The sequence below is a fragment of the Pseudoalteromonas citrea genome, from assembly GCF_000238375.3.
Taxonomy (GTDB): domain Bacteria; phylum Pseudomonadota; class Gammaproteobacteria; order Enterobacterales; family Alteromonadaceae; genus Pseudoalteromonas; species Pseudoalteromonas citrea.
The window spans coordinates 57,672-115,342 of record NZ_AHBZ03000022.1 but is presented as its reverse complement, the minus strand read 5'-3'; the positions used below and the strand labels follow the sequence as shown (position 1 = coordinate 115,342).

Sequence of the window (57,671 nt, the reverse complement as noted above, 5' to 3'; positions counted from 1 at the left end):
CAATAATGCGCACCCATGATCCAATACGGCAATCATTCTGAATGAACATAATTAGGAATGAGGTTAAATTACTTAGCAATGACCAACTAGCAAATAACGCGACACCTAACATCGCAAATAATGAAGAGCCAAGTAAGAGTAGCCCTTTAAGTTCGATGCCCCAAAATACCAATAGCAAGCAGGTTAGTAATAGCGCAACAATAATGCGTATGAGCAGTTCAGCTCGTTGTTGACGGTGACTATCAATTTTTCCTTTTGTTAAATGTGCGAGTAACTGTTTGCATAAGCGTATTGAAATAGGAAAAAGCAATATCACAACTAGGGTGATCACAAGGCGGTATTGGGCTAAGAGGAAATCGACTATCGACACGATATAATTCAAGTAATGTACTCTATGTTAGTAAAGGGGATGAAGCTCAAAAACGATTTTTGACGGTAAACAACCATTGTACGTTATCTATATTATCAGGGCCATTAAGGGGGGCTGCCACATCTAAGTGTAAGACTAACCCTGCATTTGCCCTGCTGGGAGCAAGCCTCAGCCCTGCACCAATGTTTTTTAAATAATTAGGGTCACTGTGTACTAATGTATTGCCTCTAATGCGGCCAATATCAAAATACACCGCGCCGCCTACTTTGAATAATTGCAAGAGGTCATACTCCCAATAGTATCTGCGTTCGATATTAACTAAAACGCTTTTACTGCCGTGCTGGTAGTTAACAGGAAAGCCTCTTAGGCCGGTTTCGCCACCTAAGGTTAGTTGCTGATCAGCCGTAAGGTTTTTAGCAAATCTGAGTTGTATATTGGCATACCATGAGTCTTGAATACTGGTATTTAAATAATATTGTGCGCCAAGTTGCGTAATGAGGTTTCTAGCTGTGTTGTCTTGGCTATTCCATTGGCCTGAAAAAGAGAGGTTAATACGCCACAAGCTATGATCTGAGGTATAGTGTGCTTTATTAGCCGAGAACTGATAAATGAGGTGGTTATCATCATCGCTTAGGCTTTTATCTGAGTAGCCCAATAGGGCATTAATATCCCAACCTAAATTTAAATCCTCAGTACGATATATGGAGTCAAAGTTACGTACTTTTATGAATTTATCTTCTAACCACTGAGTTTGGATATAGGGGTAACTCAAGGTGCGATTATGTGCCAATGGCAAAGTTGTTTTTAAAAGTGGACTAAATGTTTGTTGCTCATAGTGATAACCCACCGTGAGTCGCTGTGTCCAGTTATTAGTGAGCTGTTGAGCATGGCCAAAATAGACTTTACTGACTTCAGTTTGTTGGGAAAACTCAGAAACGGTTTCTCCATCTTCATAAAGTGACTCGGTGCGTTTGTCGTTAAAGTTTAAAAAACCATAACTATAGGGTGTGTCAGTAGAGAAAAAAGGATAACTCACGCCCACATAGTGACGCTCACCATCATCATTATCAGCGTATTCGAGACGCCCTCGATAACGTGTGGACATAATATTAGGATCATCATACACAAAGAGATAACCAGATCGGTCTTGATCTTTTGTATGAGTGAGTGAAAGCCGCTTACCCCAACCGAATAAGTTACTTTCACGAAAGCCAATTCGTGATGAATTTTCTCCACCGCTGCGGCTAAAGCTTAAATCTGGTAGCAGCGTCCATAAATCTCGGGTCACCACAGTTACTGTGATATTGCCTTCGCAGTTTTCATCTGCATAGACTCGTGCATCATACAAATAGCTTTGGTTTCGCAGTAGGCGCTCGGACTCTACAATTTTTTTGATTGAGTATTCATCCCCTTCAGCGAATAACAACAATGTCATTATGACCGTCGGTTCAGTGGTAATATGCGCTCGATTGGCAAAGCGAAATACCGGGTTATCTTCAGCAGGAATATTGGTATCAAACACATTTAATTGTGCTAGTTTAATGTGTGATATTGTTTTGTCTTGTCCCTCTTTAGGTAAGTCTGTATTGGCGTCAAGCTGCCGAGTGAGGGTGATATCATTATCGGTAGCGTATGTTTGATTTGCACACGCTTCTATATGGGGGTGGTCAAGCACTGAGGGGGCGCTATAACTTAAGAAAGAGCAAAAACAGCATAATATGAGCGTTATTTGTGTTTTTATACTCACTTTCATCGCACTCCAAAATGATCAGCAATAAATAGTACTATCGAGACATGTACGACAGTTGATTATTTAAGTCTATCTGATTATTGGAAACTTGTTAGTAAATATTTAGATAAATTAATGAGTTGCTCTTGTGATTCAGCCCCTTCAGGGGCTATCCATATACTATCTGTATAGTGTTCAAAGTTAATGTTAAATGTACTATTTTCATAACTGAAGCGGGTTTGGTGGCGATCTGCACCTTCAAGCTCTTCTACGATAGCAATTTCGGGTTGGTGTAAAAATAGCTTAGCCCAGAATAAAAATTCGTCTGCTTCAGGGATTTCGGTAGGCGTAATTAATAAGACATGATGGATTGGATCTAGTGTTATGTTGGTCATAAGCAGCTCTGGATATAGTTAACTTGTGGCTAGGTAGTTGCGGATCAGTTGCATAAAAGGCGCACCGTATTTACTGAGTTTGGTAAAGCCAACACCAGATACAGAAAGAAATTCGCCATCGGTTGTTGGTGTTAATTGGGCCATTTCTGCAAGGGTTTTATCGTTAAATACTACATAAGGAGGTACGTCATCTTCATCAGCGAGCTGTTTACGCAGGCTACGTAATTTGGCGAAGAGTTTTTTATCATAATTAAACTGGGCTAATTTATCCTGATATACGTGTTTAGCTTGTAAACGCGGCTCTGCTAATTGCAGTGCATAGTCACCTTTTAAAACTGAACGCGCTGCTTCGGTGAGCTTTAAACTTGCACCTTGCGTGATGTCTTGCGTTAAGAGACCATGATGGATCAATTGCCGTAATACACTCAACCAAAACTCATTACTTTTGTCTTTGCCGAGTCCATAGGTACTTAACTCGTGGTGTTGGTTGTCACGAATACGACTGGTGTTAGCGCCTCTGAGTACATCAACAATATAGCCTAAACCAAATCGCTGCTCGGCACGATAGACGCAAGAAAGTGCCTGCTGCGCGACTAAAGTGCCATCAAACCGTTTTGGCGGGTTGAGACAAATATCACAGTTGCCGCAAGGCTCTCGTTGATACTCACTAAAATAGTTGAGTAATATTTGACGTCGACAAGTCTGGGCTTCAGCAAAACTGGCCATAGCATTAAATCGTTGTTCTTCTACTCGTCGGCGTTGTTCGTCTTCGATGTCTTCGAAAAAACGTTTCACTCTACCTATGTCCGCAGGATCGAAATACATAATGGCTTCAGCGGCTAAACCATCACGGCCTGCTCTGCCAGTTTCTTGATAGTAAGCTTCAATACTTTTTGGAATATCGTAATGCAATACAAAGCGCACATTGGGTTTGTTGATGCCCATACCAAACGCTACAGTGGCGACGACAATATGGATGTCGTCGCGGGCAAAGGCGCTTTGCACAAATTGCCTTTGTTCATTACTCATGCCTGCATGGTAAGCCGCCGCATTAAAACCAGCATCGGCGAGTTTTTCCGATATCTCATCCACCCGCTTTCTACTGGTGCAATAAATAATACCACTTTGATTTTGTTGTTCTTTTAAATAGCGCATTAACTGCGACAGCGGCTTGAATTTTTCTTCTATGGTATAGCGAATATTCGGTCTATCAAAACTGCCCGTATGGATATACGGGTTCTGTAAACTCAGCTGATTTACTATATCATAGCGAGTTGCAGTATCTGCGGTGGCTGTTAATGCCATCATGGGGATCGCTGGGAAGTGCTGCTTTAATTCACTCAAGCGGCAATAATGTGGCCTAAAGTCATGTCCCCAATGCGACACACAATGCGCCTCGTCTATCGCGAACAAACTAACCGGCAAATGATGTAGGCGTTCAATAAATTCGTACTGCAGTATTTTTTCTGGGGCAACATAGAGTAACTTTACATCGCCATCATGGACTCGTTGATATATCGCATGCTGTTGCTCACGAGGTACGCTGTTATTTATAAACTCCGCACTGACCCCTAATGCTTGTAATTGCGCTACTTGGTCTTGCATGAGTGAAATGAGCGGAGATACCACCACAGTGATCCCATCAAGTACCAATGCAGGGACTTGATAACACAGTGATTTACCGCCTCCTGTAGGCAGTAGTACTAAGCTGTCTTGACGCGCTAAAGCAGCATCGATCACCGCTTTTTGACCATCTCGAAATTCACTGTAACCAAAAATATTTTTTAGTACAGAGTTCGCGTTGTGTTGAGTATGTGCAAGAGTATCCATCGCTGGGCATTTTAGAGGTTTTTTAGCGCCTTGTCTGTAACTTTCCTGACTTGAAAAAAGTCGCAAACCAGCGTAGCTTTATCTGGTCTGATGAGTTTGAGGTGAGTATGGATAAATCACAAGTAATTAGCACCGTAGCCAACATATTTGTTAAGCAAATGCCATTTAATCAATTTCTCGGTATCACAGTTCGTCATTTAGATGCTGAGCGCGCCGAAATTGAAATGCCATGGCAAGATAATTTTATTGGTAACCCATCACAGAAAATTTTACATGGTGGTGTAATTTCGGCTGTACTCGATAATGTTGGGGGCATGTTAGCAGCTGCATCTATCGTTGATAAATTGACTGAAAGTGAACTACAAGGTGTCCCAAAAAAACTAGCAACCTTGGGAACCATAGATATCAGAACAGACTTTTTAAGGCCTGGTCGAGGTGAGCACTTTGTTGCGAGCGCGAGCTTGATCCGTTCTGGTAATAAGGTGTGTGTTTGCAGAATGGAATTACATAATGACCAAGGCACTCAAATCGCTTTTGGTACAGGTACTTACTTAGTCGGGTAGGTAATTTATTGTTTGGCAGTGCATTATTTTACAATTTGCACGTATAATGCCGACCTCTTTGCATCAAGCGGTATGAATATGCCAAACAGTGATAACAACCAAGGCTATCTCTACGCAGTACTTGCCTTCTTAATGTGGGGACTTGCCCCTATTTATTTCAAACAGCTCGACCAGATAAATGCGCTAGAAATTTTAACGCATCGCATCGTGTGGTCAGTATTATTTCTAGCTTTGATTATAGCGCTGACGAAGCAGTGGCATAAAATCGCGCCTGTCATTAAACAGCCGAAATTAATTTTATTGCTATGCTTGAGCTCCAGCTTGTTAGGGTTTAATTGGGGCCTGTTTATTTGGGCAGTTAATAATGGTCATATGCTTGATGCAAGTTTAGGATATTATATTAACCCTTTATTAAATGTGCTGTTGGGCGTGCTGTTCTTATCTGAGCGTTTACGGCTGTGGCAAAAAGTGGCAGTCGGTATGGCATTTATTGGGGTGTCGTTACAAGTACTCAGCTTTGGGTCGTTCCCTGTGATTGCGCTTTCACTCGCAAGCTCGTTTGCGATATACGGATTGCTACGAAAGAAAATGCCTGTGGAGTCGCTCCCAGGATTATTACTTGAAGCGGCTATCTTGTTACCTGCAGCACTGATTTATTGGTGGGTGAGTGAACCCTCAGCCACAACTAACATGGCGAATAATACGGACTTAATTAATATATTATTGATCAGTGCCGGTATTGTAACGACGCTACCTTTATTGTGTTTTATTGCGGCAGCGAAACGGCTACCTTATTCAACATTAGGCTTATTTCAATATATTGGCCCAAGTATTATGTTTGTATTAGCGGTTGTGCTTTATGGAGAAACGTTTACAACTGAGCGAATTCTAACTTTTGCCTGTATTTGGGCTGCGCTTGCTCTGTTTAGCTGGGACACTTATCGTGCTTCAAAGTAGTTGACCTTTAATCGCAGTTAATAAATTAAGGGCCAGAATTTTGGCCCTTAATTTATAATACAATTTCTGCCTTGTTCTTTGGCATCATACAGTTTGATATCTGCAGCTTTAAGGAGCGCATCAATTTTTTGTTCTGCTATACAAACAAAGCCGATTGAAATGGTGAAGTGAATTTTATGTGGAGTTAAAGAAGCACTGTTTGAGTCTAAATATTGCCTAAATAATTCCAATTGTGCCAAATTTTCGTCTGAGGTTCCTTGTTGAAAAAAGATGGCAAACTCCTCTCCACCCAAGCGAGCCTCTAAATCATGCTCAAAGAATTTATTAAAGGTTAATGCCAGGGCGCTTAAAACGTCATCTCCTGCATCATGGCCATATTGGTCATTAATATTCTTAAAGTGATCAATATCGATCATGGCAAGCGCACTGCTCTGCTGTTTTGTCGCGCGTGATTTAAGCATTTTTGCGGTTTGTTCGAAGAAATACCGACGATTGGGCAACTTAGTGAGGTAATCCGTATTCGCTTGGAGCCTTATGGTGGCTATATTATCGAGCATATCCACGTTTTGGCTGAGTCGACAGTAAAACTCTTCTGCGTTAAAGGGCTTCCTTAAGTAATCATTTGCGCCATTTTTCAAAAAACGTGCAGATAAATGTGATGTATTTGACCCAGATATACCAATAATTGCTTTATCATCATTACTATAAAGCCGACGAATTTCTCCACATAATTCTACACCGCTCATTCTTGGCATTTCGTTGTCTGTAATGATCACTGAAATTTCAGGGTGCTTTTGCAGTACATCGAGTCCTTCTTGGCCATCACCCGCTTCGAGTACTTGGTATTTATGTCTCTCTAATAACGCACTGACATAGCGCCTAGTTTGGCGAGAATCATCGACCACTAATACTTGCACATTTTCATTACGAGGCAAACGCTGTAACTGACGTTTTAAATACTGATAAGCTTGTTTATTTTCTTTGGTGATGTAATCAATAATAGGATATTTTTCGACGGTTTCTCGGGTTGTACTATCCAAGTTGCCTGTCATAACGATGGTTGGTATTTCAGCTTTTATGGTACAGGGAATTGCCTCTCCATTCGGGGCGTCTGGCAAAATGAAATCAACCACAGCGCAAAAGTACTGATTTTGACTAACGAGCGCTTTTGCTTCTGCGAGTGAGCCCGCAATATCAGCAGCATACCCAGAAGACACTGCAATGTGCTTCTGAACTTTGGCAATTGTGGGTGTATCTTCAATGATAAGTATTCGTCGAGTCACTTAAATAAGCCTAGTATATTCGCTAATACGCACATCCTAGTTTTAAACCTATCTGCTTAAAAAAGCAATGCTTAATATCAGCTATAAGTTCATAACTAATTGTTTTTCGTTATATTGTAATAATACTAGTCTAAATCCATGCGATGACAAGGGCGGAATACCATGTATTAGTGTGTATGCGCCTGAAAAGTTTACAAGTCAATGTCCATATCTGTATGTACATCATTATCAGGGTAAGCTTTAGAGTTACCTGTAATAGTGTAAATTTTGCTTTTACATGTACTGAACTTGAGGTATTTAGCCCAAGTTTTTTCAATCACATTTTCTGATGAGCATGTACCTTCCATTGCTTTTACAAAATGACTTTGATGACTATTTTTAGGGGGTGTTTTTTTTGTTTGTAAACTTTTTAATATCGCACCGTGATGCTCGAGTATATCGGCTTCTAGCAAGGTAAAGTGACCACAGCGACTAAACCCTTGAGAGAAGTTAACATCATCATAAAAAGGGTGTGGGCTAGCGAATGCATTTCGTAAACTCGTTAAATTTTGATTCATGAATTACTCCTACATCAGTGGTGTGTTTGGAGTATGGAGCATAATTTCGTTTTTATTAAACAAACTATTTTTATCGTGAGGATCAGTAATGGATATCGAACTGTTGAAAACGTTTGTAGAGGTGGTAAAAACGCGTCACTTTGGCCGGGCTGCAGAAAATTTATATGTTACGCAATCTGCAGTCAGCTTTCGGATCCGACAATTAGAGCAAAGTTTGGGTGTGGATCTATTTATTAGACAAAGGAATAATATTCAGTTAACCGCGCCTGGTGAGAGGTTATTACCTCATGCAAAAATGATACTCACCGGTATGCAAAGAGCAAAGGTAGATGTCGCTTTAGCAAATAGCACGCATAAGCAACTTACATTGGCTGGGACAGCAAACATTTGGGATGCCTTTTTACAGTTTGGTATTCATAAAGTGGTAGCTGCAATGCCGGGTATCTCTTTAGTTGCAGAAATAAAAACACAGCAAGAAAGTACCCGCTTACTGTTAGAGCGCACGTTAGACTTGGCGGTCTTATTTGACCCTCCTAAGGTGGATGACTTAATCGCTAAGTCAATTCACGATTTAGCGATAATCCCCGTGAGCACCAATCAATGTAGTGATACCAGCGCGTTTTTTGGCAACCAATATGTGTATGTTGATTGGGGAACCGCTTTTTCGTTATGGCATGCAAAACACTTTAAAGAGAATTCACCACCTTATTTTAGGACCAGTACAGGCAGAATCGCACTCGATCTAATCGTGCAATGCGGCGGGAGTACCTTTATTCCTGAAGCGTTAGCTGCGCAGATGATTGACAGTGGTATTTTGCATCATATCACCATAGTACCTAGTTCATCGCGAGAGATCTTTATGGTGTATCACAAGGATAATGAACAAGTCGAACAAATAAAAATGCTTGTTAATTTATTACATCAAATAAGGTAGATGTTTTTTTTATGAATTTTAAATGTTGTTCCTGTTACAGATTTTTGTTTTTAAGGTGTTGATTTAATTGGATTAAAATTCAATGTTTCATTTGGATTTCATTTTTTAGTCAAAATACTTACCAAAATATTTTGCATGTAATATTTCTGTCATTATGGGCTGGCACACTGCGCCTGTCTAAAAAATTACGTGTTACGATATTGAGGAATATAAACATGAAACCAGTTAAATCAACGCTATTATTGTCAGTATTAAGTGCTCTATCTTTCAACGCTCAAGCTGATGTAACAGTGTATGGTAAAGCAAACGTTTCTGTGCAATCGAGTGATGAAGGTGAAGGTTCGGTTACTGAGTTAAAGAGTAATACTTCACGTTTTGGGTTTAAAGGTGGCGAAAAGCTCGATAATAATTTAGAAGTTTTCTACCGTTTTGAGTTTCAAGTTGATATTACAGACGCTGACTCAAAAGGTGACAAAGACAATATCACAGCCCGTAATCAATATGTTGGTGTGAAAGGTAATTTTGGTGAAGTACTAATTGGTCGAAAGGATACTGCATTTAAACTCTCTCAAGGCCGCGTGGATTTATTTAACGATATTGAAGGTGATATTAAAAACCATCTTAAAGGTGAGAATCGCTTAGGGAACTCAATTACTTATAATTCTAATAGTTTCAACGGCTTTAAGGTTCATGGAACTTTCATAGCTGAGGATGACGCGGATGGCGAAAATGGTTACTCAGCAGCACTATCTTATGGCGACAGCAAACTGAAGAAAAGTAACATTTATGGCGCAATATCAGCTGATAGCGATGTAAAAGGTTATGATGCGGTGCGCTTAACAGTGCAAGGTAAAGTGGCTGATGTAAAGCTAGGTGCAATTTATCAAACACAAGAACGCGTTGATGGTTCAGATAAAGCTGATGGTTACGTATTAAGTGCTTCTTATAAAATGGGTGCCAATACATTAAAAGCACAATATCAAGTTATGGATTTTGATCATGGTGATAAAATGGATGGTGTTTCAGTAGGGATTGACCATAAAATAAATAAAGTGACTAAAATTTATGGCTTTTACACCTCATTCGACGGTGATAATCAAGTCGAGCGCGATTACTTAGGCGCTGGCTTCGAATATAAGTTCTAACATGCTGGCTGCTTCGTATAATCAATATCATATATGGGTTATACGAAGCCTCATAACCTAGCTAGGGCTGCTGAGTGAGTGCGAGATACTTTTCAGCCAAGGTATCTAAACTTTCTCGTTTATTAGGGTCTGGTTTAATACAATCAATAGGACACACACTTACGCAAGTGGGGGCGTCATAATGGCCAACACACTCGGTGCACTTGTCTGAGTCTATCTCATATATTTTTTGACCAAAATAAATAGCTTGATTTGGGCATTCTGGATCGCACATGTCACAGTTAATGCATTTATTGTTGATTAACAAAGCCATAATTAACCTTGCTTAAACGGGTTTCGGGTATCTTGGTTTTCACCTAAATTACGCATCAAAATGGCATGCTCTAAGTTAATATCCTCAGGCAGTGGGATCTGTACAATATGACCAGACCCTTTTGCATCTTCAATACGTTGGCCTGCTTTGTTTTCCATATGTTCTAAATTAAAGGCGATATTGCCTTTTGGTGTCATAAGTTCAAGGCTGTGGCCGGTACAAAATTTATTTTTAACATCAACCTCAACTAAACCATTTGCTTTTCTGCCAAGTACTTCGCCAACAAACTGTTGTTTATCACTGATAGAATGCCCGTATTCATAATTTTGGTAGTCTTGATGTGCATGACGCTTTAAAAAGCCTTCGGTGTAACCCCTGTGGGCCAGGTTTTCGAGTGTGCGCATTAATGTGGGATCAAAAGGTTTGCCAGCTACCGCATCGTCTATCGCTTTTCTATACACCTGTGCCGTGCGCGCAACATAGTAAAAAGATTTGGTTCTGCCTTCAATTTTAAGACTATGCACCCCCATTTGGGTCAGTTTTTCAACATATTGTACAGCACGTAAATCTTTTGAGTTCATGATGTAAGTGCCATGTTCGTCTTCAAAAGCGGGCATATACTCTCCTGGACGGCCAGGTTCTTCTAGCATAAAGGTCGAATTGGTGGGCGCACCTAAGCCGAGTGTTGGGATCACCTCTTTGGGGTCAATTTGATGTACAAGATCGCCGCTTTCATTCTCTTTAGCAGGCTTTGCATCATATTCCCAGCGGCATGCATTAGTGCAAGTTCCTTGGTTCGGATCGCGCTTATTAATGTACCCAGATAATAAGCAGCGACCAGAGTACGCCATACATAATGCGCCATGAACAAATACTTCTAGCTCTGTATTTGGGCAAAGAGTGCGAATTTCAGCAATTTCTTCAAGAGATAGTTCACGGGATAAAATAACGCGCTCTATGCCTTGTTGTGCCCAAAACTGTACACTCGCAAAATTGACGGCATTGGCTTGAACAGACAAATGGATTGGCATATCGGGCCACTTTTCTCGAACTAACATGATCAAGCCTGGATCTGACATGATCAATGCATCTGGTTGCATGGCTATAACCGGTTCGATGTCTCTTAGGTAGGTTTTTACTTTGCTATTGTGTGGTGCAATGTTGGAGACCACATATAGTTTTTTATGTTGTTGATGTGCTTCTTTGATACCGGTTGCTAAGTTCTCTAAATCAAACTCGTTGTTACGCACTCGCAAACTGTAACGAGGTTGCCCTGCGTAAACCGCATCAGCCCCATACGCAAAAGCGTAACGCATATTCTTTAAACTACCTGCAGGTGAAAGGAGTTCTGGTACAAACATAGTAAATAAACCTCATCATTAAACTGGGTACAAACCAGTTGTTGGGGCCAAAATTGACGGGAAAGTGAAAAGCGGCGCAGTATATAAGGTGATTTATTGCAGCCATTTGACGTAGATCATGATTTCGTTGAGTGATAATTTACTTCACTGCTCTTTTTACTTGTCAACATAGCGGGCGAATCTAGTAGGCTTTTTCTACTAAAAAGCGTATAATTCGCGGCCGTTAATATTCATAAACTATTTTGGAGCAAAAAAGATGGCTTTAGAGCGTACTTTTTCAATCATCAAGCCTGATGCGGTAGCTAAAAACCACATCGGTGCAATCTATAACCGTTTCGAATCAGCTGGTCTTAAGATCGTTGCTTCTAAAATGGTTCACCTTTCTCAAGAGAAAGCTGAAGGTTTCTACGCAGAGCACAAAGAGCGTCCTTTCTTTGGTGCCCTAGTTTCTTTCATGACATCTGGTCCAGTAATGGTTCAGGTTCTTGAAGGTGAGAACGCAGTACTTAAAAACCGTGAAATCATGGGTGCTACTAACCCTGCTGAAGCACTAGCTGGTACTTTACGTGCTGACTATGCAGATAGCATTGATGAGAATGCGGTACACGGTTCAGACGCTCCTGAGTCTGCTGCTCGTGAAATCGCTTACTTCTTCGCAGAAGAAGAGCTTTGCCCACGTACTCGTTAATATCGAGCGTAAGCAAATGAAAGAAGGGCTTTCGAGCCCTTTTTTCGTCTCTAATTGTCGTATGTTTTGCAAAATGTTTAGCCTGTCTTAGACATAAGCTCTTTGCAAAGCAATCAACAATGATTGTTAATTTTGCCTGTTTTTTGTACAATGCACGGCTACCTTATCGTTGTTATACCGTCACCTGAATTGAGGTTGTTTCATGGCCACTACTGAGAAAAAAATTAACTTACTTGATCTAAATCGCGAGGGGATGCGCGAACTGTTTGCATCGTACGGAGAAAAACCGTTTCGCGCAGATCAGGTGATGAAATGGATTTATCACTTTGGTATTGATGATTTTGAGCAAATGAGCAATATCAATAAAAAGCTCAAGGCAAAATTATCAGCTGATTGTGAAATTGTTGCGCCAGAGATCTCAGTTCGACAAGAAGCCAGTGATGGCACTATTAAGTACGCGTTGGTACTTGAAGGTGGTCAAGAAGTTGAAACCGTTTGGATCCCAGATAAAGACCGAGCTACGCTATGTGTGTCTTCACAGGTTGGCTGTGCGCTTGAATGTACATTTTGCTCGACGGCTCAGCAGGGCTTCAACCGTAATTTAAAAGTGTCTGAAATTATTGGTCAAGTGTGGCGTGTTGCAAAAGATATCGGCCTACATGATGGCGACAGCACTAAACGCCCCGTGACAAACGTGGTAATGATGGGGATGGGCGAGCCGCTACTGAACGTAAATAATGTTGTTCCTGCAATGGAGCTGATGATGGATGATTGGGCGTTTGGTCTATCTAAGCGTCGTGTAACTTTGAGTACCTCAGGGGTTGTTCCTGCACTTGATATTTTGAAAGAGCGTATTGATGTGGCGCTTGCTATTTCATTACACGCGCCAACGAACGATTTACGTGACGTGTTGGTGCCAATTAACAAAAAGTACCCAATTGAAGAGTTTTTGGCTGCGTGTCGTCGTTACATTGATGGTTCTAAAGCGAACAAAGATGTCACCATTGAATATGTTATGCTGCAAGGAATTAACGACAGTACAGATCAAGCTCACGAGCTTGTGAAAGTATTAAAAGGGACCCCGTCAAAAATTAACTTGATCCCATTTAACCCGTTCCCAGGAAATGAGTATGGTCGTTCAAGCAATAGCCGAATTGATCGGTTCTCAAAAGTGCTGCAAGCTGCAGGATTAACCTGTATTGTACGCCGTACACGTGGCGATGATATTGATGCAGCGTGCGGGCAATTAGTCGGCGACGTTGTCGACAGAACGAAACGTTTGGCTAAAAAGCAGATGCGAGAAGACAATGCCATTGCGGTTTCTGTAAAGGCCAGTTAAGCAAATCAGTTTATAAAAGCCCTTTTGTCTAAAAAACAGATGAAACATAAGGGCTTTTAGGTAATATAGAGGCTCGATGTTCTTACATAATGGGTGGTGCATGCGTTCTTGCTTAATATTATCTGTGGTTTTGCTTTTTTTATCAGGGTGCGTCACTGAAACGAGCTCCGTTACGCGTAATAACCCCAGTGCAAAAAATACAGTTAATAATCAAGATGCAGCGAAAACCCGCATTGCGCTGGCACTCCAATATCTTAATGCCGGTAATACCACTCAAGCGAAATTTAACCTAGAACGCGCCGCCTCCTTTGCACCAAAACTGCCTGAAGTTCACTATGCACTAGCTTATTATTACGAACAAGTTGATGAAAAACAGTGGGCAAAAAAGGCCTATTTAACAGCCTTATCTCTGAATCCAAATGATCCGAACGCGTTGAACAATTATGGTACGTTTTTGTGCCGGATTGGGGAGTATGACGAGGCGTCAGAGCAGCTTTTAAAAGCGATTAATATTCCTAGCTATTTACGTGTTGCTCAAAGTTATGAAAATTTGGCTCTATGCGCAGTTAAGCAAGACAAATTCCCTCTTGCACTCGAGTATTTAGAAAGTGCGGTTCAGCATAATGGGAGGCGACCTTCTGCGCTCATTGGCTTAGCGGCATTGTTTTATGCAAAAAGTGACTTACACCAAGCCGAAAATGTTTTAAAGGTGTATCGTGAACGAGGTTTTATGTCGGCGCGTGCCTTATTGCTAGAACATTTATTGCATCAGCGGATGGGGCATTTACAACAAGCACAAACGTTATCAGACACCTTAATACAAAATTACCCGAGTTCACGTCAGGCCTCACTGATATTGCGCGATGAGCTTAATCGCTCTGAGTTTGAAAAGTTAAAAGAACAGTATCGGCAAGCGCAGGTCAAGGAAATTACCGCGACGAATATGACGCATGTCGTGAGTGAGCCAAAGATCAAAATCACCCGCAAAAAAGCGCAGACCTTAACGAAACTTGATACTGTAAATAATGCACCAGAAAATACAGTGGCATCGAGTGTGTCGTTGCGCAACGATGTAAATAAATTCACACCGAGTTCACGCTCAATGGGTATTATATCTCAAGATGAGCCGCAAATATTGACGGCTAAGCCGATTAGTACAGACACTGCTTTAGTTGCTGCTGAGGTTGGTGATACTGCCACCGAAGATGAAGTCAGGGTGATATCGTTTGGTGAGACAACAAAAAGAGATGCCTCTGCGGGCAGTACCGTGAAATTTTATACACCAGACCCGACAGAAGTGGTTTTTTCACAGCCTAGAGCTATTAATGCTAGGGCTGCAGGCGGTGGTACGGCCACAGTGCAAAATTCGGTAGTGCAAAGTCAATTGCCGTTACTTAACGCCGACTTAAGTGCACCCAGTGTACCTTTTCATGTTGTGAAAGTGGCTGAGAACTTATTTAGTTTGTCAGTCAAATATGACATTAAAATGGCCAAACTATTAGTGTGGAATAACCTTAAAGCGTCTGACAGAGTATCAGCAGGGCAGAAGGTGTTTTTAAATAACCCGCAGATCACTCATAATATACGATCGGATGACACCTTATTTGATATAGCGACTCTGCATGGATTGCAGATCGATGATTTAATGCGATGGAACAAATTGACACCTGATGTGGCCTTAACCGAAGGTCATAGTTTACTTATTGTAGATCCGAATAGTTACGTTTTATGAATCAAGAATCAATCGAAACCGAAGAAATAACTCCGTCATTAGGGCGTGCCTTACTGGTAGCGCGTGAAGCTGCTGAAATAACGGTTGAAGAGGTGGCTGAGCGTTTAAAACTGAGCCCACAACAGATCCGCCAATTGGAGCAAGATGATTATAATAAGTTAGGCCCACAGACCTTTGTCCGTGGCTATTTGAAAAGTTATTGTGCAGTTCTAGGCCTACCCGTTGAAGATACGCTTGCGCTATTTAAAACGCCAGAGGTACAGGTCACAGCCAAGCATATGCAAAGTTTTTCACGAAGAACGGAAAAAGAGGCCAGTGATAATCGTCTCATGATCATTAGTTACGTTATTTTAGTGATCATACTTGGCGCGCCTGGCATTTGGTGGTGGCAATCGAGTAACACAATATCAACGCCCGAAGTGAGTCAAACCGCCCTCGTGAGCGCAACAACTAAGCCAGCTATCGTAGCGACTGAAGATACGCAACCCATGGCTGAAGAGGCTGTTGCTACACAGCCGGTTGACTTGGCACAAACTTCGAACGTGACTGTTGATACACTCGCGACGAGTGAGCAAGCCTCACAACCTATCGTGACTGAATTAGCAAGTGTCGCAAGCGAGGCTGAGACGACAACAGGTTTAAGCACCATTGTTATGCGCTTTAGTGACGATAGTTGGGTTGAGATATTTGATGCAACACAAGAACGTGTGGCGTTTGGCGTTAAAAAATCCGGGTATACGATGACAGTGCAAGGGCAAGCACCGTTTTCAGTGGTACTTAATAAGCATTTAATGGTGGAGGTTGAATTAGATGGCAAGATTATCGATTTGACAGCCCTACCGAAAAACCGATTAGCAAAATTTAAATTACCGTTAGCAGAGTAACCGTCATGTTTTCAGAATCTCCTATTAAGCGCAGAAAATCGACTCGAATTAATGTAGGCAACGTGCCTATTGGCGATGGCGCGCCTATCGCTGTGCAGTCAATGACCAATACCAATACTATGGACGTTGATGCTACGGTCGCGCAAATTCAAGCGATACAAGATGCTGGGGCTGATATAGTTCGTGTGTCAGTGCCGACCATGGATGCGGCTGAAGCTTTTAAGAGTATTAAAGAGCAAGTTGATATTCCTTTAGTAACAGACATTCACTTTGATTACCGCATAGCGCTTAAAGTAGCGGAGTATGGCGCAGATTGTTTGCGTATTAACCCGGGAAATATTGGTAGTGAAGACAGAATACGTGCTGTGGTTGATGCGGCGGGTGAACGTAACATCCCTATTCGTATTGGAGTCAATGGCGGCTCATTAGAACGTGATTTACAAGAAAAGTATGGCGAGCCAACACCGGAAGCGTTACTTGAGTCTGCGATGCGCCATGTTGAAATATTACAGCGTTTGAAGTTTGATCAGTTTAAAGTATCCGTAAAAGCGTCTGATGTATTTCTGGCTGTTGGCGCTTATCGGTTGTTGGCAAAAGAAATAGATCAGCCTCTACATTTAGGGATCACGGAAGCAGGCGGTTTTAGATCCGGCTCGGTGAAATCAGCAGTTGGCCTTGGTATGCTACTAGCTGAAGGGATTGGCGACACACTGCGGGTGTCATTGGCTGCTGATCCAGTTCAAGAAATTAAAGTGGGTTTTGATATTTTAAAATCACTGCGTATTCGTTCGCGTGGCATTAACTTTATTGCGTGCCCAAGTTGTTCACGCCAAGAGTTTGATGTTGTAAATACCATGAATCAGCTTGAAGAGCGCTTAGAAGACATCGTAACGCCGATGTCTGTATCCGTCATTGGCTGTGTCGTGAATGGGCCTGGAGAAGCTTTAATTAGTGACATTGGGCTGGCCGGTGCAAACCGTCGTTCAGGGCTTTATATAAATGGCGAGCGTCAAAAAATGCGTATCGATAATGACAATATTGTTGAGCAACTCGAAGCGCAAGTACGCGACTTTGTCGCTAAAAAAGAAGCAGAGCCGACGATAGACATAAAAATAGTCGAATAAATACAGTAACGAAACGGTTCATACATGGATTATCGGTCTAGAGTCGTTTACGTTTTAAGCGAGCAGGGTATAATGAGCGATTAATTTTCAACGCATTCTTGTGCGTTTATCGTGCTTGTATCAGTTTTAATAATTATTAGTTAGGATTTTCAGTGGCGAAACAAATTCAGGCAGTTCGTGGAATGAACGATTGTCTGCCAGGTACTACACAGATTTGGCAGAAAGTAGAACAAACATTACGTCAAACGGTGGCGTCTTATGGATATCAAGAGATCCGTTTTCCTGTTGTTGAATCTACTGATTTATTTAAGCGCTCTATTGGTGAAGTAACCGATATCGTTGAAAAAGAAATGTACACTTTTGAAGATCGTAGTGGTGATAGCCTCACCTTGCGACCTGAAGGTACCGCGGTATGCGTTCGCGCAGGCAATCAAAACGGTTTGTTGTATAACCAAGAGCAACGTTTATGGTACATGGGCCCGATGTTTCGTCATGAGCGCCCACAAAAAGGCCGTTACCGTCAGTTTCATCAGTTTGGTGTGGAAACATTTGGTATGGCCAGTGCTGACATTGATGCGGAAGTTATTTTATTAACCGCGCGTTTATGGCAAGCGTTTGGCATTATGGATCATGTACGCTTGGAGCTTAACTCTCTGGGGTCAAACGAAGCGCGCGCAGAGTACCGAGATGCGCTGGTGGCATTTTTAGAGCAGCATATTGAACACTTAGATGAAGACAGTAAGCGCCGTATGCACTCAAACCCATTGCGTGTGCTAGACAGTAAAAATCCAGATGTGCAAGCTATTTTGGTAAATGCCCCGAAGCTATCAGAGCATTTAGATGAAGAGTCTCAAGCACATTTTGCAAATTTATGTGAACGTTTAGATGCTGCTGGCGTCGAATACCAGGTTAATGAAAAGCTGGTACGTGGCTTAGATTATTACAACCGCACGGTATTTGAATGGGTAACGGATAGTTTAGGCGCGCAAGGCACCGTTTGTGCTGGTGGCCGTTATGATGGCCTAGTTGAGCAACTGGGCGGTAAAGCAACACCTGCAGTTGGTTTTGCAATGGGGCTAGAGCGTTTAGTACTTATGCTACAAGAACTAGACTGTGTGGGTGATATTCGCCGTAACGCAGATGTATATGTGGCTGCTATGGGTGAAAAAGCCAGTATTCAAGCACCTGTGATTGCTGAGGAACTCCGTAGCGACGTAACTGGATTACGTGTTATGGTGCATGCTGGTGGCGGCAATTTCAAAAAACAATTAAAACGTGCTGATAAAAGTGATGCTTTAGTTGCTTTAATCTTAGGTGAAGATGAATTAGCTGAAGGTAAAGTAACCGTTAAGTATCTTCGCGAACAAAAAGAACAACTGACCTTGTCGATTGCAGAAGTGAAAATCTTACTTGCAGACTTGGCTGGATAAGAGGTAACAATGGAAATTTATTCAACAGAAGAACAACAAGCAGAAGCGATTAAGCAGTTTTTCCGCGATAATGGCGTATCGCTGGCTTTAGGTATTGTACTGGGTTTAGGGGGCTTATATGGATGGAAAGCGTATAACCAGAGCCAAATCACCAGTGCTGAAGCTGCATCCAATGCTTATAGTGATATCGTCGAAGGTGAAGAAGTTTTAGCAAGTGCTGAGTCATTTATTGCCAACAATGGTGATTCAAATTATGCGGTATTAGCTGCATTTGTTGCGGCAAAAGAAGCGGTTGATAAGCAGCAGTATAGTGTTGCGACTGAAAAGCTACGTTTTGCGGCTGATACAGTTAAGAATCCTGAGCTTAAAGCAACGGCTTTAACACGCTTGGCGCGTATTCAACTAACAGAAAAGAAGCTAGATGAAGCATTAGCAACGTTAAATACTACGATGCCGGCTAGCTTTAATGCGCAAGTCTCTGAAATTAAAGGTGACGTGTACCTTGAGAAAGGCGATAAGCAGTCAGCCCGTACACATTATCAAGCGGCGGTTAGCGCCAGCGAAGATGCCAATAATACGTTATTGCAAAACAAGCTAGATGATTTAGCCACTGCACAGCCTGCAGCATAAGGAGCTAATATGAAACAGCTTAGTTTAGCCACTTTGGCGCTATGTATGGCGTCGTTGTTGAGTGGGTGTTCGTCGAGTGACGACGATGAAGATGTTTTAGTTCTGCCTGAAATAAATAATCAATTTGAGACTCAGGTTGCTTGGCAAGAAAGTATAGGTAATGGCGTTGAGCATTATTTTTCACGCCTTACACCAACAGTATATGAAGACGTCGTATTTGTCGCTGAACGCAATGGTGAAGTAAAAGCTCTGGACATTAATACCGGTAACACATTGTGGGAAACTGAAACACGTAAAAACCAAGTATTTTGGCCTTGGGAAGACAGTGACAGTGCAAAGCTTTCTGGCGGAATCTTACAAGCATTCGGTAAGGTTTATATTGGTTCTGAGCACGGCGAAGTCATTGCGTTAGATCGTGAGTCTGGTGAGATTGTTTGGCGCAAATCAGTACCTGGTGAAGCGTTGTCTTCTCCTGCAGCTGGGGATGGCTTAATTTACGTAAACTTAGGTTCAGGTAAATTACTCGCATTGCACCCAGATACGGGCGAAGAGCGTTGGCGTCATGAGCAAGAAGTGCCTGCTTTAACACTACGTGGTTTAAGCTCACCAACAAGTGCAAATGGTGGTGTGCTGTTCGGTGAAGAAAGTGGTAAACTATCGGTCTTAATTGCTGAAAATGGTTATTCTGCTTGGAGTGCCGATGTTGCGCTTGCAAAAGGCGCATCAGAATTTGAGCGGTTAGTAGATGTTGACACTAAACCGATTGTAAGTGGCGCTAATGTATATGCGATTGCTTATAATGGGAATTTGGCAGCTGTAGACGTACGAAATGGTAATGTCATTTGGAAACGCGAATACAGCAGTTACAGAGATTTTAGCATTGAATCAAATTCCATCTATATTGTAGATAGCGAAGGTGTTGTTTATGCATTAGATAAAGACTCTGGTATTGAACGTTGGAGCCAACCTGCTTTACGTGGATGGTATTTAACCACGCCAACAGTTGCCGGAGATTATTTAGTGGTAGGTGATCAAGAAGGCAACCTACACTGGTTAGATAAACAAAGTGGCCAGCTGGTATCAAGAGAGAGTTTTGATAGTTCAGGTTTCTTTGTTGAGCCTGTGGTTGCTGGCGACAAGCTAATTATATACACCCGAGATGGTGAAGTTAGCGCCGTTAAAATTCCATAACACTTAGTTATTATTAAGTTTGTTAAGGCTTCGCTTTGCGAAGCCTTTTGTTGTTTATTAAAGAGGTAGTCTATGCTTCCTGTGATCGCTCTTGTTGGGCGACCTAATGTGGGTAAATCCACGCTATTTAACCGTTTAACACGTACTCGTGACGCGTTGGTAGCGGATTTTCCTGGTCTTACACGTGACCGTAAATATGGCCAAGCCAGTTACGATGGATATGAGTTTATCGTAGTGGATACCGGCGGTATTGATGGCTCTGAAGAAGGCATTGAAACCGAGATGGCTGAACAGTCGCTACTCGCGATTGAAGAAGCGGATATTGTCTTGTTTTTAGTGGATGCCAGAGCAGGTATGAACGCCGCGGATCAGGCTATTGCACAGCACCTTCGTAAACAACAAAAGAAGTGTTTTCTTGTTGCGAATAAAACGGATGGTATTGATGCAGACTCTAATTGTGCTGAATTTTATCAATTAGCCATTGGCGAGGTGTATCAAATCGCCGCAGCGCACGGCCGTGGTATTACTCAGCTGTTAGACTTGACGTTACAGCCTGTTATTGCTGAATTAGCCGCTGAAGAAGATGAACTTGCACAGGATGACGCAGACCTTGCGGAGCTTTACCTAGAAGGTGAAGAAGGGGCACACGAAGATGGTAAGACTGGGTTTGAAGACAAGCCAGTTAAACTTGCCATTATTGGTCGTCCAAATGTAGGTAAATCGACGTTAACCAACCGTATTTTGGGTGAAGAGCGGGTGATTGTTTACGATATGCCTGGTACAACCCGAGATTCAGTTTATATTCCAATGACGCGCAATGAACGCGAGTATGTGTTGATTGACACTGCGGGTGTTCGAAAGCGTAAAAAAGTTAGTGATGTTGTTGAGAAATTCTCAGTCATTAAAACATTGAAGGCCATTGAAGATGCCAACGTGGTGTTGATTGTGGTGGATGCCCGTGAAGGTATCTCTGATCAAGACTTAAGCTTACTAGGTTTTGCGTTAAACGCGGGTCGTTCATTGGTGATTGCTGTCAATAAATGGGACGGCCTTGATGATTACGTAAAAGATCGCATTAAAACCGAACTAGACCGCCGTTTAGGATTTATTGATTTTGCTCGTTTGCATTTTATTTCGGCATTACATGGCACTGGAGTTGGTCATTTATTTGAGTCTGTTGATGAAGCTTATGCTTCTGCGACTAAGCGGATCAGTACTGCGATGCTGCGCCGTATTATGGATATGGCACAAGCGGATCACCAACCCCCCTTGGTACGTGGTCGCCGCGTGAAGCTCAAGTATGCTCACGCTGGGGGTTATAACCCACCTAGGATCGTGATACACGGTAACCAAGTACACGATTTACCTGATAGTTATAAGCGTTATTTGATGAACTATTATCGTAAAGCGCTGAATATCATGGGTACACCGATAAAGATTGAATTCAGAGAAGGGGATAACCCATTCTCAGGTCGTACCAATAAGATGACGCTGTCGCAAAAGCGTAAGCTAAGAGCATTTACCAAAGAAAATCGTAATAAATAATCTCGTTTTTCTTACTGATAAAATGGCGCTATTGAGCGCCATTTTTATTTTCTGAAGTACGACTTGTTTTTAATGATTTTATGTAACAGATATATGCGCCTATGCCGGCCGTTGGTAATGTTAACAATACAGCCCATCCTGCGGTGTAAGCCACTGCTAATATCATTCCTATATCATAATTAAACAGCTTGCAATCTGTAGGCAATACTTCTTTGACGGTACACTTTAGTAAGGTTGAAACGAGCTCCGCACTTAGCAAAATGAGTAAAGGCAATATGGCCAATACTGCGAAAAATATTGCTAACTTTCGCATTTTTATTGTATGTAACATGGGTATTTCCTTATATTTAGCGCTCTTAATTTATCAAATTACGTCACCGAATATCTTAGCTGAGCTATTCGTTGGTTAATTATATGCCGAAGCAAGTATTTATAGAGCCACCTTTTTGTGCCAGATAGGTTCTGATACTGCTGGTAGAAACTATCTGGATCCTCAAAATGTCCTAATGAGGATATAATGCTATCACGTTGAATATATGTGCTTTGCCCGTAGAATTGATTTTTGGGTTTTTGCAGGCAAGGCGTGGCAATGCCATAGCCAACAAAACGACCATGATGTGTTTTAAAACGCGATTGAATTGCAGCTAAATACGTATTATCAATAATATAGCCCTCTAACTCTAACCACGTACCATCGAGGTATACTTCAACCCAACTGTGGATGATCTGAGTAGGCGCCAACGTAAGAATCCACCTCGGCACAACACCCTGTTTTAAGTTATTACTGATGATGAACCCTTGTAATCGACAAGGGATCCCGACGCCTCTTAATAGCGCCATAAGTAGCGTTCCTTTGGTATTACACTGACCATAGCCTTGGTGCAAAACTGTTGATGCGTTTAGCGTATCTTCGCTGCTGTAACCAAATCTAATATCATCCATCACGAAATTATAAATTGCTGTGAGCGCTTGCTGTTGATCAAGTGATAGCCACTGCTTTTGTGTGATCAATGTTTGAATGCGATGATGGGTATAGTTCAATAAATGGGTATCTAGCAAATATTGCTGCATGGTACTTCTCCTCTGAGTTAATAGAGGTACTTTGCCTTAGTTTTAAAGTCGATAATTGAACAAACTAGCTACTTGTTTGCAGGTAATTTACACACTACTTCTGAAAAACTCATACAGAGGCAAGCATGCTCTGTATGAGTAGTAAATTATTAAGATGAATGTGGCGTTTCACAATCTGGTGAGAACCAGAAATCGTCAGATGCAGCACGCCACTCATCACTACAGTTGCCAAGCTGTTCACCTTCTACATCGGCACATGCATCGTGGTTTAAGCAATCTTGGGTATATTGTCCGTCACCAAATGTAGGACAGCCAGCACCACAGCGCCCTGCGCAAAATCCATGACCACCAACAACATAAGATTTTCTTTTGACTGAACCGCGATCTAGATCCCAGACTGCTGTTTTTCTACTGCCCATTGAGCTGCAAATGTTTGTCCAGCCTTGGATTTGTGGGCCTGTAGCGGCACTTAATTTTTGTTGAATAGGTTGATTAATTGGGTATGTGGCTAAAAATTCGAAAAACTTTAATAACGTTATATTTGATTCACTGTCGAGTGTTGATTGAAAGCTACTAATATTGTCAGCATTTAATTGGGCTGCATGTAACATTTTTTTAATATCTGATTGCACCTCTTTGGTAACAACAAGTGCAGATTTTTGTTGAGTAAAGCCATTTATGACAACCTGTTTGTTCACATTATCGAGTTCAAGTTGAAATATATTGCCTTTATATTCAATTGTCGAATGAAAGACATCAGCCGCTGAACCTGACGCTGTGAAGTTAATGCGATTACTTTTATCTGACTTACTAACTGTGAGCTCTTGAGTGGCAAAGGAGCCTTTAACGCCTGATTTTTCGGCCGAAATCGTGAAGTCGGTGGTATTCGCAAAGATGTTCATCGAGAATAGTGATAAAGCCAGTATGAGTGCTTTCTTCATAAATTAATCCTTTTAAATGGTTGAAAGGGACAGAGTCCTAGTTGTAGCCCACATGAACTTGTGGGAACACTAAGGTCACATTTATTTAACCTTTAGTCAATATTTGTTTGTTTTTTGATCTATTTTGGTTTGTGATTTTTAGTCAAAAAGGCTATTGAGACTTATTCTGAGAAAGGAGTTTTTGTAAGGTAATGCCAAATTGTTTTTTAAACGTGCGGCTTAAATGGGCGCTATCGGAAAACCCTGCCATATACGCAGCTTGTGTTGCGGTGTGATCTGCCTGCAATGCCGTGATGGCGCAAATAAGCCTACGCCATAACAAGTATGGACGCCATGCAAGGCCCATATTTTCTTTGAATAAATGTAAAAACCGACTTTGCGAGAGGTTAAGTTGTTGAGCAATGTCTTTGGCCAACCAGTGCGCAGGCTTAATACAAGTACCAGCTAAACATTGATCTAGGTGCTTAAGTAATTGACTGATCCGTGGGTCATATTGATGAGTTTGCTGTTGAAAGCGTAAGTTACATAGGCCAAGGAGGGTCGGTAGATGACTGAATTCATCGGGCGCATGAGGTATGTTCAGCAAGTATGCTTCTTGCCCTGCGAGCATAGCGCTCACTTGTAACCCCACCTGGCTAGTAGGCTCGATAAGTATGACCCAGCCAGCGTGCATCGTCAGCTGATGCGGGACACTTTCTTTAATAATGATGGCGGTGTTATTGTAACTTTGTATGCCTTGTGCAGTCGTCACATTAAGGTGTACTGAGCCAATCGGTAAGGTGATTTGCTGCAAGGTGTGCTGGTGGCTTGTGGTATCGAGTACATGAGTCTGTACTGCCAAAATACCTGGTTCAATAATAACTGTGGGCATATTGTGAAATTAACAAAAAACCGAAGCAATTGCTTCGGTTTTTTTATAGTACATGTGCTATTTAGGCAAATGCATCTTGTAGTGGTGGCACTACTTGTTTTTTACGGCTTAGTACGCCATCAAGCCATACACGGCTTTGTTCTGGCGTTACTTTATAAGCTGTTTCAATGATGCTTTCATCATCAGAAGCGATCAGCATTTGTGACCCTTCTTTCATGATATCGGTAAGTAGTAACAATACAGAATGTCGGCCACCTTCTTCTTTCAACTTAGCAATATCCGCTTCTAAATCAGCTTTGATATCGTCAAATACAGACAGGTCGATAACTTCTAATTGACCAATACCAACGAGCTTGCCATTCATATTGAAATCTTTAAAGTCACGCATTACTAGGTCACGAGCAGGCGTGCCTTCAACCGCAGATTTCACTTTAAACATGTCCATGCCAAGCTCTTTTACATCTGCAACACCAGCAATATCAGCGAGTGCTTCTACACATTTAATATCGGCTGTTGTACAAGTTGGTGATTTAAAAATAACGGTGTCGCTTAAGATTGCGCATAACATTAAACCAGCGATATCTTTAGGGATTTCGACGCTGTAAAAGTCGTACATCATTTTGATGATGGTATTACTACAGCCTACTGGACGGATCCAACACTCTAATGGTGTTGACGTCGTTAAATCACCGAGCTTGTGGTGATCAACTACACCGACGATAGTTGCTTCGTCAATGTCATCTGGCGCTTGTGTCTTTTCAGTATGATCTACAATATAAACTTCTTCGCCCGCATAGCTCAGTTTTAACTCTGGTGCGTCAAAGCCAAAACGATCAAGGATAAACTGTGTTTCAGGAGAAACATCACCAAGACGTGTTGGAACGGCGGCTTCGCCAATTTGGTTTTTTAAATACGCAAGTGCAATTGCGCCACAAATAGAATCTGAATCTGGGATCTTATGACCCACTACATACATTGCCATGGACGGAGCTCCTTAAATTTTGGCCAATATTCTATCAAACTATGTTGGTAATAAAATAGCTTTGTATCGTTAAATTAGACATAAGTGCTAGCGAATAAACATATAGCAAGAATGGAGCGCCGTTTTAGCCCTTTTTAGTGGTGTGACTTTAATGGTATTTTTATGATTTAAGGGTATCCTTGTTACTTTTTGTTAACAAGGATAAAGGATGACATTAATTAAATATGCCCTGATTTACAGCATACTGGCAATGTGCTCGAGCAAGGTGTTTGCGTTACATGCAGACTCACAAACAGAACTCATATCTTATCAATCATTTACACAGCATGGGGATCATAGCTATGCGGTCGCGTTGCCCAGTGATGCAAACCTTGAGCAACAGCAGTTCTTAGAAGTAGAACTTGGGTGTGCTGCACAAGGGTGTAGCGATTGGGATTATACCGTTCGTTTTGAATGGCTAAAAGAGGGTGAACGTTATGAATTGGGTCGTTTAATTACACCGTATGCGGGGTATATGCAAAGAGGGATGCATGGATTTGATCGCACTTGGACTAGAAAATATCTTTTTGATATTTCGCATTTAGCACCGGTGTTAAAAGGAGAAGGGGTGCTCAATGCCCATTATGGTGGGTGGGGCGCAAAAAAATCAGCGTTTGGTTTTAGTGCTAAGTTGCTAGCACGAGGCGCAGTGACGCGTAAGGTGCATCGCGTTATCCCAGTCTATTACTCTCAGCCAGCAGGTTGGCCTTATAAAACGGCTGGTGAATTTGCACACTACTTGCCTGAAAAGTCACTCACGTTTACTGCTGATGAGATTGAGGCTGAGTTAAATGTCATTGTTTCGGCCCATGGTCATGCCTTGTCGTATGATAATCCAGCTCAGCAACCACAGCTATGTGGTGAGTGGTGTGAGCGCTATTTTGATGTGATATACAATGCGAATTTAGTAGAGCGTACGGCCTTATGGCGCACTGATTGTGATCAGAGTACGACTTTTCCTCAAGGTGGTACGTATATTTATGCGCGGGCAAATTGGTGCCCAGGGGAAATCGTTGAGCCTTTCATCTATAGCCTTGATACTCAACAATCTCAATCGACGTTAGATATTGATTGGCAAAATTTTAGTTGGCAGCCTTCTCAGTATGGCTCAGATGCGCCAAGATATATTGTGAGTGCAGTGTTGACTACATATGAAGCGATTACAGTTGATACTGACTTGGCTGTTGAGCAGATCCTCACCCCGAATAGCGCTATTGACAGCCGCCTTAACCAAAGTTGCGCAGATGTTAGAGTTGCCGTGCGAAATCAAGGTCAGACGGTCATTAACCACATTGAATTCACATATGGTGTCACTCAACAACACCAATTTACTTGGCAAGGCGCATTACACCCAAACGAACGTCAAGTGGTGCAGTTACCAGCACGTTTTTGGGGGATTTTCTCACCAGAGAACGCGAACATGATGGTACGCGCAACAACAGCACAAGATGAAATTGACAGTAATAACCTTGTGTATAGTCGTATTGAAGCGCCGTTATCGATCAGTGACTCTGCGCAATTATATTTGCTTAGTGGTAAGTTTGCAGATGAAACAAGCGTGACGATAAAAAATAGCAAGGGCGAAGCACTAAAGCAGTGGTCACAGTTTAATGCGTCAGCTGAGCACCGGTTAGATTTAGATATACCTGTGGGCTGCTATACATTAGAGGTTAACGACTCTGAGAAAGATGGCTTAGCTTTTCCTTTTTTAAATCAACGTAAAGGTAAAGGGAGTATTGCTATCCATGATATCGATGATATTCACCAATTACCGGCGGATTTCGGCCGACAATTACGTCTACCATTTACTGTAGGCTATCGGCTTGGTGGGTGCGCTGCGTCACCATGGCAAAGTGAGCATGCCTACGCACAAGTAGGGGAGCGTGTATCGTTTCAAGGCATCATTTATCAAGTCAAACATTGGAGTTACAATTTTCAGCCTGATGAGGCCGGTCCTTATGATGCTTGGCATGCGCTGAGCTATTGTGACGGTAGTACATTATCGTATTAAGGTGTGCTCTATTGAGTCTGTGATGTTTGTTTGTGTCGTTAAATCTAGCTACACTGCAGACATCATTTTTTAAAGGAAAGTTAATGGGCCTTAGTCGTAAAGCGTGGAATAACGTGGTGATTTTTTCGATGCTGCTGATGATTTTTTTTCTCAATGGGATACATCATAAATTAAACCCCAGTAACGAAATCAGTGGACCGCAACAATTACTGCCAGAGCAAAGTTTTGTGCTTACCTTGGCATTTCCTGGCTATAAAATTGAGCGAATTGGTACATCGTGGCGTATAGATGGGCCGTGGCAAGCAAAACCAGAGCAAGTGCAAGCGTTGGTCAATCATTGGTTAACAGTAGAGTTAGAGGTGGCTGATGTGACTTTGAGTGCGGATAAAGCCATTACCGTGGCGCGATTTTGGTTGGCTGGTCAGGAGTTACCTGTTAGTTATCAGTTGTATCTCGAACAAGGGCAATACTATTTGTTTGATAAACAGCAGCAGCTTTGGTTACATGTGCCCAAAGAAGTAGCTCAAGCACTATTTATACCGTTAGACATTGACTAGTCACAACAGTGATAGGTCTAAAAATACATTACAGAGAATACAATGCCTGAATTACCAGAAGTCGAAGTGAGCCGTTTAGGCATAAAACCACATATTACCGAGCAAGTTGTAAGCAAAGTACTTATTCATAATGCGCAACTTCGTTGGCCTGTGCCAGATGAGGTTAAAACCATTGAAACGCTCAAAATCACGAATGTGCGTCGTCGAGCTAAGTATTTATTGTTAGACACCGACATAGGCAGTGTTATTTTGCATTTGGGGATGTCAGGTCATTTACGTATTGTGCCGATTGATGAACCGTTAAAAAAGCATGATCATGTGGAGCTACATTTTGCCAATGGTAAGGCGTTGAGGTTGAATGATGCACGCCGGTTTGGCGCATGTTTGTGGCAAACACCGGAGTGTGATCATACGTTGTTTGCTAAGTTGGGCCCTGAACCATTAACCGACGACTTTACCGCGGTGCACCTGTATGAACGTTCACGTGGCAAAAAGGTGGCGATTAAACAGTTCATTATGGATAATCATGTTGTTGTTGGGGTAGGGAATATTTATGCCAATGAATCTCTTTTTAAAGCGGGGATCCATCCACAGAAAGAGGCCGGTAAGGTATCATTGAAACGCTTCCAGCTTTTGACTCCTATCATTAAAGACACGTTAGCAGCGGCAATTGAGCAAGGGGGCACCACGCTAAAAGATTTTTCGCAATCAGATGGTAAACCGGGTTATTTTGCACAGCAGTTATTGGTATACGGTCGAAAAGGTCAGCCTTGTGTGAGTTGTGAAACGATTTTACAAGAAGTGAGATTAGGGCAGCGCAGCACCATATTTTGCAGTAAATGCCAAAAGTGATGCCAGGCTTTGATGGTTTATGATGAGGGTGCAAGCGCAGATGCTTGATGAGGCGGTGTTTTTAAATTCGTCTCATAACACCATTTCGCCAGTATTTGGCTGACTTGTGCGGTACGTAGTTCAAAACTCGATTTAAGAGCACGCTCATGCTCCGTATGGTCACCATCGCCATAAGGACCAAATCCATCGATTGTCGGTGTGCCAGCTGCAGATACTGTATTGGCATCAGAGACGCCTCCTCGATGCTCTACACTTAATGGGTGCTCTAAGATATCCGCGATTTCGTCTAGTAAGCCCTCTTGTGACATAGTCGGTGCCATGACCGGGCGTTGCAGGCCACCACTGATGCTAATTTCTACACCGGTAATTTCAATCGCTAAGCAGATGTTTTCAATACCGTTGAGTAAACGCCGTTGCTCTGTTTGTGTCGTAAAGCGTGCTTCGACTAACATACTGGCTTTAGGTGAAATAGTATTTGCACCAAGCCCTCCGGTGATTTTTCCGACATTAACGGTACTACCCACCTTGAGGTTTGTCAGGCTCGTCATTTCCAGTAGTAAATTGGCCAGCGCAAAATTGGCATCAATTCCATCGCTGTAGTGATTTCCTGCATGGGCCGCTTTCCCTGTTACTGTAATATCAAACGTGGCTATGCCTTTTCTGGCAACAACCACTTCATGATCTTTGCCAGCTGCTTCAAACACTAAACAGGCATCATAGTTTTTGGCCAGCTCAGTAGTGAGTGTTTGGCTGTCATCGCTGCCAATTTCTTCATCACTGACCAGTAAAAGATCGATGTTAAATAATGGGCCACACTGTTTGCGAAGTTCTCGTAGGGCATTGAGTGCAACAAAGTTACCCCCTTTCATATCACAGACACCAGGCCCATACACCCATTCACTGTCTTGATGAAATTGCGTGAATGTACCTTCAGGAAATACAGTATCTAAATGGCCGAGTAGCAGCACTTTGCGGCCTGCTTTTTTTGGTGTATGAAACAATAAATGGTCGCCAATGGTGTCTCGTTGATAGCGCGTCAATGAAAACCCGAGAGGGGCGAGTAACTCGATCATTTGTTCGCCGTGTTGGTCGACATTTACTTTATTTTTACTGTGTGAATTACAGCGGATAAGTGCTGCTAGTTCGTCAAAATTTAACTGTATCATTATCGATTCCCTGAGTTACGTTGTTGCAGATCTTCGCTAGATCCAGTTGCATTAAAGTGAAGCTTTTATGAACAAATTTTTTCGGTCACATTTGGTCAAAAATATGTCACATAAAACCTTTTAAATTAGCGCTCAGTTTAAAATCTAGGCAGCTCACCAAGGAGACAATTGTGACAGCACCTCATGTTGGTATTTGGATGTATGAAAATGGTGGTGGCTCAGCCATCGAACACAAACTGGTTCATGCATTGGCTGAACGAGGGATCCAAACCAGTACCGGGTTGAACTTACGCGATGCACGCGCACAAGGAGGTGAGATTGTGTGTAATGGTGTGGCTATGGAGCAACTCGATGCATTTTTAAGTTACAACGCAGGGCAGCAGACTCAATATCAGTTGTATTTATATCAGGTGCTTAGCCAAACTGTTCCTACCTTAAATAATTTTAATGCTTTTTCATTGGCGGAAGATAAATTTCGCACTGCGCATTTATTAAGTAGTCATGGTATTGCCACTGCGGATTATCGCTTATGCCATAAAAATGATATTGATGGATTAAAAGCGGCGATTAGAGATTTTGGTGGCAAGTTAGTATACAAGCCAACCGATGGGTGGGGCGGGGTCGGCATTGTAAAAATTGATAGTGAGCAGGCACTTGATATGTTGCTGCCATTTTTGAGTCGCACCGATCTTAGATACTTTTATGTAGAACGTTTTATTAATTATGACAATACGGATTACCGCATTGATATTGTCGATGGTAAATGTGTGGGCTGTTATGGCCGCAAAGCGCCAAAGGATGATTGGAAAACGAATATTACCAGTGGTGGCTCGGTATTTATCCGTGAGCCAGGTCAGGAGGTGATTGATTTAGCTATTAAAGCAACGCAATTACTGGGACTGGAAATCGCAGGGGTCGATCTCATCTATGACCGAGACAAAGAAGAATATGTGGTACTAGAAGTGAATACAATTCCAGCATTTGCAACGCCAGAGCAAGAGGCGTTGGGGATCAACTTTAATCAGAGCAAACTCGATGCCATGGTCGAACTTATCGACAAAACGGTTCAACGCAAACTCGCACTTCATTCAGCCAAGGTGGCCTAAAAATGACTGTAAAATCTCCATTACCCAAAATTGGATTATTATACTTAGATTACGTACTGCGCTTTTTTGATAAGTCTAACTTTAAGGGCTGGCCTGATAAAATCGAACAAGTGACCTATCACTGGGGCGATGATAAAGTGCGTTTTATCAGGGAAGTAAAAAAGAAAAAAATCGATGTGTTAATTGGTAATATCCCCGCGACTGCCTATGAAGCGTTTCGTGAAATTGCACGGGCATTACCTGAAGTGCGTTTTCTGCCATCAGTAGACAGTCAGTTTTCAAATAAATCAAAAGAAAATGTCACCCACTTTTGTCGAAAATACGATTTGCCGACCCCTCATACCGAGATTTTTTATATTCCAGAAAAGGCGCAAAACTATTTGGCTAAAGCCAAGTACCCAAAGATCATTAAACGATCTTATGGGCCATCTAACTACGGTGGTTATTTCGTCCATAAAGTTGATAACGCAGAGCAAGCTCAGCAATTATTAGGCGAAAAGCGTTATTACCCGGTGTATGTACAAGATTTTGTGCCGATGGAAGCCGATATCCGGGTAATGTTGATTGGCCATAAACCCGTGTGTGCATTTTGGCGCAGACCTCCAGAGGGAGAGTGGCTAACGAATACGAGTCAAGGTGGAAGTATGGATTATCAAGCAATCCCATATTCGGTATTAGAGTTGGCTATTCGTACTTCTAAGGCTGCAAATGCAGAGTATTGGGCATGCGATATTGCACTGGGTAAAGATGGTAAGTTACGTATTCTAGAATGTGCAACGGCATTTGCTGCTTTCCCGTATATTCGTGATTGGATCGGACAATATTTGATGTGGTTACTGGGGGATGGTCGTTTTGCATTACCTCATATTCCACTCTATAACTGGGAAGAGCTAGGTAAAATTAACCCAAGTTTATTGCGTACAATGCGCCATATTGGCTTTTCTCGTTATACACCTAGCCAAGATTGTGGGGAAATGTTTACTCAGTTGAATGAACACCAATATCCTATTCTCGATACTGAATATTTATCTCAGGAAGAGTGGCCAAGTGAAGTATGGAATTTACAAGACAATTTTATACTCAAAGGCTCAGAACATATGGCAAAACCAATATTGCAAAGCGTTGCTGGTGGCGATGAGGCGGCCAACGATAATTCGGAGTCGTTACATGATTACTCTGATGGGCAGATCCGGGCAATATTAGGTCAAGTAAAGGGGATTGGCGGCAAAATGATCGATGAGATCATGCAAACATTTGGCGCGCATGGCGTGGTGGATGTATTGAATACCGAGCCAGAAAAACTGTGTGTGGTGAAAAACCTAAAAGACAAAAAGCTACAAAAAATTGTATCGCATTGGCAGCAAGTTGCCACAGAAAAGCCGTGTCATTAGACAGGGCTTTTTTGCCTTACTGCTTCTTTTAGTTTTTAGGGAACACTATGAAAATTCAATACGCTTCGTATCAAGATACCATTGATTTTTTACAGCGAGCCATGAGTGAACATCCGCATTTGATTCGCTTACAAAGTATTGGTCAAACTTGGGAAGAGCGGCCAATAATGCTTGTGACTGTCTCATTAGATGTGACATATGCTGATGATAAGCCTGCTTTGCTTTACACAGGATCAATTCATGCCCGAGAATGGATAGGTAATGAGTTAGCGATTAAATTTATAGAGTATGTGATCGACAACTACCGCTTTAACCCTAAGTTACAAACTGCACTTACGCGAAATACACTGTATATGGTGCCGTGTTTGAACCCAGATGGGTTTGAATATTCTCGTAATCACTTTTCGTTTTGGCGTAAAAACCGTCGTAATAATGGTGATGGTACCTTTGGTGTGGATTTGAACCGAAATTTTGATGCCAAGTTTATGCGTAATCAGAACACGCATACGAATACCTATGGCGGCCCGCATGCGTTTTCTGAACCAGAAACGTGTGCGATTAGAGACTTTGTTGAATCACATGACAACATTCGTATTGCGTTAGATTATCACTCACAAGGTAATGTGTTTTTTCCGGCGCATAAATTCAATCATGAAGTGGAAATTGAAGGCACAGACTTAAATGTACTCTGCGCAAATATGAATAATGAAATTCGCAAAGTCACGGGGCGACAATATGGTATCCACCGGGGCAAGCCCCCCGCGCAACTGATCCATGGTAGTGGCAGAGAGTATTACTATCGAAAAGGCATTATTGCCACGGTCGTTGAGGTAGGCACCCGCAATATTCCTGATTATATGAAGAATATGTCGCAAAGTGTGGCTGAGAATATTCCCGCGGTGGTGCATGCGTTAAGTGAAGCTATTAATTATTCGCCATTGGCACCGAGTCGGGTGCTCGATTTTACCATTGGTAGTGTGACCCATGACACGGTTGAATTGCAGTGGCAGTATGATCAGCGTGATGATATTTATTTTGAAGTCTATCGTAGTGAACATAATAAAAGTCCATGCACGGAAGAAAACTTAGTGGCAATAACTAAGTCTCAGACCTTTATTGATACTCAATTAAAAAGTGGCCATTTTTATTTTTATAATATTCGAGCGGTCGATAAAGTCACTAAAATTAAGTCCCCGTTTCGCCCTGAATTGCGTTTAAAAACCACATTAGCAACGCATCAATGCGGGCGTACGCTGTTTCCAGCGAGGGAGCAAGTTGGTTACTTGTCGCAAAATTTTAGTGCGAAGAACAAAGAGCATTTTGGCTATAACTCGATGTTTATTGGCGTTGATAAAAACCGCGGCGTCAGCTTGGGGGTCGTGGCATATGATTTAAGTACCATTCCAGTAGGTTCTACTATTGAAACCGCGCAGTTTTTTTTATATCCCATGAATCGGGTTGCCACCAAAATAGAAAAATATGGCGAGTGGTCAATCTCAATTTTAGATTCATCTCAAATTGATGATATTTACGACTTTAATAAGATTATCGACGCGACACCGCTACATACTTTGGGTCAAACTATCGAGTCTGACAAAATGACACAAGGTATTTGGTTAAAGTGGGTATTCAACGGTGTAGAACGTACATTGTTAAATAAGTTACTCAGTGACAAAACTTTACTACTGCGCCTACAGGGGCCAGACACGCTACCACTGGGTAATGACTCTCAAGTGATGCAATTTGACATTGGCTATGGACCATTTGGCAGTGGTTTACATTATCGGCCTAACTTAGAGCTGATTTATCAGTTGCCTGAGCAAGCCGTGGCATTAACAGTTGCGTCTTGTAATACCATTTATCAAGATAAAGTCGTGAATGATAAATTGGCGTCAGGGTTTGATGCGCAGGGCAATATTGTGTATGGGCAATTAGCCTTTGAGCACCTGCAACAGCTCGATCCGCTCAGAACCGTTTTTACTCAGGCCTGTTTAACATTATATAGCCGCAATAGTTTGTCGTCAGCGAAAGATGTCCGCTTTACGGTTGAGTTGGTTGAGCTAAAAGATGTTGATTTTAAACATGTAAAGCAGCGGCAAAAAATTGAATATATTGGCTATGAAGTGAGTAATGAGCAACTTAAAGAGCGTACCGCACATAACTTTATTTTTGATAGTTACTCGTTGCAAGAATTAGCGCGTTTACATAAAGCACAAACACCGTATTATTTTATCATTCGTGCGACGGCTGAGTCTCAAGCAAGTAATGCTTTAGTGAATTGGGCCGATTGTCATGCAGAGCAGGCTGCAACGCTCAATATTAATTATATCGAACGTCGTAATGAACCATTACCAGCACCAACTAACTTGCAAACACAGATTGAAAATGGGGTGGTAAAACTTATGTGGGACAATCCTGACAGCGGTGATTTAGTCGGGTGTTTTGTGGTGAGAAACCGCTTTCACCCACCTCGCTCCCCATTTGATGGCGTGAAACTGTATGGTGGGCCTGATACGTATACATTGGATAACTTTGGTAATGCTGATTTGAGTAAGTACTATGGTGTATTTAGTTACGACCATGCGCCGAATTACTCTGAGCCTGTCATCATTCATTATCTAGGTAAAGACAGCAAGTAGCCAAACTAACTGCTGCTTGCTTAATATCAGAGAGAGGGTGCTTATCACTCAGCAGAAAAAACCATATTCTACTGAGTGATTTAATGCCATGATATGGTCTTTATTGAGGTTTAATGAAGGAAAAGTCATGGCACACATTAACGCGCTATTTGTCATTGTCCCATCGGCTGACACGCCAGCCATTGTATCGAGTGAAAGTTATGTGCCAGCCTCGTTAACACAAGAAGGCTTTATTCATGCTTGTGAATATCACCAAGTTGATGACGTTGTTAGCCAATTTTTTACTGATCACACAGCCCTATCCTTATTGGTGATTGACCCGACTTTACTCGATGCTGAGGTGCGTTATGAAGCACCGTCACTCAGCATGAATTCAACGAGTTTGTTTGCACATATTTATGGTGTGTTAAATCGTGATGCAATTGTTGATGTGTGTGAACTGGTACATTTTAAACATCAACCTATTACGCCACAGGTCATGGCGGTATTACGGCATTATCGGTTTGAACGTTTACCAGTTGAAAGTACGTTATTTAAAAGTACATGGCGTTCTAGTTGCAATAATGCACTTGGTGAGCCCGTTGGTACGGCAATGATAGGATTGTATTGTGACAGCCTAACTAGCGTATCGTGTTTTCATAAGCTGACCTTTGACGAAGTGTGGCATTTTTACGGTGGCGACCCACTTGAGTTGACCCTTTTACACCCGGATGGTCGCTCTGAGCAAGTGGTGCTTGGTGCTGATTTTGCCAATGGACAAGTCTGCCAATACCGTATTCCTGCGGGAGTGTGGCAGGGTGGCTGTTTAGTCGAAGGCGGCCAGTATGCGTTATTTGGTTGCACAATGGCACCTGGTTTTACCGGTAGTTGTTTTACAGCCGGGGTTGCTGATGCACTCATTAAAGCCTATCCAAATGAAGAGAGAATCATTAAAAAGCTTTCAGTAAATGGCCATCAAACAACCATGCCTGAAGGATTTGCGACCTAGTATGATGTAAGTTGCGTAGATGAAGTATATTCGCGACTATTTAGTTTAAATTATTATTATAAATGTCTATTTAGAGTGTTTTATGATCCTTGATTTTGAGAGTTTGTCAGCAAATAAGGTATACCATACGTTAACGCAAACTGTGGTACCTCGCCCTGTTGCATGGGTATTATCTAAAAATAAAAAAGGCACATTGAATTTAGCGCCATTTTCGTATTTCACAGCAGTCAGTTCTGATCCCGCTTTGTTGATGTATGCGGTGGGTGTAAAGCCCTGTGGTGAATACAAAGATTCTGCATTAAATGTTGAAGCCACCGAAGAGGTGGTTATTCATATTGCAGACAGCCGCTTAGCGGATGAAGTGACTTTATCGGCAGCGACTTTACCTAACGACCAATCTGAATTGGACTCACTAGATTTAACGCTGAGCGATTTTTCAGGTTCAGCTTTGCCCAGAGTTGCGCAATGTAAAGTGGCGTTTGCGTGTAAGCTGCATAAAGTGGTGGAGATGGGCGAGCTGCCAATGAAGTTGATGTTTGTACAAGTGACACATGCGTATATTGACGACGAGATTATTGAGATGGATAGTAAAGGGCGCAGTAAGGTGGATGCACTCGCGTTAGATCCGATCGCGCGATTAGGCGGTGGTGAGTATGCCAGTTTGGGAGAGGTGTTTAAAATAACTCGTCCAGCATAATTAAACAGTGCAGTAATACGTTATTTTTACTGCACTTTTGATTGAGCCATTAATTTTTTGCGAATGTTATTTATAGCTGAAAAGGGGCTACCCCGACGGCCTGCATGGTGTAGCCTGTTTGCGCTAATTCACCTTTCCATGTTTCTACTTTGATTGTGCCAGTTACAGTGATGGCATCATATAGGCTATCAATAGGGACGCCATTTTTAATTTTTACATGCACAATTTGATTCGGTGGCGGTGGCGGCACATGAATACAAGCACCAAAGTAAGGTACCAATAAGAACTCAGTGATGATCTCGCTATCGCCTTCAAGTGGCACTACAAACCCGGGCAGGCTTACGGATTGCCCATCTAGGCTTTTTACGACTGGTGCGTTCAAGTCAGGCTGAACCCAGTTTTGGTCTGCGCCATCATGGCTTGCAGCATCTTGGTTACTGATCTGTACGTGCCCTTTAGGCACTAAATCGTCCCAAAAAATCTCTTTTGGGGCAGCTGTATGGCCTAAAAAACTCATTGCAGTGAGCAATATTAAGGTAAAAAATCGCATGTTATTTATCGTACTCCTAAATTTTAATGCTCATACCATCAGCCAAGGAATAAAAATAGGCTCTGGCAGCGGGAAGTAACCCCATTAATGTACCGGCAGCCATAATAGCGCCTAACAGCATGAGTTCATAGTTTGACAACCAATCAATGGTTAGGCTAATGCCAAATTGGCTTTGTAATAGCGGATTAGCGGTGATCAGTAGCCCATAAAATAACATACACCCAGCTAAGCAACCCATAAAGGTGATGAGGATGGCTTCACTGCTCATTAAGGCGAATATATGAATGGGGCGAGCACCTACGGAGCGCAAGATAGCCAATTCTCTACGGCGTTGGCTGAGTGTGGCAAGCAAGGTGGTTAACATGCCTAATAAGCTGACAAGTACCACTACGATTGAAAACAGCAGCAGTATTTTCTCCACAATATCGAGCATTTCCCACAGTTCCCTGAGGGTAATGCCAGGCATGATGGCCAGCAATGGCTCCGCCTTATACATATTGATGTTACGCCTGACTTGCAAGGTATACAGCGGCGAATCAAAACCCATTAAAAATGCCGTAATTTGTTTTGGGGCACCAATTAAGTCACCAGGTTGTGAGTCGAGTGTAAATTGCTGGTGGCCATGTTCATCATGATGTGTATCGTGTTGGTCATGGTCATGGTCATGGTCATGGTCATGGTCATGGTCATGGTCATGGTCATGGTCATGGTCATTGGTTTTTTGTGGCTTATTGCCAATTAGTATTGGTTGTTTATGACTTTGCTGGTGCATTTCGTCAACGGCAATGAGTGGAATATGTAGTGTTTTGTCTACAGGTGTTCCGGTGGGCGCTAATATTCCGACAATGGTCATCGGGTTATCATCATGATGATGAAAGCTGGTATTGCCCATACCATGTGATATCACAATTTGCTGCCCGATATGATAATGCAATTTACTTGCGACATCACTGCCCAGCACCACTTCTTGTCCATTATGAAACGCTCGGCCTTGCTGAAATGCTAAATGTTGCTTTTTACCGTAGCGATAGTGCGTAAAATAGGCGTCGTCAGTCCCTAAAACCGCATGACCTTTATGGCTATCCCCTAAGCTAATTGGAATGGTCCATGCCACCCCTTTGCGGTCTTTGATGTCGAGGTAGCTTTGCCATGAGACTGCATTGTTGGTATGACCAATGCGAAAAACACTAGATAATAGTAATTGAATATCTCCTGTACGTGCGCCAACAATTAAATCCGTGCCTGAAATTGTATTACTAAAACTGCTTTTTGCATCTTGTCTTACTCGTTCGATGCTTAACAGCAGCATGACACTGATGGCGATGGTACAGAGGGTAAGTAACACACTGGCTTTACGGTTTAAGCTACTTTTTATAGCGAGTTTAAGCAATGTCATCTCATACCCCATTAATATCTGACAAACTGATTTGGCGATCAAATAACGAAGCAAGGCTCTGATCATGGCTCACAAACAATATACTGGCTTGGTAACCTTTGGCTTGGCTAAATAACGTTTCGATGAAAGCTTGGCGGTTATCGGCATCTAATGATGAGGTGGGCTCATCGGCAATAATAAGCTCAGGTTCACCGATAAATGCTCTGGCGGCGGCAACACGCTGTTGCTGCCCAATACTGAGTTTTGATACATCCTGCGATAATACTGACTCATTGATACCGAGGGCGTTTAAAAGTCGAGTTGCTTCGGTTTTTACGTCGGTATTTTTATCAGCCAAGCGTTTGTGTCGTTGTTTTGAAAATTCGCACCCTAAAGTGACATTTTCGAGCGGATTTAAATAGGGAAGTAAGTTAAAGCTTTGAAATATTGTGCCAATATGATCTGCTCTAAAACGATCTCGGTTGGCATGACTTAATGTTGCTAAGTCAGTATTTAATATTTTAACTTGGCCTGATTGCAGCATATTGATGCCCGCCAGTAGCCCAAGTAACGTCGATTTCCCGCATCCGCTTGGGCCGTACAAGAAAACACGTTCACCTTTGTCAATATGTAACGCTTTAATGTTGAGCGTCGGTTGGGACTGGCCAGGCCAAGTATGAGTAAGGTCTGTGATTGTGAGCATAATGAAACCAAGCGAGTGAATGTCAATGAGATAGTATTACAGTTTTCATCTTAGCAACACCGAGTTTGGTTTAAATGCCGACTTTTGGCGATGAAACACCATCAAGGTCGTATTCCATTTAGTGGCTGTATTTTCGTACGAACTTTTCGGCTATAGATTGTGATTTAAGCCCTAAAAGCTTATTATAGCGCCTCCTAACCCCCTCATATTTTTGTGCCCTTTAGCAAGGTGCATCCGGCCTTGGAGTAATAATGAGTAGCTACAAAGTTTTAGATGTAAATGATGATCTGCCAATTCGCACCAAAGGTGCAGTACACAGCGGTAAGGTGCGTTCAGTATATTGGTTAACGGATGAAGATAGTGCCCGTTTAATTGCAGATAAAAAGTATGACGTACCAAAAGGGACTGAGTTAGCGATTATGGTTATCTCAGACCGTATTTCAGCCTTTGACTGTATTTGGCAAGGTGAGAATGATTTGAATGGTGTGCCAGGTAAAGGCATTGCTTTAAACAGTGTGGCAGCACATTGGTTTAAGTTGTTCGACGATGCCGGTTTAGCTGGTAACCATATTGTTGATATTCCGCACCCATACGTGTGGATCGTAAGGAAAGCCAGTACGGTAAAAGTCGAGGCAATTGCTCGTCAGTACATTACAGGTAGCATGTGGCGTGACTATAGCAAAGGCGTTCGCAACTTCTGTGGTATTGATTTACCAGAGGGCTTAGAAGCGAACCAAAAGCTAGATGAGGTTTTGATCACGCCTTCAACTAAGGGGATCATTACGGGTGTCGCAGATGTTCCTGAAGTAGATGATGTGAATATTACCCGTAAAAATATTACCGATAATTTAGCCGAATTCAATTTTAACACAGAGCAAGATGTTGCTAAATATGAGCAATTACTTAGCGAAGGCTTTGCTTTGATAAGCGACGAGTTGGCCAAGTTAGATCAAATTTTTGTGGATACCAAATTTGAGTTTGGTTATGTCGAGCAACAAGATGGCAGCCAAAAATTGATTTATATCGACGAGGTTGGCACGCCAGATTCAAGTCGCATCTGGGATGGACCAGCATACCGTGATGGTAAAATTGTTGAAAACTCAAAAGAAGGGTTCCGACAGCTATTAATCAATAACGTGCCCGACAGTGACGTGCTACTGAATAAAGATCGCATGACTGAGCGTGAAGCGCTTGCGCATGGATATAAGCTACCGGTAGATGTGTTGATGTCGGTATCTGATACCTATGTTGGCATTGCCAGTAAAATAGTTGGTAAGCAACTGACTATCCCTGCCGATCCGCGTGCTGAAGTAATCGCTATTCTTGATCGTGACTATGGCTTAATTGACGTAGAATAAAATCAGTAAAAATCATGATATTTACCCAATAAACAGGAGTTTATGTTGTTTGTTGGGTATTACCTCGCAAATTCCTTGCAATTAAGCTGCCTGTCACTTTTACTTAGAGCTATAAAGTAAAACGCTGATGATAAGGTTAGTCTTTCACATGTGTTTTTCAGACCATAACTATTTTGTACTTTTACCACATCACCGCTTTTTCTGTATGTGTAAAAGTATCTGCCGTGTGTGCCCACTTTGAGGGAATAGCTTTTATGCAGTGCAATGAAGTATGTTATGGCTGGTGAAGACAAGATATGGCTGGGTGTATTAATTACGATTGCCCGGTAAAGCAACGAGAACAAGAATAATAACAGCAGCATCTACACCTTTACCTCGTAATACCTTTGGTGAAGTACTTAAGGAGCATCATGGGCACTAGTTTAAAGAATCGGATTATTTTATTGTGTGTGGGCTTGGTTTTACTGACCTCAATGGCAAGCTTGGTGAGCTTTTGGTGGTCGACTAGTCACTTTAACGAAAGACAGGTTCAGCAGGATTTAAAAGTTGCGCAAAATGTTTACCAACAGTATTTAAAAGCCAAAGAGCGTTTGTTGGTGACAGCAGCGACGGTACTCACTGCTGATTTTGGCTTTAAACAAGCGGTCGCGTCTCGTGATGCTGAAACCATTCGAAGTGTGTTATACAACCACAGTCAGCGCATTGATGCTGATTTAATGCTGTTACTTGATGTCCGTGGCAAGATGATCTCAGCAAATCAAGCGGACATTGTACTACCAGATGACAGTCGTGCGTTAATGAAGGATTTACTGGCAAATGGTGAGCGCTCTACATTTATTGTGATTAGTGGCAAGCTGTATCAAGCCATAATTTTACCCATTAAAGCCCCGCGAACAATTGCATTCAGTATTGTTGGCTTCGCCATTGATGAAACTGTGGCCGTTGAACTAAAAGAATTAACGGGAATGGAAATGAGCTTCATTGGTCATGTGAGTGGCTTGAAAGCCAGCTCTATCATGGAGTATCCATCAGAGTTAGATTTATTGGGTTACATTCACGGTCAAAGGATCACTCGTTGGTTTAAAGAACACCCAGTATTTATTAGTGCTGAAGTACCTTTAGCAGCGTTAGCGAGTAATCCAATTAGCGTGGTATTGAGTGCGGACTTGAGTCGCCATTACCAAGAGTTTGATCAATTGGTTTTAACGATTATTCTGTTATCGTGCGGGACCATCGTATTAGGCTTTATTGCCAGTGGCATATTGGCGAATAACTTAACGACGCCGTTGCAGCAACTCACAGTAATGGCAAAGCAATTCGCACAAGGTAATTATTTAGCCACGCTCACAGAGACCAAACCCAGTAAAGAAATTTGTGAATTAGTCGATGCATTTCATGAGATGGGGGAAGACATTCAGACGCGTGAGAAGCAAATTCGCTTTCAGGCGCGACATGATAATTTAACGGGCTTTTATAATCGAACCGCAGCACTAGACTTATTAAGTAAACACCTTACCGGCTCACAGCAGTTTTATCTTGTCGCAATCGATATTAAAGGCTTAAGGCATATCAATGATAAGTTAGGTCCAAGGGTGGGGGATAGTTGTATTCAAGCCGTGGCAGAGCGGATGAAAATGGCCACTGAGTCTCTGACTGGCTTTAATGCTCGATTGGGCGGTGATGAATTTTTAACAGTACTTGCAGCAAAACCGGATAGTACTATGCAAGAATGTGTGACTCAACTAGTTACATTACTTACAGATAGTTACACGATCCAAGGCCTCGACATTGCACTGCGTTTCAGTGTTGGTGTAGTAAGTTACCCTGAGCAAGCACAAACACCCGACGACCTCATCCGCAGAGCCCTAATCGCGGTAGACACTGCTGCCCAAGGGGGGGAGGAAGTGTATTATTATCAAGATGGGGAAGATGAAGAACACTTAGAACGCTTACAGATCATTGATGAGCTCAAACAAGCATTAGTTGCCAATGATCGGCAATTATTTATGACTTATCAGCCGAAGCTCAATTTAAATAATCAGCAAATTGATAAAGTGGAGTCACTCATTCGCTGGAAACGCTGTAATGGGGAGTGGGTCTCGCCCGAGCTATTCATTGATTTAGCCGAGCAGTCAGGGTTAATTGTTGAATTAACCCAATGGGTTGTCGGTACGGTCGTGACGCAAGTCAGTGAGTGGTTATCACAAGGTCTTACTATGAAGGCGGCCATTAATGTATCAGCACAAGATATTGCCGATGATGGTTTTTTACCACATTTAAAACAGATATTGGCTGATAATAATGTCCCGGCGAACCTCATTACTATTGAGTTAACAGAACGCGATATGATTGAAAATGAGGCCAAAGGTATTGAGGTGTTAAAAGCACTTAAATCGTTAGGAGTGATGATTTCTTTAGATGACTATGGTGTAGGCCAAACATCATTAGGGCGTTTAAAAATGCTACCAATTGATGAGCTAAAACTTGATAAAGTGTTTATCTTAAAATTAGATGAATCACATCAAGACCAATGCATTGTTCACTCGACAATTACCCTTGGTCATCAACTCGGGTTTTGTGTTGTCGCGGAAGGAGTTGAAAACCAATCATCACTTGATTTACTACAAAAGATGCAATGTGATTATGCCCAAGGTTATCATTTGAGCCGCCCATTAGCAGCCGCTGATTTCTCAAAGTGGTTAGGTAATTATCATGAGGTGGGCTAAGTGCCCTATTGCATTTTTTGATAGTAGGGCTTCATTTACTAAAGAGAACTAGCCTGCCTATATGACTATTTTGTCTGAAGGCATTTGTAGGCATAGCAGTAGTTAGATGAGGTAAATACACAGGGGTGAAAACTAACCGTGTAGGCGTACTTTACCGGTGATAAAACACCGTGCTCACCAGACTCGCGTCATCACCCAACAATTATTGAGGTTTAATGACTGTGGTTAAATCTCCAGAGATTTTTTTACGTTGTAAATACATGGCAATTCGGTGCTTTGCATTGCGTAAAAAGGTGCTTTTATTGGAGTGTCTACCCACATTGGTATTAACTATTTCGCTATCAAATGAGAGATCTTCACTGATAGGGTAAGGTTTAATACCAATTAAGCGTAAATCGACTTCACTATGAAATTGAATATCAACGTCCACAGGTCTGAAAAAGGGTTTACGCTGTAAAAGTTTTTGTGCCCCTGGTAAGCTAACGGCATAACCTTGAGTACCATTGGGGACCTTGAGGTAATTGCCTAAAACTAGCTGTTTGGTTAAAGTGAAACTGTCAATAAAAGGGTTGGCTCGATTATCTGATAATTTAATCATATCCCAGTTAGTTAACATACTTAATTGGTCAATTGTTTCACTGAGATGATCTTCAATGATTAAGTCATCTTCTAAGATGATAGCTGCTGGAATATTTTTATCATCCATATGCTGCCACACACGCATATGGCTAATGTAGCAACCTATTTCGCCTGGAGTCATATTTCTATGGTGTTTACGTAAATTAGCGTCAACATCATACCATGTTGAGATTTCAGCTTCGCTCAGTGATTTTCCTACGGTTGCGTCAAACCTGACACATTCAAGGCCTAAATTTTGCAGCCGGCTGTGGGTTTTTTGCCAACGTTCAGCACTGCTTTTCATATTTATGACAAATATCGGTAATGACATATTGGTAATATATAAAATAACTTTTATTAATAATACCGATAAATACAACAAAATGGGAGTGTTAACTGTTCAATAACATTCGTCCTGCCTTTACAATACTATGGGGTGTAATTGACGCAATGATATCTGGCTCAATGAGGCTTTTGCTGCTATTTTTAGCGGCAATGAAATTATCATTTTTGGGTTCAACAAGAGACCAAGGAGACGTACCAAACCCGACTAGTGCGACGCATGGGGTGTTAACGGCACAGGCCATATGCATTGGCCCTGAGTCAATACTTATCATTAAATCCATCACAGCAATGGTATCAATAAGTGTAGAAAGTGTTGTTTTACCACTCAGATCTGTTATTTGCGTATCACTTAGATTGAGTGCTTGCTGCAAGTCTGCATTATCTGAACTTTCGCTTAGATCTCCAAAGATGTATAAATGACATTGAACTTGCTCTTTCAACAGGATAACAACTTGTCGAGCAAGCTCTTTTGGGTAATGACGACTTCCTTTATTTTGTCCACCAAAATATAACCCAACCTTTAATGTAGAATTATTAAGTACGGAGCTGCTTGGTGGTTGTGGGAGCAGCTTTGGTACTGAATAAGTATCGAATGGTTTTCCATGTGTATCATTCACCAGTCGGCAATAGCGGTGAATATAATGATGACAAGGGTTTAGTTTTAATGAATGGCTTAGCAAACCGGAACGTAAATTTTGCGCATATCCGATGATATGTTGAATACCTGCGAACTTACATAAAATGGCTTCTCGTAGAGACCCTCTAAACAGTAATGCGAGTGAAAAATGATAATCCCTAAGTTGTTTTGTTAAGTGCAATAAAGAGTGAAGTTCTAACTTTGAAGTTCGATTGTCTTCAATAACCTTTATGTTTTTGATATCGGTTTTCTTCAATAGCTCGCATAGGTGAGGGCGCGCGAGTAAAAAAATAGTTTGATTGGGGTATAGCTCACTCAATAATGTAAGTGCTGGTAGGGTATTAATAACATCACCAATGAACTTTGGTAACACGACTAATATTGGGCCTGTAATTTTATTCGGGTTTATTATTTTCATAGCAATGAGTAAGTTTATTACTGTTTTTATTCGATTTAATATTACAGTAGATGGTATCTGAAGTTAAATTATAACATAGAGCCTTTATGAAAAATGTGAAAAGTTGTGGATGGGTTGTTAGGAATTTAGATAAAGTTTTGGTTTTCGACGCTGGGATTGTTAAGCCCGGGCTAGATGAGCCGTATGAGCCCGTGGCAATCGCTAAAGGTGCACGACGCTTTGATATAAGTTACGCCTTGGCAAAGCCTAATACGGGGTTATCCAATATGATGTGTGACCAATACCAATTTCAGTCTCACATGCGTCAATTGGGTGTGAACCAGGCAGATACCATTGTGGTTTATGATGATAAAGGGCTCTTTTCAGCCGCTAGAGCTTGGTGGATGCTAAAAAGTATGGGGTTTGACCAAGTGTTTATTATGGATGGTGGGTTACCTGAGTGGTTACGATGTGGTTATCCAACTCAACAAGCATACACTAAACCAAAAGTAATAGGTGATTTTATAGCAACGCTAGATTTAACCCACAGTTATTTTATTAACCGAGATAAAGTACTGTGTTCGATATCAAGTAATGATTATTTGCTACTCGATGCTCGTAGTCCGCTTCGTTTTTCTGGAAGTGAGGCGGAACCTCGTATAGGCATGCGAAGTGGCCACATTCCGAACAGTAAAAACTTACACTACCAAGCTTTACTCACCCGTGAGGGAAGGTTGCGCTCTATAAATGAGTTAGCTACTTTTTTTCATCAGCTAGGCTGTGAAAATAAAAGCTTACAGTTTAGCTGTGGTTCGGGCGTGACCGCATGTATATTAGCACTTGCTGCAGATGAGTGCGGATATGGCCATTTATCTGTCTACGATGGCTCGTGGAGTGAATGGGGAAGAACGGAATTTACTGATGAGCTGCCTATTCACTGTGATGAGGTGTAGATCAGAGTTTGTAATTCTGATAATTCCTGTAGCGGTGCAATTTCCAAGATGTTTGTACTATTGGGGTCAAGTGCTGCTTGTAATGGTAGGGTGGAACAGCCTTTTAAAGCGATATTAGCGACATCCGGTGCTTTGATCAGGCGAATAACTTTACGTTCACCGTACTGCGAGATTGAGGGTATTAAAGGCCGTAATTGAGAGAGTAATGTGTCTAACAACCAGTCAGATGTATCGCCACCAATAATAATTGTTTGCGGATTCAGTAGCGATTCAATGGTATGAATAGCGACCCTCAACGGTTCTTGCGCTTGAGTTAACCAAAGAGGTATTTTTTTATTGTCGCTGTTTTGCTGTTCGATTAACGCTTGATGACTACACTGTGGCTGTTTTAATATTTTACGTAAAGCACCGAGTGACGAAAAGTCATTTAATCGACCCGGAGTCGATTTTTTTACTGTGAGATCCGGGGTAATGAATAGATCACCCAATGCACCTGTAATTCCATTTTGCCCGAGTAGCACTTTTCTTTCATAAACAGTCGCGGCCTCAATACGCTCGCCAATGTGAGCATATACAAAACTGTCTAGCTCTCTGGCTTCACCAAATAATAATTGGTATGAGGCGCATGCAGCAGCGCAGTTACTAAGTGCAACAGGTAAGCGTATTTCAGTGGCTAAGGTTGTCTGAATGTCTTTTGCGAACTGATGAGCATCAAGTGGGGCTAATTGATTGTTTTGCACAATCAGTCCAGCACCCAAAATAGAGGATTTACCTATTGATGAATCATGTAGTAACTGTTCAGAGTATGCGCATATGTCTTGTATTAATGTCGTTGCCTGTGACGTATGGCTGGACTTATTTATACAGTGGCCATTTAATTTAAACAGCCCGATTTCATACTCACCCTCTATGATCCTAATGGCTAAGGTATAGCCTGCATTTGGATTTAAACACAACATAGTTGAAGGTTTTCCTGCGCCAGCCACTTTTTTAATGCCTGTTTCAGACACGAGGTTGTGAGTCAGTAGTGCGTCAACAATATTGGTAATGGTTTGCTTAGTGAGCTTGGTATTTCGTGCGATATCTGCACGTGAAAGTGGCCCTAACGTTACAATTTGTGAGAGTACTAAACGTAAGTTTAGTAATTTGCTTTGTTTCGCATTTGAACCTTTCAAAATTGTTAACCTGTATTGTTTTGTTGATATCGCATTTAGTGACATAAAAGTTTACTACGATATTCTATTTCAAAGCACAGAAAAATATAATAAAAAATTAATAAGTAAAACAGATTGATTTAAGCAGGCGAATACATAACACTACCTATATAAATTTTATACACATTTTCTTCATATGCTTCATGTTCTTAGAGGGTTATTTTACACTGGATTTTGTATCGTTCTAGTTGTGATGTTAGTGGTCTTTAATCGTGTTAACGCACAAGTATCGATGCCTGTAATTAACACTGAAAAATCACGATTGGCAGAAGGTACCCAGACAGCTGCATTGGCATGGCATAGCAGCAGCCCTTGGACGGATGCAGTGACACGTGGTGCGTTAGATACGTTCGAACGTTTTGATATAGACGTTATTGCTATAACCGATGCGCAGTATGACCCGGTGAAACAATTAGCTGATTTAGAGAGCATTAATGCTTTAAGGCCAAGCTTTGTACTGTCTTTGAGTGTAGATAGCGTTTCTACCGCATCGGGTTATCGTCAGCTACTGGAAGCTGGCACTAAATTAGTGCTGCTAAGTAACCCTATACTCTCAATTCAGGAGCATAAACACTTTGCGGGCCTTATTTCTGTCAATACTCAGGCAATGGGGCGTTCGGCCGCGCAGTTAATAGATAGGGCTGTAGTGCACACAGGTAATGTGGGGGTCATTTTTCATGAAGCTGATTATTATGTCACTAACCAAAGAGACAAGGCATTTCTTGATGCCTTAAAAACCTACCAAGATATTACCGTGGTCGCTAAAAAAGGGTTTGTGCAAGAGCAAGATACCAGCGCAGTGACCATGGCAATGCTACTAAAGCAGCCAAATATTGATGCAATTTACGTTTCGTGGGAAAAGGCTGCAGAGGGTGTCATTGAAGCATTGCGTATGATGGGCCGTGATAATGTCAAAGTCGTAAGTCATGATTTGGGCGTAAGCACCTTACTGGATATGGCACAGGGAGGGAATATGTACGCGGTTGTTTCTGATAGGCCTTATGATGTCGGGACGGCGATGGCCATGCGTGCCATAAATAGTCAGCGAGGTATTACAAACCCACTACTTAAACCAATAGAATATGATTTAGTCACTAAGGACAACCTTGAAGCGGTTTGGCCTTTGGCGTTTCGCAGTAATCTACCTCGTGCTTTACAGTGTGTTTTAAGTCACAAGGAGGTATGTGAATGAAGCGAAATACCCTTTTACTATCGCTTGGCCCGCTATTACGTAAAAAAGAGTGGTTTGTGTATTACCTGCTGGTTGTTATGACGCTGATTTTCTCTGCTTTGTTACACGACAGTGGTTTTTTCAGCAGTGCCAACTTTATCAATATAATGCGTCAAACAGCGCCAGTTATGGTGATGGCATTGGGGCTATCTTTTGCGTTATCAGTGCGCCATATTGATGTATCTATAGGGGCTGTGGTGGCTTTGTCTGCGGTTGTTTGTGGTCTTCTATTGCGTGAAGTTCATATGATATTTGCTATTTTGGGTGCACTTAGTGTTGGTCTTTTTGCTGGGGTTATAAATGGACTATTAATTGAATATCTAAAAACATCCTCGTTGTTAGTAACATTAGGCACGATGAGTATCATGATAGGTATTGCGCGTTCAATCAGTGGCTTAGAGTCCATCCCTATTACCAATGAGCACTTTATTATGTTGTTTGGTTCTGAGCTGTTTATGGGTATTCCCACATCTCTTTATTGGGTGGCAATTTTGGCGTTAGTTGCTTGGTTAATTGTTCATTGCTTGACATTAGGGCGTCATCTGTTAGCTGTTGGAAAATCACCAGAAAATGCCCTTCAACTGACCATAAGCCCAGTGAAAGTTCGTATGTTAGCATTAGTAATGTGCTCGTTGTTTGCTGCATTCGCAGGGTTGTTATATGCCGCAAGAATGCAAAGTGCGCGTTATGCATTAGGTGAATTTGATTTACTGAATGTGTTTATCGCGGTGGCCATTGGCAGTACGCAGTTAGTCGGAAACCAAATGCGTGTTATCGGTGTGATCTGCGGTGCTTTATTAATTGGCTTACTGAACAATGGTCTAATATTACTGGGCTTTACTATAAACACACAATTAATCGTTAAAGGGCTGGTGCTGGTTATGGTTATCACTTTGGTTCATAAGGAGCTCAATAATGCTAAGTGACATACTTGCGCAACACGCCATTTCAGTTACTGGATTAAGTAAGTCTCTAAATGGCGGTAAAGTCCTCGATGATGTGTCATTTAGTGCTAATGAAGGGGAGGTCATTGCAGTTTTGGGGCACAATGGTGCCGGGAAGTCGACGTTAGTTAAATGTTTGACCGGTATGCTGACGATGGATAGCGGGTATATTGTTAGGCAAAGCCAAACCATGCAAATATTGAGTCCTTTAGATGCCAGAAAGCTTGGTATTGAAGCCGTCCATCAAAATTTTGGCCTCATTGATGAATTGGATGTGGTGAGTAACTTTTTCCTAGGTCGTGAGTTACATCATGATAATTTAATTTTAAAAATACTGGGTTGGTTAGACAAAAGGTTAATGCGGTTTTTGACGGGGCGAGCATTGGAGCGGCTAGGGTGTGAATTTCGTGATTTAGACCGTTTAGTTAAGCATTTATCCGCGGGAGAACGGCAGTTAATTGCGGTTGCACGAGCCATTCATTTTGGCGCTCAAGTGGTGGTGATGGATGAGCCCAGTAGTGCATTGGGAATGAGTCAAGTGGCGCAATTACAAGAGGTGATTCGTACTATAAGCGCGCAGGGGGTAACCGTGTTATTAGTCAGTCATGACATGCCTTTTGTCAGTGAAGTATGTGATCGAGCAATCGTGTTATCGAAAGGACGCTTGGTGGCTAATATTGATATTGCCTCCATCTCAGAGGGGGAATTGTACAGTTACATGATGGGACGTTGCCATATCAAAGAACCGGATAATTCTCTCAATGCGCTTTTACAAGCCAGTTAGCGTGCTGTGTAAGGGCAATGCCGGCAATGATTACCACAGCATTTTCCACGTTTTAAATGAGCCCATCGAGTCATAACCATAAAACCTTCTTCCATGTCGTAATCAAGCCCTTCAATAAAAGAACTAGGGTGGGCGTATTGTTTTGCCAACTTTAACTGCTGGCGGATTGGCTGGCTTGCCATTTTTTCAATTTTTTGGCGAATAGATGATATTAAACAGGTGCGGCAAAGGCAGCCTTTATCTGTTTCTAATGGCATAATATTAGGCATATCCATGCACCAGCATTGTTCACTGTTGCTACAAGTGAGTATTTGCTGGCAGTGATGACAGTGCATACGGTGATATCCTGAGGCTTAACAAACAAAAGTGAAGCATACTAACACATCTCGCTTTTTAGGTTTTTACGTAAATGGTTTTAATGTTCAAAGAAGATGGTTTTTTTCTGATCTAATAATATCGGTAACATAATAATATCGGTAACATAATAATGACTAACACACTCACCCATATTGAGGCTATTAAAGCCGTTGTTGGCTTCAGCGAACAGCGAAGTGATGCCTTTTCAGCCTTGTTGCAATTTGAGCAAAGCGAGATAATTTATACAGTAACGAATGCTGATTTAGCCTCGGTATTACAACGCGTTTTATCATTAGAAATAGACTGTGACGATTTAGAGTTATGGGCAAACTTATTAGAAATTAGAGGTGATATTGATCATACAGAGGTCGAAGGAGCGCTTTATGCGTTAGCCAACCCAGAGCAAATGGGGCACTCACGATGGGTAAGGTCAGCAAGCTGTTAGCCTTGATTGATAAGTAAATAGATGGATATATAAGGCTGTGATTATGAGTGTGTTACGTCCTAGGGCAGTGTTTGAAGAGTACGAAGATGGGACCTTTAAGCTGGTAATGCTAGAGCCAAGTGTGGCGCTACAAGACTACGAGGTTGTGATGCGTAACCAGGTTAGGCTGCGAGCTTTTTTTAAGGGCATAATGAATTGGCCAAAAGCAGATATGACATTAGCAGAAAACACGGCGTCTTTGGCCCACCATCAAAGTGAGTTTGAGCAACGGGAGGCCTTTGCATTTAGCGTCTTTAAAGTACCCTCTGGAGCCTGTATTGGCAGTGTTTATATCGATCCGAGTCGCAGTATTGAATTTGATTGCGAGCTTTACTTTTGGCTTGATGAAAAAGAGTTACAGCTTGAGCAGCAATTGGCGAACACATTATGTGATTGGTTACTAAAAGAGTGGGGTTTATCAAGGGTCGCCTTAGTGGGAAGGCAAATACCATTGTCAGATTGGTTAAGGGATATAAAAGCTCAGAGTTTAGTATATCTTAGCTAGTTGAATAGCAGCACACACTACGATTCAACTAGCTTTAACAGACTGAATTACTTATGGTAATTTAGGCAAGTTTCTACTTCATTCTTAGAACCTAAAATCACCGCAACACGTTGGTGGATTGCATCCGGTGCAATATCCATAATACGTTGTTCACCCGTATGGGCGATACCACCGGCTTGCTCGACGAGCATTGCCATAGGGTTGGCTTCATAAAGTAAACGCAATTTGTATGGCTTTTCAGGATTTTTTGTATCTGCAGGATAAGTGAAAATGCCACCGCGGCATAATACCCTATGTACATCACCTACCATGGCGGCGATCCAGCGCATGTTAAAGTTTTTGGCGCGAGGACCTGCACTGCCTGCTTGTAAATCATTGATGTAGTTTTGCATTGCCGGTTGCCAATGACGCTGATTTGACGCGTTGATTGCGTATTCCTGTGTGTCTTCAGGAATTTTTGCAAACTCTTCAGTCAGTAAGAAACTGCCATGCGTTTTATCAAGGGTAAAGATGCGAGTACCTTTACCAATTGTAAGTGCAAGCGTAGTGCACGGGCCATATAAAACATAGCCGGCGGCAACTTGCTGGTGGCCTGGCTGCATGAAAATAGCAGGGTCGGCAGGATCTGCCTCTTTTGGCGCGGCCATAATTGAGAAAATGGTACCAACTAAAGAGTTAATATCGGTATTTGATGAACCATCTAGAGGATCAAAAGCCACGATATAGTCGGCATCAGGGTTACCAGCAACCGTATAATCTTCTTCTTCGGATGCGATGGCTTTGACGTACCCAGACTCCAGTAAAATGTCTTTTAGTAGTTGATTTGATAAAACATCTAACTTTTTTTGAGTCTCACCTTGGATATTCTCATCCAGTGTTGAGCCCAATACGCCAGAGAGTGCACCTTGGCCAACACGAAAGGAAATTTCTTTACATGCAGCTAAGATAGTACGAATAAGTGAAAGCAATTCTCTAGAGCAACCATCTTCAATTAACACCGGGGGCAGTCTACGCATAATTTTTGATCCTGATAACGTTTTGGTTGCTGTTTATTTATGTGAGAGACAACAACAACCGCGCTGAATTTCGTCTTAAAATGGCTGAACTTTGTATACAATTTTATATACTAGGTGCATTACGACCATTAAAACCTCTAATAACAAAGGTAAGAATATGCAAAAGTCTAAGTTACTCCCTTATATTCTCTGCACTTTGCTAGGCGCTATGATAACTCAAGCGCACGCAGCAATTAAGTCTATTGATGAGTTTACTGACAAACTTAATCACTTTCCCGGCTATTACTCATTTTTTGCCGACTCCCACAGTGGCAAAATTTACTTAGATGTAGATAAGTTTAAACAGCCATTCTTATTACAGCATAGCTTGCCATATGGGGTTGGTTCAAATGATATTGGCCTAGATCGTGGCCAATTAGGTGGCACGTACATGGTGCAGTTTGAGCGCTTTGGTGACAAAGTGATGCTGCGAGCGTTAAATACGTATTATCAAGCAAGTTCACACAACGCGGCTGAACAGCAAAGCGTAAAAGAGGCGTTTGCGTCGAGTGTATTACATGGTTTTAAGGTGGTAGCAGAAGACAATGACAGTGTGCTTGTCGATTACACTCCTTATTTATTGACGGATGTACATGGTGTAAGCCGTACATTGGCGGCGCGAAAGCAAGGTAACTTTAGCTTAGATAGCGCAAGAAGCGCGGTGTTTCTGCCGCGTTCAAAAGCCTTTGTTGATAATACCGAGTTAGAAGCATTACTCACATTTAAAGGTAAGAACCCTGGCGAATATGTGCGTCAAGTCAGCGCAGATCCTCATGTATTAACTGTGCATCAGCATCACTCTTTAGTGAGACTGCCTGACAGTAATTACACACCTCGCAAGTTCCACCCACAATCAGGTTTTTGGAGCATTGAACATAAAGATTATTCTGCCCCTTTGAGTGAGTCGATGTTTGTACGTTATATTCCCCGCCACCGTTTAGCGAAAAAAGATCCGACGCAGGCCGTAAGTGAGCCAGTTAAACCGATTATTTACTATTTAGACCCTGGTGTTCCTGAGCCGGTTAAAACAGCATTACTAGAAGGAGCACAGTGGTGGGATGAGGCATTTGTGGCAGCAGGTTACAAGAATGCGTTTCAAGTGAAAATGCTGCCAGCACATGCTGATCCTATGGATATCCGTTACAACGTGATCCAATGGGTGCACAGAGCAACGCGTGGCTGGTCATATGGTGCTTCTGTTATTGACCCGCGAACTGGGGAGATCATTAAAGGCCACGTTACATTAGGCTCGCTGCGTGTTCGTCAAGATATTCTTATTGCCCAAGCTTTGGCTGCGCCCTTTGTCAAAGGGGATGAAGTGACTAAAAACTTGCATGCCATGGCACTTGATCGCATTCGTCAATTAAGCGCTCATGAGATTGGTCATACATTGGGTATTGCACATAACTTCTCTGCGTCAGCAAAAGAACGTGCATCGGTGATGGATTATCCTCACCCATTGGTTGGCTTCGATGGCCAAGGCAAATTAGATATTACCCAAGGCTATGCTAAGGGTATGGGAGACTGGGATAAGCAAGTTGTAAAGTATGGGTATAGTGACTTTGGTACCAGTGATGAAGCGCAAGCATTAGCAGCAATATTGGCAGATAATCGCGCGCAAGGGCTGGAGTTTATTTCTGACAGAGATGCAAGAGCGCAAGGTGGTGCGCATCCAACGGCACACTTGTGGGATAACGGTAACGATCCATCCGCTGAACTATTGCGCGTACTCGATGTACGAAAGCAGGCTCTCAGTACTTTTGGGATCAATAATTTAAAACGTGGTGAAGCGTTGTCTCAGCTTGAAGAAAAGTTAGTACCACTGTACTTATTCCATCGTTTTCAGGTTGAGTCTGCGGTTAAACTAATTGGTGGTGTTGATTATGACTATGAAGTACGTGGTGAGCAGCCTGTAAAAGGCGCACAAGTAGTACCAAAAGCGCAGCAGCAGCAAGCATTAGCAGCTATGCTGGCTACCTTAGAGGTCAGTGCATTACAAATACCTGAATCAATATTAGCAATTTTGCCACCCAAGGCTTATGGCGAGTCAAAGACACGCGAAAGTGTATACGGACGCACCGGTTTAACATTTGATGCAATGGCATTGCCTGAAGTGTCAGCCAACCATACTTTAAAATTACTTTTCAATTCACAACGACTGAATCGAATTGCGCAGCAAGGTGCGAGATCACCGAGTGCCTTCGGTCTAGATGATTTACTTAGCCAAACGTACAGCCACGTATTTGATGATAAAGAACAGCAGGCAATGGGTAAGAAGTTAGCGCAACGCGTGCAGTTTTTAACCGCGAAAAAGCTAGCAGACTTGAGCATAAGCGACCAAGTAGACCCAGAAGTGCAGGCGCAGCTACGTTTTTACTTAACTCAATTAGTGGGGGATTACACACAGTCAGGGTTATTTAATGATGTTTCTAAAGGGGAGAGTGCATTTAAGCAGTTTTTATCTGAACAAGTGCAGTATTTCTTAGTGTCTGGGCAGTGGCCAGTGAATTATCAAGCAATTAAAACCCCACCAGGCTCTCCTATTTAAAGCGCCATTAAGCGATAACTACCTCAACTAAAAGCGCTTGTGCTTCGTGAAATACAAGCGCTGTTTTAGCGCTTTTATTCAAAGCAACAACTTTGAATAAGTTGGCTGATGATTTTTTTCGACGGTTCTATTTTTTCCATTGCAAGGTATTCATCAGGCTGATGCGCTTGTTTAATTGAGCCGGGCCCCATGACGATCGTTTCGCATCCAAGTTGCTGTATAAAAGGCGCTTCAGTGCAATAGTTGACGGCGACAGCTTGTTCTTCAGATATTTTTTCTGCGAGTTTGACGAGTGCATTGTCATTTGAGCCACTAAAAGCGGGTATAGGCTCATGCATATCAACAACAGACACACTGTTAGGAAACTCATCGTTAATAGGTTTAATTGCATTGAGCAGTAACAGCTGTAGTTCTTGAATGCTAAGTCCTGGCAGTGGTCGTATGTCTATATGCAATTCACAACAGCCACAAATTCTGTTGGCGTTATCACCGCCATGAATATGACCTAAGTTGAGCGTTGGATAAGGTATTGCGAAATGTTCGATTGAATATTTATTCTTTAGTTCTTCTTTTAGTTGCAACAATTTTGCAATCACAGTGTGCATGATCTCTATGGCATTCAATCCCCGCTCAGGATCTGAGCTATGCCCAGAGCGCCCCACAATTCGAATTGCCGATGTCATATGACCTTTATGCATAAAAACCGGCGTCATATCGGTCGGTTCTCCGATGATACAGCGTGCAGGCTTTAGGGTAGGGTGTTTAGCAACTTCTTGTGCCCCCGCCATCGTGGTTTCTTCATCCGCAGTTGCAAGAATTAAGATAGGTTGGGTTTGCTTATTTGGATCGAACTCACTTATTGCATCAATTGCAAAGGCAAAAAAACCTTTCATATCAATAGTTCCAAGGCCGTAAAAACGATTGTCTTTAATCTCTAGACTAAATGGATCTTGGCTCCACCGACTGTCATCAAACGGCACTGTATCAGTATGCCCTGCAAGCATTAACCCTCCAGCGCCTTCTCCGCGTTTAGCGAGTAAGTTGTATTTTCCGGGTGCACTTTCAAGCTCTGTAATTTCGATGGTAAACCCTAAGTTTTCGCACCAACTTGCCAATAAATTAATGGTACCGAGATTACTCATATTCAGTGCCTCGTCTAGCGAACTAATAGACGGGCTTGCTATTAGCTGTTGGTACATAGATAAAAAACTGGGGTTTTGCATTATTTTTCCAAAATATTTATTCAAAGTAATTGCATAACAATGTAAAGGTGTTTAATATGAATATCAATTCACTTTTTTAGCATAAATATATTTTAGAGGCTGGCATGCGACGATATACATTCACTATTTAATTCCACAGTAAGTATAAAAATGCAATTGATAATTAAGAGTAAGTAACAAAATGATGAATGTAGTGATTATTGGCGCCAGTGGATATAGTGGCGCAGAGCTTGCCAGTTTAGTCGCCAAACACCCCCATTTCTCCCTAGTGGGTTGTTATGTGTCGGAGCAAAGTCTGGATAAAGACAAGTTATTGAGCGAGTTGTATCCAGAGCACACGGGTTTGCTCGACA

The 57,671-nt window shown here is 42.0% G+C and carries 54 protein-coding genes (2 of these 54 cut by a window edge); 31 read left to right on the top strand and 23 right to left on the bottom strand.

Features of this window, described 5'->3' with window-relative positions; genetic code table 11:
* The 4 genes from PCIT_RS15050 to recQ all read right to left on the bottom strand — a co-directional run.
* Positions 1-382: the 5' portion of a mechanosensitive ion channel domain-containing protein gene (locus tag PCIT_RS15050; protein WP_010364211.1), read on the bottom strand. 197 nt of this gene lie to the left of the window's left edge; 382 of the gene's 579 nt are visible here — the first part of the coding sequence; it begins with the start codon at positions 380-382; its stop codon lies off the left edge, out of view.
* 34 nt (positions 383-416) lie between these two features.
* Positions 417-2,123: a BamA/TamA family outer membrane protein gene (locus tag PCIT_RS15045; RefSeq protein WP_010364210.1), complete on the bottom strand. Its 1,707-nt coding sequence runs from the start codon at positions 2,121-2,123 to the stop codon at positions 417-419.
* 74 nt (positions 2,124-2,197) lie between these two features.
* Entirely contained in the window at positions 2,198-2,494 is a 297-nt protein-coding gene (locus PCIT_RS15040; protein WP_010364208.1) for a DUF3630 family protein, read from the bottom strand.
* Between the two features lie 18 nt (positions 2,495-2,512).
* Positions 2,513-4,324 (bottom strand): DNA helicase RecQ, encoded by a 1,812-nt coding sequence (recQ, locus tag PCIT_RS15035; RefSeq protein ID WP_010364207.1) that lies wholly within the window; start codon positions 4,322-4,324, stop codon positions 2,513-2,515.
* Between the two features lie 107 nt (positions 4,325-4,431).
* Between recQ and PCIT_RS15030 the strand changes: the two genes are divergently transcribed.
* Together PCIT_RS15030 and rarD are read left to right on the top strand one after the other, a co-directional pair.
* On the top strand, positions 4,432-4,887 hold the full coding sequence (locus PCIT_RS15030) for a thioesterase family protein (protein ID WP_010364205.1): 456 nt from the start codon (positions 4,432-4,434) through the stop codon (positions 4,885-4,887).
* A gap of 72 nt (positions 4,888-4,959) precedes the next feature.
* Positions 4,960-5,844 (top strand): EamA family transporter RarD, encoded by an 885-nt coding sequence (rarD, locus tag PCIT_RS15025; protein ID WP_040697292.1) that lies wholly within the window; start codon positions 4,960-4,962, stop codon positions 5,842-5,844.
* Positions 5,845-5,891: 47 nt separating this feature from the next.
* Here the strand turns inward: rarD and PCIT_RS15020 are convergent, their stop codons facing one another.
* Positions 5,892-7,127 carry a response regulator gene (locus PCIT_RS15020; protein ID WP_010364202.1) on the bottom strand — a complete coding sequence of 412 codons (1,236 nt, stop codon included), beginning with the start codon at positions 7,125-7,127 and terminating at the stop codon, positions 5,892-5,894.
* Between the two features lie 191 nt (positions 7,128-7,318).
* Positions 7,319-7,684, bottom strand: a complete 366-nt coding sequence (gene maoP / locus PCIT_RS15015) for a DUF413 domain-containing protein (protein WP_010364200.1) — start codon at positions 7,682-7,684, stop codon at positions 7,319-7,321.
* Between the two features lie 88 nt (positions 7,685-7,772).
* Here maoP and PCIT_RS15010 point away from each other — a divergent pair, with 88 nt between their 5' ends.
* Positions 7,773-8,618 carry a LysR family transcriptional regulator gene (locus PCIT_RS15010; protein WP_010364198.1) on the top strand — a complete coding sequence of 282 codons (846 nt, stop codon included), beginning with the start codon at positions 7,773-7,775 and terminating at the stop codon, positions 8,616-8,618.
* A 215-nt stretch (positions 8,619-8,833) separates the two neighbouring features.
* Entirely contained in the window at positions 8,834-9,763 is a 930-nt protein-coding gene (locus PCIT_RS15005) for a porin (RefSeq protein ID WP_010364195.1), read from the top strand.
* A gap of 61 nt (positions 9,764-9,824) precedes the next feature.
* Here the strand turns inward: PCIT_RS15005 and PCIT_RS15000 are convergent, their stop codons facing one another.
* Both PCIT_RS15000 and trhP read right to left on the bottom strand, forming a co-directional pair.
* Positions 9,825-10,076, bottom strand: a complete 252-nt coding sequence (locus PCIT_RS15000) for a YfhL family 4Fe-4S dicluster ferredoxin (protein WP_010364193.1) — start codon at positions 10,074-10,076, stop codon at positions 9,825-9,827.
* A gap of 2 nt (positions 10,077-10,078) precedes the next feature.
* Positions 10,079-11,437 (bottom strand): prephenate-dependent tRNA uridine(34) hydroxylase TrhP, encoded by a 1,359-nt coding sequence (gene trhP, locus PCIT_RS14995; protein ID WP_010364191.1) that lies wholly within the window; start codon positions 11,435-11,437, stop codon positions 10,079-10,081.
* Between the two features lie 256 nt (positions 11,438-11,693).
* Here trhP and ndk point away from each other — a divergent pair, with 256 nt between their 5' ends.
* The 9 genes from ndk to der all read left to right on the top strand — a co-directional run bounded on the left by ndk (position 11,694) and on the right by der (position 22,000).
* Positions 11,694-12,125: a nucleoside-diphosphate kinase gene (ndk, locus tag PCIT_RS14990; RefSeq protein WP_010364190.1), complete on the top strand. Its 432-nt coding sequence runs from the start codon at positions 11,694-11,696 to the stop codon at positions 12,123-12,125.
* A 202-nt stretch (positions 12,126-12,327) separates the two neighbouring features.
* Positions 12,328-13,464, top strand: a complete 1,137-nt coding sequence (gene rlmN, locus PCIT_RS14985; protein WP_010364188.1) for a dual-specificity RNA methyltransferase RlmN — start codon at positions 12,328-12,330, stop codon at positions 13,462-13,464.
* A 100-nt stretch (positions 13,465-13,564) separates the two neighbouring features.
* Positions 13,565-15,196, top strand: coding sequence for a type IV pilus biogenesis/stability protein PilW (pilW, locus tag PCIT_RS14980; protein ID WP_010364187.1), 1,632 nt, complete (start codon positions 13,565-13,567; stop codon positions 15,194-15,196).
* Positions 15,193-16,080 (top strand): RodZ domain-containing protein, encoded by an 888-nt coding sequence (locus PCIT_RS14975; protein ID WP_010364185.1) that lies wholly within the window; start codon positions 15,193-15,195, stop codon positions 16,078-16,080. Before pilW ends, PCIT_RS14975 begins: the two co-directional genes overlap by 4 nt.
* A 5-nt stretch (positions 16,081-16,085) precedes the next feature.
* A complete protein-coding gene (gene ispG / locus PCIT_RS14970) occupies positions 16,086-17,204 on the top strand; it encodes a flavodoxin-dependent (E)-4-hydroxy-3-methylbut-2-enyl-diphosphate synthase (protein ID WP_010364182.1) in 1,119 nt (372 codons plus the stop codon).
* Positions 17,205-17,356: 152 nt separating this feature from the next.
* Positions 17,357-18,634 (top strand): histidine--tRNA ligase, encoded by a 1,278-nt coding sequence (gene hisS / locus PCIT_RS14965; RefSeq protein WP_010364180.1) that lies wholly within the window; start codon positions 17,357-17,359, stop codon positions 18,632-18,634.
* Between the two features lie 9 nt (positions 18,635-18,643).
* Positions 18,644-19,264 (top strand): YfgM family protein, encoded by a 621-nt coding sequence (locus PCIT_RS14960; protein WP_010364178.1) that lies wholly within the window; start codon positions 18,644-18,646, stop codon positions 19,262-19,264.
* Positions 19,265-19,273: 9 nt separating this feature from the next.
* Entirely contained in the window at positions 19,274-20,455 is a 1,182-nt protein-coding gene (gene bamB, locus PCIT_RS14955) for an outer membrane protein assembly factor BamB (RefSeq protein ID WP_010364176.1), read from the top strand.
* A 72-nt stretch (positions 20,456-20,527) separates the two neighbouring features.
* Positions 20,528-22,000 carry a ribosome biogenesis GTPase Der gene (der, locus tag PCIT_RS14950; RefSeq protein WP_010364174.1) on the top strand — a complete coding sequence of 491 codons (1,473 nt, stop codon included), beginning with the start codon at positions 20,528-20,530 and terminating at the stop codon, positions 21,998-22,000.
* Positions 22,001-22,028: 28 nt separating this feature from the next.
* On the opposite strand, the gene PCIT_RS14945 is transcribed toward der, so the two are convergent.
* The 5 genes from PCIT_RS14945 to PCIT_RS14925 all read right to left on the bottom strand — a co-directional run bounded on the left by PCIT_RS14945 (position 22,029) and on the right by PCIT_RS14925 (position 25,865).
* The gene (locus PCIT_RS14945; RefSeq protein WP_010364173.1) at positions 22,029-22,331 is read right to left on the bottom strand and encodes a hypothetical protein; all 303 of its coding nucleotides are present in this window, start codon (positions 22,329-22,331) and stop codon (positions 22,029-22,031) included.
* A gap of 38 nt (positions 22,332-22,369) precedes the next feature.
* Complete coding sequence (locus tag PCIT_RS14940) at positions 22,370-23,071, bottom strand: transglutaminase-like domain-containing protein (RefSeq protein ID WP_010364172.1); 702 nt, start codon at positions 23,069-23,071, stop codon at positions 22,370-22,372.
* A 149-nt stretch (positions 23,072-23,220) separates the two neighbouring features.
* Complete coding sequence (locus PCIT_RS14935; RefSeq protein WP_010364170.1) at positions 23,221-24,012, bottom strand: DUF8213 domain-containing protein; 792 nt, start codon at positions 24,010-24,012, stop codon at positions 23,221-23,223.
* A gap of 151 nt (positions 24,013-24,163) precedes the next feature.
* Positions 24,164-24,883: an AraC family transcriptional regulator gene (locus tag PCIT_RS14930; protein WP_010364167.1), complete on the bottom strand. Its 720-nt coding sequence runs from the start codon at positions 24,881-24,883 to the stop codon at positions 24,164-24,166.
* Positions 24,884-24,944: 61 nt separating this feature from the next.
* On the bottom strand, positions 24,945-25,865 hold the full coding sequence (locus PCIT_RS14925) for a manganese-dependent inorganic pyrophosphatase (RefSeq protein ID WP_010364165.1): 921 nt from the start codon (positions 25,863-25,865) through the stop codon (positions 24,945-24,947).
* A gap of 208 nt (positions 25,866-26,073) precedes the next feature.
* On the opposite strand from PCIT_RS14925, the gene PCIT_RS14920 reads away from it, so the two are divergent.
* The 3 genes from PCIT_RS14920 (at position 26,074) to mutM (ending at position 29,324) form a co-directional block, all read left to right on the top strand.
* Positions 26,074-27,915 carry a peptide-N-glycosidase F-related protein gene (locus PCIT_RS14920; RefSeq protein ID WP_010364163.1) on the top strand — a complete coding sequence of 614 codons (1,842 nt, stop codon included), beginning with the start codon at positions 26,074-26,076 and terminating at the stop codon, positions 27,913-27,915.
* Positions 27,916-27,998: 83 nt separating this feature from the next.
* Entirely contained in the window at positions 27,999-28,472 is a 474-nt protein-coding gene (locus PCIT_RS14915) for a hypothetical protein (RefSeq protein ID WP_010364160.1), read from the top strand.
* 42 nt (positions 28,473-28,514) lie between these two features.
* Positions 28,515-29,324 (top strand): bifunctional DNA-formamidopyrimidine glycosylase/DNA-(apurinic or apyrimidinic site) lyase, encoded by an 810-nt coding sequence (gene mutM, locus PCIT_RS14910; RefSeq protein WP_010364157.1) that lies wholly within the window; start codon positions 28,515-28,517, stop codon positions 29,322-29,324.
* Positions 29,325-29,341: 17 nt separating this feature from the next.
* Here the strand turns inward: mutM and PCIT_RS14905 are convergent, their stop codons facing one another.
* Complete coding sequence (locus tag PCIT_RS14905; RefSeq protein WP_010364155.1) at positions 29,342-30,490, bottom strand: M20 family metallopeptidase; 1,149 nt, start codon at positions 30,488-30,490, stop codon at positions 29,342-29,344.
* A 170-nt stretch (positions 30,491-30,660) separates the two neighbouring features.
* Between PCIT_RS14905 and PCIT_RS14900 the strand changes: the two genes are divergently transcribed.
* The 5 genes from PCIT_RS14900 to PCIT_RS14880 all read left to right on the top strand — a co-directional run bounded on the left by PCIT_RS14900 (position 30,661) and on the right by PCIT_RS14880 (position 37,311).
* Complete coding sequence (locus tag PCIT_RS14900) at positions 30,661-31,596, top strand: ATP-grasp domain-containing protein (RefSeq protein WP_010364153.1); 936 nt, start codon at positions 30,661-30,663, stop codon at positions 31,594-31,596.
* A 2-nt stretch (positions 31,597-31,598) separates the two neighbouring features.
* Positions 31,599-32,987, top strand: coding sequence for an ATP-grasp domain-containing protein (locus tag PCIT_RS14895; protein WP_010364151.1), 1,389 nt, complete (start codon positions 31,599-31,601; stop codon positions 32,985-32,987).
* 47 nt (positions 32,988-33,034) lie between these two features.
* Positions 33,035-35,626, top strand: a complete 2,592-nt coding sequence (locus tag PCIT_RS14890) for a M14 family zinc carboxypeptidase (RefSeq protein WP_010364149.1) — start codon at positions 33,035-33,037, stop codon at positions 35,624-35,626.
* A gap of 127 nt (positions 35,627-35,753) precedes the next feature.
* On the top strand, positions 35,754-36,614 hold the full coding sequence (locus PCIT_RS14885; protein ID WP_010364147.1) for a cupin domain-containing protein: 861 nt from the start codon (positions 35,754-35,756) through the stop codon (positions 36,612-36,614).
* Between the two features lie 82 nt (positions 36,615-36,696).
* Complete coding sequence (locus PCIT_RS14880) at positions 36,697-37,311, top strand: flavin reductase family protein (protein WP_010364146.1); 615 nt, start codon at positions 36,697-36,699, stop codon at positions 37,309-37,311.
* Between the two features lie 70 nt (positions 37,312-37,381).
* Here PCIT_RS14880 and PCIT_RS14875 read toward each other — a convergent pair whose 3' ends face one another.
* From PCIT_RS14875 to PCIT_RS14865, 3 genes are read right to left on the bottom strand one after another with little or no spacing between them, the layout of a single operon-like run.
* The gene (locus PCIT_RS14875; protein ID WP_010364144.1) at positions 37,382-37,861 is read right to left on the bottom strand and encodes a DUF3299 domain-containing protein; all 480 of its coding nucleotides are present in this window, start codon (positions 37,859-37,861) and stop codon (positions 37,382-37,384) included.
* 16 nt (positions 37,862-37,877) lie between these two features.
* The gene (locus PCIT_RS14870) at positions 37,878-39,257 is read right to left on the bottom strand and encodes an ABC transporter permease (RefSeq protein WP_010364143.1); all 1,380 of its coding nucleotides are present in this window, start codon (positions 39,255-39,257) and stop codon (positions 37,878-37,880) included.
* A 1-nt stretch (position 39,258) separates the two neighbouring features.
* Positions 39,259-39,939, bottom strand: coding sequence for an ABC transporter ATP-binding protein (locus tag PCIT_RS14865; RefSeq protein WP_010364142.1), 681 nt, complete (start codon positions 39,937-39,939; stop codon positions 39,259-39,261).
* A 251-nt stretch (positions 39,940-40,190) separates the two neighbouring features.
* On the opposite strand from PCIT_RS14865, the gene PCIT_RS14860 reads away from it, so the two are divergent.
* Together PCIT_RS14860 and PCIT_RS14855 are read left to right on the top strand one after the other, a co-directional pair.
* Positions 40,191-41,297 (top strand): phosphoribosylaminoimidazolesuccinocarboxamide synthase, encoded by a 1,107-nt coding sequence (locus tag PCIT_RS14860; RefSeq protein ID WP_010364141.1) that lies wholly within the window; start codon positions 40,191-40,193, stop codon positions 41,295-41,297.
* Positions 41,298-41,707: 410 nt separating this feature from the next.
* Complete coding sequence (locus PCIT_RS14855; protein ID WP_010364140.1) at positions 41,708-44,023, top strand: bifunctional diguanylate cyclase/phosphodiesterase; 2,316 nt, start codon at positions 41,708-41,710, stop codon at positions 44,021-44,023.
* Positions 44,024-44,225: 202 nt separating this feature from the next.
* Here PCIT_RS14855 and PCIT_RS14850 read toward each other — a convergent pair whose 3' ends face one another.
* Both PCIT_RS14850 and PCIT_RS14845 read right to left on the bottom strand, forming a co-directional pair.
* Positions 44,226-44,972 carry a glycosyltransferase family 25 protein gene (locus tag PCIT_RS14850; RefSeq protein WP_010364139.1) on the bottom strand — a complete coding sequence of 249 codons (747 nt, stop codon included), beginning with the start codon at positions 44,970-44,972 and terminating at the stop codon, positions 44,226-44,228.
* Positions 44,973-45,033: 61 nt separating this feature from the next.
* Complete coding sequence (locus PCIT_RS14845) at positions 45,034-46,041, bottom strand: glycosyltransferase family 9 protein (RefSeq protein ID WP_010364138.1); 1,008 nt, start codon at positions 46,039-46,041, stop codon at positions 45,034-45,036.
* An 86-nt stretch (positions 46,042-46,127) separates the two neighbouring features.
* On the opposite strand from PCIT_RS14845, the gene PCIT_RS14840 reads away from it, so the two are divergent.
* Positions 46,128-46,973, top strand: a complete 846-nt coding sequence (locus tag PCIT_RS14840) for a sulfurtransferase (RefSeq protein WP_010364137.1) — start codon at positions 46,128-46,130, stop codon at positions 46,971-46,973.
* Here PCIT_RS14840 and PCIT_RS14835 read toward each other — a convergent pair.
* Complete coding sequence (locus PCIT_RS14835; protein ID WP_040697284.1) at positions 46,955-48,148, bottom strand: ROK family transcriptional regulator; 1,194 nt, start codon at positions 48,146-48,148, stop codon at positions 46,955-46,957. The genes PCIT_RS14840 and PCIT_RS14835 overlap by 19 nt on opposite strands.
* A 232-nt stretch (positions 48,149-48,380) precedes the next feature.
* Between PCIT_RS14835 and PCIT_RS14830 the strand changes: the two genes are divergently transcribed.
* From PCIT_RS14830 to PCIT_RS14820, 3 genes are read left to right on the top strand one after another with little or no spacing between them, the layout of a single operon-like run.
* Complete coding sequence (locus PCIT_RS14830) at positions 48,381-49,379, top strand: substrate-binding domain-containing protein (protein ID WP_010364135.1); 999 nt, start codon at positions 48,381-48,383, stop codon at positions 49,377-49,379.
* Positions 49,376-50,344 carry an ABC transporter permease gene (locus PCIT_RS14825; protein WP_010364134.1) on the top strand — a complete coding sequence of 323 codons (969 nt, stop codon included), beginning with the start codon at positions 49,376-49,378 and terminating at the stop codon, positions 50,342-50,344. The genes PCIT_RS14830 and PCIT_RS14825 overlap by 4 nt, the downstream gene beginning before the upstream one ends.
* Entirely contained in the window at positions 50,334-51,146 is an 813-nt protein-coding gene (locus PCIT_RS14820) for an ATP-binding cassette domain-containing protein (protein ID WP_010364132.1), read from the top strand. The genes PCIT_RS14825 and PCIT_RS14820 overlap by 11 nt, the downstream gene beginning before the upstream one ends.
* On the opposite strand, the gene PCIT_RS14815 is transcribed toward PCIT_RS14820, so the two are convergent.
* Positions 51,143-51,421 (bottom strand): C1orf53 family protein, encoded by a 279-nt coding sequence (locus tag PCIT_RS14815; protein ID WP_010364130.1) that lies wholly within the window; start codon positions 51,419-51,421, stop codon positions 51,143-51,145. The two genes, PCIT_RS14820 and PCIT_RS14815, sit on opposite strands and share 4 nt — an antisense overlap.
* Before the next feature lie 212 nt (positions 51,422-51,633).
* Here PCIT_RS14815 and PCIT_RS14810 point away from each other — a divergent pair, with 212 nt between their 5' ends.
* Positions 51,634-51,948: a hypothetical protein gene (locus PCIT_RS14810; RefSeq protein ID WP_010364128.1), complete on the top strand. Its 315-nt coding sequence runs from the start codon at positions 51,634-51,636 to the stop codon at positions 51,946-51,948.
* 43 nt (positions 51,949-51,991) lie between these two features.
* On the top strand, positions 51,992-52,492 hold the full coding sequence (locus PCIT_RS14805) for a hypothetical protein (protein ID WP_010364126.1): 501 nt from the start codon (positions 51,992-51,994) through the stop codon (positions 52,490-52,492).
* A 47-nt stretch (positions 52,493-52,539) separates the two neighbouring features.
* On the opposite strand, the gene PCIT_RS14800 is transcribed toward PCIT_RS14805, so the two are convergent.
* Positions 52,540-53,508, bottom strand: coding sequence for a class 1 fructose-bisphosphatase (locus PCIT_RS14800; RefSeq protein ID WP_010364124.1), 969 nt, complete (start codon positions 53,506-53,508; stop codon positions 52,540-52,542).
* 157 nt (positions 53,509-53,665) lie between these two features.
* On the opposite strand from PCIT_RS14800, the gene PCIT_RS14795 reads away from it, so the two are divergent.
* Positions 53,666-56,095, top strand: a complete 2,430-nt coding sequence (locus PCIT_RS14795; RefSeq protein WP_010364122.1) for a zinc-dependent metalloprotease — start codon at positions 53,666-53,668, stop codon at positions 56,093-56,095.
* A 74-nt stretch (positions 56,096-56,169) separates the two neighbouring features.
* Here PCIT_RS14795 and argE read toward each other — a convergent pair whose 3' ends face one another.
* Positions 56,170-57,318 (bottom strand): acetylornithine deacetylase, encoded by a 1,149-nt coding sequence (gene argE, locus PCIT_RS14790; protein ID WP_010364120.1) that lies wholly within the window; start codon positions 57,316-57,318, stop codon positions 56,170-56,172.
* Positions 57,319-57,502: 184 nt separating this feature from the next.
* Here argE and argC point away from each other — a divergent pair, with 184 nt between their 5' ends.
* Positions 57,503-57,671 carry the beginning of an N-acetyl-gamma-glutamyl-phosphate reductase gene (gene argC / locus PCIT_RS14785; RefSeq protein ID WP_010364118.1) on the top strand. It continues 842 nt past the right edge of the window, so the window shows 169 of its 1,011 coding nt (coding positions 1-169); the start codon lies at positions 57,503-57,505; the stop codon falls past the right edge of the window.

Coding starts and splice junctions, on each gene's coding strand:
- PCIT_RS15045 (WP_010364210.1), bottom strand. CDS start 2,123: ATGAAAGTGAGTATAAAAACACAAATAACGCTCATATTATGCTGTTTT.
- PCIT_RS15040 (WP_010364208.1), bottom strand. CDS start 2,494: ATGACCAACATAACACTAGATCCAATCCATCATGTCTTATTAATTACG.
- recQ (WP_010364207.1), bottom strand. CDS start 4,324: ATGGATACTCTTGCACATACTCAACACAACGCGAACTCTGTACTAAAA.
- PCIT_RS15030 (WP_010364205.1), top strand. CDS start 4,432: ATGGATAAATCACAAGTAATTAGCACCGTAGCCAACATATTTGTTAAG.
- rarD (WP_040697292.1), top strand. CDS start 4,960: ATGAATATGCCAAACAGTGATAACAACCAAGGCTATCTCTACGCAGTA.
- maoP (WP_010364200.1), bottom strand. CDS start 7,684: ATGAATCAAAATTTAACGAGTTTACGAAATGCATTCGCTAGCCCACAC.
- PCIT_RS15010 (WP_010364198.1), top strand. CDS start 7,773: ATGGATATCGAACTGTTGAAAACGTTTGTAGAGGTGGTAAAAACGCGT.
- PCIT_RS15005 (WP_010364195.1), top strand. CDS start 8,834: ATGAAACCAGTTAAATCAACGCTATTATTGTCAGTATTAAGTGCTCTA.
- PCIT_RS15000 (WP_010364193.1), bottom strand. CDS start 10,076: ATGGCTTTGTTAATCAACAATAAATGCATTAACTGTGACATGTGCGAT.
- trhP (WP_010364191.1), bottom strand. CDS start 11,437: ATGTTTGTACCAGAACTCCTTTCACCTGCAGGTAGTTTAAAGAATATG.
- ndk (WP_010364190.1), top strand. CDS start 11,694: ATGGCTTTAGAGCGTACTTTTTCAATCATCAAGCCTGATGCGGTAGCT.
- rlmN (WP_010364188.1), top strand. CDS start 12,328: ATGGCCACTACTGAGAAAAAAATTAACTTACTTGATCTAAATCGCGAG.
- pilW (WP_010364187.1), top strand. CDS start 13,565: ATGCGTTCTTGCTTAATATTATCTGTGGTTTTGCTTTTTTTATCAGGG.
- PCIT_RS14975 (WP_010364185.1), top strand. CDS start 15,193: ATGAATCAAGAATCAATCGAAACCGAAGAAATAACTCCGTCATTAGGG.
- ispG (WP_010364182.1), top strand. CDS start 16,086: ATGTTTTCAGAATCTCCTATTAAGCGCAGAAAATCGACTCGAATTAAT.
- PCIT_RS14960 (WP_010364178.1), top strand. CDS start 18,644: ATGGAAATTTATTCAACAGAAGAACAACAAGCAGAAGCGATTAAGCAG.
- bamB (WP_010364176.1), top strand. CDS start 19,274: ATGAAACAGCTTAGTTTAGCCACTTTGGCGCTATGTATGGCGTCGTTG.
- der (WP_010364174.1), top strand. CDS start 20,528: ATGCTTCCTGTGATCGCTCTTGTTGGGCGACCTAATGTGGGTAAATCC.
- PCIT_RS14945 (WP_010364173.1), bottom strand. CDS start 22,331: ATGTTACATACAATAAAAATGCGAAAGTTAGCAATATTTTTCGCAGTA.
- PCIT_RS14940 (WP_010364172.1), bottom strand. CDS start 23,071: ATGCAGCAATATTTGCTAGATACCCATTTATTGAACTATACCCATCAT.
- PCIT_RS14935 (WP_010364170.1), bottom strand. CDS start 24,012: ATGAAGAAAGCACTCATACTGGCTTTATCACTATTCTCGATGAACATC.
- PCIT_RS14930 (WP_010364167.1), bottom strand. CDS start 24,883: ATGCCCACAGTTATTATTGAACCAGGTATTTTGGCAGTACAGACTCAT.
- PCIT_RS14925 (WP_010364165.1), bottom strand. CDS start 25,865: ATGGCAATGTATGTAGTGGGTCATAAGATCCCAGATTCAGATTCTATT.
- PCIT_RS14920 (WP_010364163.1), top strand. CDS start 26,074: ATGACATTAATTAAATATGCCCTGATTTACAGCATACTGGCAATGTGC.
- PCIT_RS14915 (WP_010364160.1), top strand. CDS start 27,999: ATGGGCCTTAGTCGTAAAGCGTGGAATAACGTGGTGATTTTTTCGATG.
- mutM (WP_010364157.1), top strand. CDS start 28,515: ATGCCTGAATTACCAGAAGTCGAAGTGAGCCGTTTAGGCATAAAACCA.
- PCIT_RS14905 (WP_010364155.1), bottom strand. CDS start 30,490: ATGATACAGTTAAATTTTGACGAACTAGCAGCACTTATCCGCTGTAAT.
- PCIT_RS14895 (WP_010364151.1), top strand. CDS start 31,599: ATGACTGTAAAATCTCCATTACCCAAAATTGGATTATTATACTTAGAT.
- PCIT_RS14890 (WP_010364149.1), top strand. CDS start 33,035: ATGAAAATTCAATACGCTTCGTATCAAGATACCATTGATTTTTTACAG.
- PCIT_RS14885 (WP_010364147.1), top strand. CDS start 35,754: ATGGCACACATTAACGCGCTATTTGTCATTGTCCCATCGGCTGACACG.
- PCIT_RS14880 (WP_010364146.1), top strand. CDS start 36,697: ATGATCCTTGATTTTGAGAGTTTGTCAGCAAATAAGGTATACCATACG.
- PCIT_RS14875 (WP_010364144.1), bottom strand. CDS start 37,861: ATGCGATTTTTTACCTTAATATTGCTCACTGCAATGAGTTTTTTAGGC.
- PCIT_RS14870 (WP_010364143.1), bottom strand. CDS start 39,257: ATGACATTGCTTAAACTCGCTATAAAAAGTAGCTTAAACCGTAAAGCC.
- PCIT_RS14865 (WP_010364142.1), bottom strand. CDS start 39,939: ATGCTCACAATCACAGACCTTACTCATACTTGGCCTGGCCAGTCCCAA.
- PCIT_RS14860 (WP_010364141.1), top strand. CDS start 40,191: ATGAGTAGCTACAAAGTTTTAGATGTAAATGATGATCTGCCAATTCGC.
- PCIT_RS14855 (WP_010364140.1), top strand. CDS start 41,708: ATGGGCACTAGTTTAAAGAATCGGATTATTTTATTGTGTGTGGGCTTG.
- PCIT_RS14850 (WP_010364139.1), bottom strand. CDS start 44,972: ATGTCATTACCGATATTTGTCATAAATATGAAAAGCAGTGCTGAACGT.
- PCIT_RS14845 (WP_010364138.1), bottom strand. CDS start 46,041: ATGAAAATAATAAACCCGAATAAAATTACAGGCCCAATATTAGTCGTG.
- PCIT_RS14840 (WP_010364137.1), top strand. CDS start 46,128: ATGAAAAATGTGAAAAGTTGTGGATGGGTTGTTAGGAATTTAGATAAA.
- PCIT_RS14830 (WP_010364135.1), top strand. CDS start 48,381: ATGTTAGTGGTCTTTAATCGTGTTAACGCACAAGTATCGATGCCTGTA.
- PCIT_RS14825 (WP_010364134.1), top strand. CDS start 49,376: ATGAAGCGAAATACCCTTTTACTATCGCTTGGCCCGCTATTACGTAAA.
- PCIT_RS14820 (WP_010364132.1), top strand. CDS start 50,334: ATGCTAAGTGACATACTTGCGCAACACGCCATTTCAGTTACTGGATTA.
- PCIT_RS14815 (WP_010364130.1), bottom strand. CDS start 51,421: ATGGATATGCCTAATATTATGCCATTAGAAACAGATAAAGGCTGCCTT.
- PCIT_RS14810 (WP_010364128.1), top strand. CDS start 51,634: ATGACTAACACACTCACCCATATTGAGGCTATTAAAGCCGTTGTTGGC.
- PCIT_RS14805 (WP_010364126.1), top strand. CDS start 51,992: ATGAGTGTGTTACGTCCTAGGGCAGTGTTTGAAGAGTACGAAGATGGG.
- PCIT_RS14800 (WP_010364124.1), bottom strand. CDS start 53,508: ATGCGTAGACTGCCCCCGGTGTTAATTGAAGATGGTTGCTCTAGAGAA.
- PCIT_RS14795 (WP_010364122.1), top strand. CDS start 53,666: ATGCAAAAGTCTAAGTTACTCCCTTATATTCTCTGCACTTTGCTAGGC.
- argE (WP_010364120.1), bottom strand. CDS start 57,318: ATGCAAAACCCCAGTTTTTTATCTATGTACCAACAGCTAATAGCAAGC.